Annotated in this window: 54 protein-coding genes (1 of these 54 running past the window's edge); 39 read left to right on the forward strand and 15 right to left on the reverse strand. The window is 46.2% G+C overall.

What is annotated here, in order from left to right:
- The first annotated feature begins 41 nt into the window (after positions 1–41).
- Together B0180_RS05035 and B0180_RS05040 are read left to right on the forward strand one after the other, a co-directional pair.
- Complete coding sequence (locus B0180_RS05035; RefSeq protein ID WP_078255951.1) at positions 42–335, forward strand: DUF6804 family protein; 294 nt, start codon at positions 42–44, stop codon at positions 333–335.
- 154 nt (positions 336–489) lie between these two features.
- Positions 490–1,554, forward strand: a complete 1,065-nt coding sequence (locus B0180_RS05040; RefSeq protein WP_078255952.1) for a YrzE family protein — start codon at positions 490–492, stop codon at positions 1,552–1,554.
- A gap of 74 nt (positions 1,555–1,628) precedes the next feature.
- Here the strand turns inward: B0180_RS05040 and B0180_RS05045 are convergent, their stop codons facing one another.
- Positions 1,629–1,841: a DUF1289 domain-containing protein gene (locus B0180_RS05045; RefSeq protein WP_233424932.1), complete on the reverse strand. Its 213-nt coding sequence runs from the start codon at positions 1,839–1,841 to the stop codon at positions 1,629–1,631.
- A 203-nt stretch (positions 1,842–2,044) separates the two neighbouring features.
- Here B0180_RS05045 and B0180_RS05050 point away from each other — a divergent pair, with 203 nt between their 5' ends.
- Positions 2,045–2,653 (forward strand): YqiA/YcfP family alpha/beta fold hydrolase, encoded by a 609-nt coding sequence (locus tag B0180_RS05050; RefSeq protein ID WP_078255954.1) that lies wholly within the window; start codon positions 2,045–2,047, stop codon positions 2,651–2,653.
- 179 nt (positions 2,654–2,832) lie between these two features.
- Positions 2,833–4,722, forward strand: a complete 1,890-nt coding sequence (gene parE, locus B0180_RS05055; protein ID WP_078255955.1) for a DNA topoisomerase IV subunit B — start codon at positions 2,833–2,835, stop codon at positions 4,720–4,722.
- A 25-nt stretch (positions 4,723–4,747) separates the two neighbouring features.
- Here the strand turns inward: parE and B0180_RS05060 are convergent, their stop codons facing one another.
- From B0180_RS05060 to hisB, 3 genes are read right to left on the reverse strand one after another with little or no spacing between them, the layout of a single operon-like run.
- The gene (locus tag B0180_RS05060) at positions 4,748–5,113 is read right to left on the reverse strand and encodes a hypothetical protein (protein WP_078255956.1); all 366 of its coding nucleotides are present in this window, start codon (positions 5,111–5,113) and stop codon (positions 4,748–4,750) included.
- Between the two features lie 19 nt (positions 5,114–5,132).
- A complete protein-coding gene (gene hisH, locus B0180_RS05065; RefSeq protein ID WP_078255957.1) occupies positions 5,133–5,759 on the reverse strand; it encodes an imidazole glycerol phosphate synthase subunit HisH in 627 nt (208 codons plus the stop codon).
- A 9-nt stretch (positions 5,760–5,768) separates the two neighbouring features.
- Positions 5,769–6,359 (reverse strand): imidazoleglycerol-phosphate dehydratase HisB, encoded by a 591-nt coding sequence (gene hisB, locus B0180_RS05070; RefSeq protein ID WP_078255958.1) that lies wholly within the window; start codon positions 6,357–6,359, stop codon positions 5,769–5,771.
- Positions 6,360–6,589: 230 nt separating this feature from the next.
- On the opposite strand from hisB, the gene def reads away from it, so the two are divergent.
- The 11 genes from def (at position 6,590) to B0180_RS05125 (ending at position 16,138) form a co-directional block, all read left to right on the forward strand.
- Positions 6,590–7,111 carry a peptide deformylase gene (def, locus tag B0180_RS05075; protein WP_049235603.1) on the forward strand — a complete coding sequence of 174 codons (522 nt, stop codon included), beginning with the start codon at positions 6,590–6,592 and terminating at the stop codon, positions 7,109–7,111.
- A 90-nt stretch (positions 7,112–7,201) separates the two neighbouring features.
- On the forward strand, positions 7,202–8,932 hold the full coding sequence (recN, locus tag B0180_RS05080; RefSeq protein ID WP_078255959.1) for a DNA repair protein RecN: 1,731 nt from the start codon (positions 7,202–7,204) through the stop codon (positions 8,930–8,932).
- Complete coding sequence (locus B0180_RS05085) at positions 8,929–9,486, forward strand: YqgE/AlgH family protein (RefSeq protein ID WP_049235605.1); 558 nt, start codon at positions 8,929–8,931, stop codon at positions 9,484–9,486. Before recN ends, B0180_RS05085 begins: the two co-directional genes overlap by 4 nt.
- Positions 9,486–9,962, forward strand: coding sequence for a Holliday junction resolvase RuvX (gene ruvX, locus B0180_RS05090; RefSeq protein ID WP_049235606.1), 477 nt, complete (start codon positions 9,486–9,488; stop codon positions 9,960–9,962). Before B0180_RS05085 ends, ruvX begins: the two co-directional genes overlap by 1 nt.
- Before the next feature lie 2 nt (positions 9,963–9,964).
- Positions 9,965–10,435 carry a hypothetical protein gene (locus B0180_RS05095; protein ID WP_233424933.1) on the forward strand — a complete coding sequence of 157 codons (471 nt, stop codon included), beginning with the start codon at positions 9,965–9,967 and terminating at the stop codon, positions 10,433–10,435.
- 115 nt (positions 10,436–10,550) lie between these two features.
- Positions 10,551–10,790, forward strand: a complete 240-nt coding sequence (gene tusA / locus B0180_RS05100) for a sulfurtransferase TusA (RefSeq protein ID WP_049235608.1) — start codon at positions 10,551–10,553, stop codon at positions 10,788–10,790.
- 22 nt (positions 10,791–10,812) lie between these two features.
- Positions 10,813–11,736, forward strand: a complete 924-nt coding sequence (xerD, locus tag B0180_RS05105; RefSeq protein WP_078255961.1) for a site-specific tyrosine recombinase XerD — start codon at positions 10,813–10,815, stop codon at positions 11,734–11,736.
- 132 nt (positions 11,737–11,868) lie between these two features.
- Positions 11,869–13,188 (forward strand): beta-ketoacyl-ACP synthase II, encoded by a 1,320-nt coding sequence (fabF, locus tag B0180_RS05110; RefSeq protein ID WP_078255962.1) that lies wholly within the window; start codon positions 11,869–11,871, stop codon positions 13,186–13,188.
- 148 nt (positions 13,189–13,336) lie between these two features.
- Positions 13,337–14,572 (forward strand): MFS transporter, encoded by a 1,236-nt coding sequence (locus B0180_RS05115; protein ID WP_078255963.1) that lies wholly within the window; start codon positions 13,337–13,339, stop codon positions 14,570–14,572.
- Between the two features lie 222 nt (positions 14,573–14,794).
- Positions 14,795–15,244, forward strand: a complete 450-nt coding sequence (locus B0180_RS05120; RefSeq protein ID WP_078255964.1) for an NfeD family protein — start codon at positions 14,795–14,797, stop codon at positions 15,242–15,244.
- A 36-nt stretch (positions 15,245–15,280) separates the two neighbouring features.
- A complete protein-coding gene (locus tag B0180_RS05125) occupies positions 15,281–16,138 on the forward strand; it encodes an SPFH domain-containing protein (RefSeq protein WP_078255965.1) in 858 nt (285 codons plus the stop codon).
- 68 nt (positions 16,139–16,206) lie between these two features.
- Here the strand turns inward: B0180_RS05125 and B0180_RS05130 are convergent, their stop codons facing one another.
- Positions 16,207–17,625, reverse strand: coding sequence for a phosphohexomutase domain-containing protein (locus tag B0180_RS05130; RefSeq protein WP_078255966.1), 1,419 nt, complete (start codon positions 17,623–17,625; stop codon positions 16,207–16,209).
- A gap of 206 nt (positions 17,626–17,831) precedes the next feature.
- Between B0180_RS05130 and cysK the strand changes: the two genes are divergently transcribed.
- The 9 genes from cysK (at position 17,832) to yjgA (ending at position 25,962) form a co-directional block, all read left to right on the forward strand.
- Positions 17,832–18,761, forward strand: a complete 930-nt coding sequence (cysK, locus tag B0180_RS05135) for a cysteine synthase A (RefSeq protein WP_078255967.1) — start codon at positions 17,832–17,834, stop codon at positions 18,759–18,761.
- A 68-nt stretch (positions 18,762–18,829) separates the two neighbouring features.
- Positions 18,830–19,669, forward strand: a complete 840-nt coding sequence (gene mazG, locus B0180_RS05140) for a nucleoside triphosphate pyrophosphohydrolase (protein ID WP_078255968.1) — start codon at positions 18,830–18,832, stop codon at positions 19,667–19,669.
- A complete protein-coding gene (locus B0180_RS05145) occupies positions 19,659–19,997 on the forward strand; it encodes a ComEA family DNA-binding protein (RefSeq protein ID WP_078255969.1) in 339 nt (112 codons plus the stop codon). Before mazG ends, B0180_RS05145 begins: the two co-directional genes overlap by 11 nt.
- Before the next feature lie 202 nt (positions 19,998–20,199).
- Complete coding sequence (pcnB, locus tag B0180_RS05150; protein ID WP_078255970.1) at positions 20,200–22,014, forward strand: polynucleotide adenylyltransferase PcnB; 1,815 nt, start codon at positions 20,200–20,202, stop codon at positions 22,012–22,014.
- Positions 22,011–22,505, forward strand: coding sequence for a 2-amino-4-hydroxy-6-hydroxymethyldihydropteridine diphosphokinase (folK, locus tag B0180_RS05155; RefSeq protein ID WP_078255971.1), 495 nt, complete (start codon positions 22,011–22,013; stop codon positions 22,503–22,505). Before pcnB ends, folK begins: the two co-directional genes overlap by 4 nt.
- Positions 22,506–22,720: 215 nt before the next feature.
- Positions 22,721–23,551 carry a 3-methyl-2-oxobutanoate hydroxymethyltransferase gene (panB, locus tag B0180_RS05160; RefSeq protein WP_078255972.1) on the forward strand — a complete coding sequence of 277 codons (831 nt, stop codon included), beginning with the start codon at positions 22,721–22,723 and terminating at the stop codon, positions 23,549–23,551.
- A 96-nt stretch (positions 23,552–23,647) separates the two neighbouring features.
- The gene (panC, locus tag B0180_RS05165; RefSeq protein WP_078255973.1) at positions 23,648–24,508 is read left to right on the forward strand and encodes a pantoate--beta-alanine ligase; all 861 of its coding nucleotides are present in this window, start codon (positions 23,648–23,650) and stop codon (positions 24,506–24,508) included.
- A 28-nt stretch (positions 24,509–24,536) separates the two neighbouring features.
- Entirely contained in the window at positions 24,537–25,442 is a 906-nt protein-coding gene (gene rapZ / locus B0180_RS05170; RefSeq protein WP_078255974.1) for an RNase adapter RapZ, read from the forward strand.
- A gap of 16 nt (positions 25,443–25,458) precedes the next feature.
- Positions 25,459–25,962, forward strand: a complete 504-nt coding sequence (yjgA, locus tag B0180_RS05175; protein WP_078255975.1) for a ribosome biogenesis factor YjgA — start codon at positions 25,459–25,461, stop codon at positions 25,960–25,962.
- A gap of 150 nt (positions 25,963–26,112) precedes the next feature.
- On the opposite strand, the gene tnpA is transcribed toward yjgA, so the two are convergent.
- A complete protein-coding gene (tnpA, locus tag B0180_RS05180) occupies positions 26,113–26,523 on the reverse strand; it encodes an IS200/IS605 family transposase (RefSeq protein ID WP_078255976.1) in 411 nt (136 codons plus the stop codon).
- A 60-nt stretch (positions 26,524–26,583) separates the two neighbouring features.
- Here tnpA and B0180_RS05185 point away from each other — a divergent pair, with 60 nt between their 5' ends.
- The 3 genes from B0180_RS05185 (at position 26,584) to B0180_RS05195 (ending at position 29,888) form a co-directional block, all read left to right on the forward strand.
- A complete protein-coding gene (locus B0180_RS05185) occupies positions 26,584–27,699 on the forward strand; it encodes an RNA-guided endonuclease TnpB family protein (RefSeq protein WP_078255977.1) in 1,116 nt (371 codons plus the stop codon).
- A 164-nt stretch (positions 27,700–27,863) separates the two neighbouring features.
- Positions 27,864–29,075, forward strand: a complete 1,212-nt coding sequence (locus B0180_RS05190; RefSeq protein ID WP_078255978.1) for a low temperature requirement protein A — start codon at positions 27,864–27,866, stop codon at positions 29,073–29,075.
- A 375-nt stretch (positions 29,076–29,450) separates the two neighbouring features.
- On the forward strand, positions 29,451–29,888 hold the full coding sequence (locus B0180_RS05195) for an acyl-CoA thioesterase (protein WP_078255979.1): 438 nt from the start codon (positions 29,451–29,453) through the stop codon (positions 29,886–29,888).
- Between the two features lie 17 nt (positions 29,889–29,905).
- Here B0180_RS05195 and B0180_RS05200 read toward each other — a convergent pair whose 3' ends face one another.
- The 4 genes from B0180_RS05200 to B0180_RS05215 form a co-directional block, all read right to left on the reverse strand.
- On the reverse strand, positions 29,906–31,897 hold the full coding sequence (locus tag B0180_RS05200; RefSeq protein WP_078255980.1) for a TRAP transporter permease: 1,992 nt from the start codon (positions 31,895–31,897) through the stop codon (positions 29,906–29,908).
- Complete coding sequence (locus B0180_RS05205; protein WP_078255981.1) at positions 31,863–32,384, reverse strand: DUF1850 domain-containing protein; 522 nt, start codon at positions 32,382–32,384, stop codon at positions 31,863–31,865. The genes B0180_RS05200 and B0180_RS05205 overlap by 35 nt, the downstream gene beginning before the upstream one ends.
- A 73-nt stretch (positions 32,385–32,457) precedes the next feature.
- On the reverse strand, positions 32,458–33,468 hold the full coding sequence (locus B0180_RS05210) for a TAXI family TRAP transporter solute-binding subunit (protein WP_078255982.1): 1,011 nt from the start codon (positions 33,466–33,468) through the stop codon (positions 32,458–32,460).
- Positions 33,469–33,736: 268 nt separating this feature from the next.
- The gene (locus B0180_RS05215; protein ID WP_049235628.1) at positions 33,737–34,357 is read right to left on the reverse strand and encodes a thiol:disulfide interchange protein DsbA/DsbL; all 621 of its coding nucleotides are present in this window, start codon (positions 34,355–34,357) and stop codon (positions 33,737–33,739) included.
- Positions 34,358–34,707: 350 nt separating this feature from the next.
- Here B0180_RS05215 and ubiG point away from each other — a divergent pair, with 350 nt between their 5' ends.
- The 7 genes from ubiG to B0180_RS05250 all read left to right on the forward strand — a co-directional run bounded on the left by ubiG (position 34,708) and on the right by B0180_RS05250 (position 42,033).
- Entirely contained in the window at positions 34,708–35,502 is a 795-nt protein-coding gene (gene ubiG, locus B0180_RS05220) for a bifunctional 2-polyprenyl-6-hydroxyphenol methylase/3-demethylubiquinol 3-O-methyltransferase UbiG (protein ID WP_078255983.1), read from the forward strand.
- Between the two features lie 9 nt (positions 35,503–35,511).
- Positions 35,512–36,207, forward strand: coding sequence for a phosphoglycolate phosphatase (gph, locus tag B0180_RS05225; RefSeq protein ID WP_078255984.1), 696 nt, complete (start codon positions 35,512–35,514; stop codon positions 36,205–36,207).
- Positions 36,208–36,251: 44 nt separating this feature from the next.
- Positions 36,252–37,025: a YciK family oxidoreductase gene (locus B0180_RS05230; RefSeq protein WP_078255985.1), complete on the forward strand. Its 774-nt coding sequence runs from the start codon at positions 36,252–36,254 to the stop codon at positions 37,023–37,025.
- 157 nt (positions 37,026–37,182) lie between these two features.
- A complete protein-coding gene (gene paeA, locus B0180_RS05235; RefSeq protein WP_078255986.1) occupies positions 37,183–38,499 on the forward strand; it encodes a polyamine export protein PaeA in 1,317 nt (438 codons plus the stop codon).
- 60 nt (positions 38,500–38,559) lie between these two features.
- Complete coding sequence (locus tag B0180_RS05240; RefSeq protein ID WP_049235633.1) at positions 38,560–39,639, forward strand: calcium:cation antiporter; 1,080 nt, start codon at positions 38,560–38,562, stop codon at positions 39,637–39,639.
- Positions 39,640–39,771: 132 nt separating this feature from the next.
- Complete coding sequence (locus B0180_RS05245) at positions 39,772–40,695, forward strand: LysR family transcriptional regulator (protein WP_078255987.1); 924 nt, start codon at positions 39,772–39,774, stop codon at positions 40,693–40,695.
- 141 nt (positions 40,696–40,836) lie between these two features.
- Positions 40,837–42,033, forward strand: a complete 1,197-nt coding sequence (locus tag B0180_RS05250; RefSeq protein ID WP_078255988.1) for an amino acid aminotransferase — start codon at positions 40,837–40,839, stop codon at positions 42,031–42,033.
- A gap of 157 nt (positions 42,034–42,190) precedes the next feature.
- Here B0180_RS05250 and B0180_RS05255 read toward each other — a convergent pair whose 3' ends face one another.
- The gene (locus B0180_RS05255) at positions 42,191–43,702 is read right to left on the reverse strand and encodes a leucyl aminopeptidase (protein WP_078255989.1); all 1,512 of its coding nucleotides are present in this window, start codon (positions 43,700–43,702) and stop codon (positions 42,191–42,193) included.
- A gap of 221 nt (positions 43,703–43,923) precedes the next feature.
- Between B0180_RS05255 and lptF the strand changes: the two genes are divergently transcribed.
- Together lptF and lptG are read left to right on the forward strand one after the other, a co-directional pair.
- A complete protein-coding gene (gene lptF, locus B0180_RS05260) occupies positions 43,924–45,123 on the forward strand; it encodes an LPS export ABC transporter permease LptF (RefSeq protein WP_078255990.1) in 1,200 nt (399 codons plus the stop codon).
- Positions 45,120–46,232, forward strand: coding sequence for an LPS export ABC transporter permease LptG (gene lptG / locus B0180_RS05265; RefSeq protein WP_078255991.1), 1,113 nt, complete (start codon positions 45,120–45,122; stop codon positions 46,230–46,232). The genes lptF and lptG overlap by 4 nt, the downstream gene beginning before the upstream one ends.
- 79 nt (positions 46,233–46,311) lie before the next feature.
- On the opposite strand, the gene B0180_RS05270 is transcribed toward lptG, so the two are convergent.
- The 4 genes from B0180_RS05270 to B0180_RS05285 form a co-directional block, all read right to left on the reverse strand.
- On the reverse strand, positions 46,312–47,475 hold the full coding sequence (locus B0180_RS05270) for a DUF1615 domain-containing protein (protein ID WP_078255992.1): 1,164 nt from the start codon (positions 47,473–47,475) through the stop codon (positions 46,312–46,314).
- Between the two features lie 191 nt (positions 47,476–47,666).
- Entirely contained in the window at positions 47,667–49,022 is a 1,356-nt protein-coding gene (locus B0180_RS05275; protein WP_078255993.1) for an RNA-guided endonuclease InsQ/TnpB family protein, read from the reverse strand.
- A complete protein-coding gene (locus tag B0180_RS05280) occupies positions 49,015–49,593 on the reverse strand; it encodes an IS607 family transposase (RefSeq protein ID WP_143821278.1) in 579 nt (192 codons plus the stop codon). Before B0180_RS05280 ends, B0180_RS05275 begins: the two co-directional genes overlap by 8 nt.
- Before the next feature lie 205 nt (positions 49,594–49,798).
- Positions 49,799–50,761 carry an acyl-CoA thioesterase gene (locus tag B0180_RS05285; RefSeq protein ID WP_078255995.1) on the reverse strand — a complete coding sequence of 321 codons (963 nt, stop codon included), beginning with the start codon at positions 50,759–50,761 and terminating at the stop codon, positions 49,799–49,801.
- A gap of 218 nt (positions 50,762–50,979) precedes the next feature.
- On the opposite strand from B0180_RS05285, the gene plsB reads away from it, so the two are divergent.
- The 3 genes from plsB to B0180_RS05300 all read left to right on the forward strand — a co-directional run.
- On the forward strand, positions 50,980–53,553 hold the full coding sequence (gene plsB / locus B0180_RS05290) for a glycerol-3-phosphate 1-O-acyltransferase PlsB (RefSeq protein ID WP_078255996.1): 2,574 nt from the start codon (positions 50,980–50,982) through the stop codon (positions 53,551–53,553).
- A 597-nt stretch (positions 53,554–54,150) separates the two neighbouring features.
- Entirely contained in the window at positions 54,151–55,575 is a 1,425-nt protein-coding gene (locus B0180_RS05295) for a coiled-coil domain-containing protein (RefSeq protein WP_143821279.1), read from the forward strand.
- Between the two features lie 27 nt (positions 55,576–55,602).
- Positions 55,603–57,671: the 5' portion of a glycosyltransferase family 2 protein gene (locus tag B0180_RS05300; protein WP_078255998.1), read on the forward strand. Its footprint extends 790 nt past the window's final position; only the first 2,069 of its 2,859 coding nucleotides appear in the window; the start codon lies at positions 55,603–55,605; the stop codon falls past the right edge of the window.

The raw sequence follows: 57,671 nt of genomic DNA on the forward strand, positions 1-57,671 counted from the left end.
AGGGGGTTTTGTTTGGGGGGTGAAAGGAGAGAGGATAAGAGATGCCTAAAATAGTTTTATATATAGCAGTTGTGTTTCTAGTATTGGCGGTGTTGCCACTACCTTATGGCTATTACACCTTATTGCGTTTGATCGCATTTGGTGTTTTTGCTTGGGCAGCCTATATTGGTTTTGAGAGGCATGATAAAATTTTGCCTTGGATTTTTGTAGTACTGGCTTTGGTATATAATCCGATCATTAAAGTTTATTTTCCAAAAGAAATTTGGACAGTAATAAATTTACTATCAGCAGCTTTTTTAGTATTGAATCAAAGAAAGTTGTTGGAGTTAGAGTGATTCTGTCATCGTCCTTACCTTTAAGTTGGCTATGCATTTCTATTACTTAATTACCACTATAAACTTACTGAAGCTTACATAAGTTTTTCTTATAATTTTCATTCAAATTTCAGTTATTAATTTGTCCCTAATTTTTTTTAATTTGAGAATGCTTATGAAAATTCATACGACAGCTGCCAGACGTCCTTCATGGCGTGGTATTTTTGCAGGACTTTTGATGGGTCTTGTTGTATCGATGACAATGTTGGCTTTGGGCTTGGTTTTAAGCTCATTTTTATCTTTAGACCTACGCGGAGCAAGTATTGCTGCGGGTATCTACGCCGCCGTTACGGCGTTATTAAGTGCCTTTGTTGCAGGTTTTTTTGCAGTCAAAGCTTCTGCCCCTGAGGCATTGTTTGGTGATGGCACTGATATTTTACCAAGAGATGCGGCTTTAACAGGCATATTAACCGCTGCCGCCATTGTGGTGATTAGCTCTATTTTTGCCATGAATAGCGCAACAGGTATCATGAGAAGTGCAGGTAATGCGGTTGGCACGACTGCAAGCGCCATCGGTGGTGCAGCAGGTGCGGTTACATCGACTGCGGCAACCGTGGCGGGTATTGGTACCAGCGCAGCAGGTGCAGCTAATACAGATGGTAATGATATGGCTACTAAGGCACAAGAGCTTTATCAAAAAGCCACAGGCAATATCAGTCGTCAGGATATCGAAGCTTGGGTGGCTAAGAATAATGACACATTTAATCAAGCTCAAATTACTGCAACGGTGAATGTGCTTGAAGATATGCTCAATGAAACCAAAGCAGATCTTGGCGAAATGGACTTTGGCAGTATTGATACTTGGAAAAATATTGATGAATATGCCAAGCAGCGTGCTGATGAAGTACAGACCACACTGACCAGTGATGAGTTGATCCGTCGCCTTCAAGCTGAAGGTTTGAGTGAAGCGCAGGCAGTAGAAGTGCGTGAAGAGACAACCGCGTCTTATCATGAGTATCGTGCCCAAACTGAGCAAGCCATTGCTGATGCTAAGGTCAGTGTAGAACAGACCTTGCAAAGTGCCGAAGATACTGCACGTAAGGCGGCGCTTTACTCAGGTTTGTTTTGGTTAATCAGCACCTTATTGACTTTTGTAGCAAGTGTTACTGGTGCAAAAACTGCTGCAGCCAATTACCGCTTAGCAGCCCCTGTGATCTCTCGTGAACGCGATCATCAGTAATGTGATCTGATTCATTAAGCTTAAAATCTGCCACAAAGTTGGCAGATTTTTATTGGCGTAAATTTTAATAAGGTTTAAAGATCTGTGAACTGTATTAATGTTAACTGCGTCAATGATTTGCTATTGTCGGTAGCTTGTCGCTTTTTTAGGCGATGATCATCCAGTCTTTGATGGCGTTTGGCAAGCAAAACCAAGATTTTATGCTTGTCACTGTCGTTAAGACGATACCAATTTTGCCGTTCACTGCGTTTACGCAGGCAGCCGATACAATATCCCTTTTTATTCATCTGACATACCCCAATGCAGGGATTGTCAATACTAAACAGTTCAGCTTGTGACATGATTGGCGTGGAATTAAGTTATCCCAAAATGAGCGTGGCAAATACGGCAAGATTTGATGCTATAATGACATCTTAATACTTGCGTTATTTTGTAATATAAACAGTATTTCATCAATTTGCAATAATTCAAAGATCACTGAAGGAAAATTATGAAGTTGATTTATCTACACGGACTAGATAGCGACAGTAATGCAATAAAGGCGCAAATCACGCAAGCCCATTGCCAAGCTAAGCACCCAAATATCGAAGTGGTTCGACCCAATCTTAATCGTGCGCCTGATGAAGTGGTCACGCTCATACAATTGCTCATCTCTGATGCTCAAAATACCGTCCTAATCGGTTCATCACTAGGGGGATATTTTGCCAATCTACTGTCTGATGTGATGGGCGTGCCTGCGGTGCTACTCAATCCTAGTATTCGACCCGATATCAGTTTTCGCCGATTTTTGGATCAAAACTTCCACGGACATGCGTTATCTGATGAGGCGGTAATTTATACAACAACGGGTGGTTGGCAGATCACTTATGGCGATTTGGCGTGGTTTGAGCAGCATCGACTTGCTGCCAAAAACCCAGATCTGATCAAAGTGCTGCTTAAGATGGGGGATGAGCTTTTGGATGCGCAGGCGACTTATGATTTTTATGATCAAAAAGGCGTGCAAGTATTGGTGCAAGCAGGCGGCGATCATCGCATCAGTGATTATGAAGCGCAGGTGGCAACAGTTATTGACTGGGTCATCCAGCTGCACCAAAGATAACTGATTTATATGAATTGCTATTTGTGTATTTGAACTTAGTGGATTAAGATAAAGCATAAGATTTGACTTCTAAAATGCAGCATCTTTGATATAAATCATCACAGTGAACAAAATTTAAAGCCATTTCCCAAACTCATAGCTTTGGTGTACAATGGCTTATATTTTTATCTATAAAATTTATGAGCACATATAATTCACAAAAATTAGAAGTCTTAGAAGGTTTGGAGCCTGTTCGCCGTCGCCCAGGCATGTATACCGATACCACGCGACCCAATCATCTTGCCCAAGAGGTGATCGATAACTCGGTGGATGAAGCTTTGGCGGGGTTTGCTCGTCATATCATCGTTACCCTGCATAAGGATGGATCGTTGTCTGTCGAGGATGACGGGCGCGGGATGCCGACTGATATTCACCCTGAATTTAATCAATCAGGCGTTGAGCTGATCTTGACGCGTCTGCATGCTGGCGGTAAATTTAGCACCGAAAACTATCAAGTCTCTGGCGGTCTGCATGGCGTAGGTATCAGTGTGGTCAATGCGCTGTCCACACGCGTTGAAGTGACGGTGTGGCGTGATGGACTGATGCATACGATGGCATTTGAACGCGGCGAGCCTGTGACACCGTTGATTGCTGATAAATCACCCAATAAAAAAAAGCGCGGTACCAAAGTGCAATTTTGGGTGGATGGACAGTATTTTGATACGCCAAAATTTTCAATCAAAACCCTTAAGCATAATTTAAAAGCCAAAGCGGTATTAGCAGCAGGCTTACACATTGATTTTATCAGTGAAATTGAGCCAAATGACAGCGAAAGCTGGCAATTCACCGATGGCGTGGTGCAATATCTGACCGAGCAGCTTGAGGGCCTAGCCACTTTGCCCGAAGAGCCATTCTACTTCAGCCAAGAGCCTGCCAAAGGCGAGCGCGGTGGGGCGACTTTTGCGCTGTCGTGGCTTGCTGAGGGCGGCACACCGATTACCGAAAGCTATGTCAATCTCATCCCGACCGCGCAAGGCGGCACGCATGTCAATGGCTTGCGTACGGGCGTGCTTGAGGCGCTGCGTGAATTTTGTGACATTCACAATTTGTTACCACGTCAAGTGAAGCTGTCTGGAGAAGATGTGTGGGATGGTGTCAACTACATTTTGTCGCTGAAATTTGTTGAGCCGCAGTTTAGTGGACAGACCAAAGAGCGCCTATCAAGCCGCGAAGCGGCGCCACTGGTTCAGACTTTGGCTAAAGATGCGTTTAGTCTTTGGCTAAATCAGCATCCAGATCATGCCAAAGCCATTGCTGAGCTTGCCATTTCCAAAGCCACCAAACGCCTAGCAACCGCGCAAAAAGTCGCGCGTAAAAAAGTCACGCAAGGACCTGCATTGCCAGGTAAGCTGTGGGATTGCCGCGGGGGGCTAAAAGAAGGCTCAGAGCTATTTTTGGTGGAAGGTCAGTCGGCAGGCGGCTCAGCAAAGCAAGCGCGTGACAATTCATTTCAGGCGATTTTACCTTTGCGCGGTAAAATTTTAAATGCTTGGGAGGTGTCATCGGACACTGTATTGTCCAGCCAAGAAATTCACGACATCGCCATCGCCATCGGCGTAGATCCTGCATCAGATGATCTATCCGAGCTTCGCTATGATAAAATCTGTATTTTGGCGGATGCCGATTCGGACGGTCTGCACATCGCGACGCTGATTTGTGCGCTGTTTGTGAAGCATTTCCCTGCGCTGATCGAAGCAGGTCATCTGTATGTGGCGGTGCCGCCTTTGTATCGCATTGATGCCGGCAAAGAAGTGTATTATGCGCTGGATAATGAAGAGCTTGAACAAGTACTTGCAAGGCTTGGCAATAAAAAACCGCAAATCACACGCTTCAAAGGGCTGGGCGAGATGAATCCCAGTCAGCTGCGCGAGACGACCATGAATCCTGATACGCGTAAATTGGTTCGCTTGGATTTGGATGATGCGGCAAGCACAAACAGCATCATGGATATGCTGCTTGCCAAAAAACGCTCGGCAGACCGAAAGCACTGGCTACAGACCAAAGGAGATTTGGCGGATATCTCAGTATAAGCCCATACCCAAAGCTCTTCGGCGATCAAGGGCGAAGCAGCCGCCAAGCTTGCCCGGTGTTAATAAGCCTGGTCTTGCCATCAGCAGACAGATAGCCGCCTTTGACCGCTTCTAGTACGATGCTTTGGGGTGAGTTGCCGATAAAGACTTCAGCAAATTGACGATCTTCTGAAAGTCGCACATAAACCATCTCGCCGTCGGCATTCATAAAGGCAATATGCGCCTCTGTTGATGGCTGCACGCAGTGATGTGTTAAAACTGACTGCTGATAGTCATCATTGGCGCATGGTGATGGGCTTTGACCGCTTGGATGTTTGGCGCTTTGACAAGCCATCAAAAAAGTAGCAGCGCACACTACCCCTAAAATCCCAAAAGTGCGTATATTTAGCATCTCTTAAACATCCAAATCATTAAGGCTGCCAATTAATAAAGTTTGATAGCAGCTTTAGACCGGCTCGGTGGCTTTTTTCGGGATGAAATTGAGTGATGAATAAATTATCCTGAATGACGCTTGAGCAAAATTTCTGACCATAAGTGGTATGCGCCAAAATCAGCTGATCATTTGGCACAGGGTCACAATAGTAGCTGTGCGTGAAATAAAAATACTCATGATTGCAGCCTTGCCATAGCATATGATCGGTATCTGCATCGACACGATTCCAGCCAACATGCGGTATTTTAATCGGCTCATCATGTTGCATCCACGCATCATCAAATCTGCGCACCGTGCCAGGAATGATGCCCAAACAAGGCACATCACCTTCTTCTGAGACATCAAACATCGCTTGCATACCCACACAGATCGCCATGACAGGTTTGGTGTTCAAAGCTTCTTTAACGGCGGTATCAATGCCGTGTTCAGCCATGTGTGCCATCGCATCACGCATCGCACCTACGCCTGGCAGTAGTATTTTATCTGCTTTTTGGATATCGTCAGCTCGATCGGTGGTGATGACATCAGCACCTGCCACTTTGAGTGCATTAGCGACCGAATATAGATTACCAACGCCATAATCAAGTAATGCAACTTTAGTCATAACAACCCCTTAGAGCATGTCTTTGGTCGAAGGTAGCTGATCTTTGGCGCGGTCATCATACTCAATAGCCATCCGAAGCGCACGCGCCAAGGCTTTAAAGACGCTTTCAATTTGGTGATGGCTGTTCTTGCCTTTGAGATTATCAATGTGTAAGGTGATGAAGGCATGATTGACCAGTCCATAAAAAAACTCAGAAAACAAATCAACATCCATCGAGCCTATGTGCGAGCGTGTGAATGGCACATCCATGTGTAGACCAGGACGACCAGAGATGTCTACCACCACGCGAGATAAACTCTCGTCAAGCGGCGCATAAAAATGCCCATAACGGCGAATGCCTTTTTTGTCGCCCAAGGCTTGTTTGAGCGCTTGACCGATGGCGATGCCGACATCTTCAACACTGTGATGGTCATCGATGTGGGTATCGCCCACACATTTGACATCCAGATCAATGAGTCCGTGACGCTTGATCTGGTCAAGCATATGGTCAAGAAACGGCACACCTGTATCAAGCACGCCTTGACCACTGCCATCTAGATTGATGCTGACACTGATTTGGGTTTCGGCGGTATTTCTGGTGATGCTGGCGCTGCGAGTCATAATAATCCCTTGAAAATGAAAAGATGCAAACAAATCAACACTCTATTCTTGCACAAAAGCCCATGCTTGCCAATAGGATTGGCTCAAAAAAGCGACTTTTACCGAATTTTAAGATAAATTTTTGCAAAAACTTTGAGGGATTGGGTGGTAGATTATCTTTTTGCCCCCATTTTCAAGTATAATAGTTTGATTAACATAATATCGCATTTACCACTGAGATAAGAAAAATTATGGCACGATTACCAATTTTGGCATATCCTGATCCCCGCCTGCGCACCATTGCAGCGCCTGTGACGGTCTTTGATGATTCGCTAAAGACCTTGATTGAGGATATGTTTGAGACGATGTATGATGCACATGGCATTGGGCTTGCGGCGACGCAGGTTGATCGCCATCTGCAGCTGATTGTGATGGACTTGGCCAAAGAAGACGAAGCGCCAGCACCTCAGGTATTTATCAACCCCAAAGTGACGCCATTGGTGGAGGAGCTTTTGCCTTATCAAGAAGGCTGTCTGTCGGTGCCTGAGGTCTATGACACCGTCGAGCGACCTCGCCGTGTACGCATTGAGGCGCTGGATAAGGACGGTCAGCCGTTTGAGATGGAGGCAGAAGGGCTGTTGGCGGTGTGTATTCAGCATGAGATGGATCACTTAAACGGTAAATTGTTTGTGGATTATTTATCTACACTCAAACAAAGCCGTGCTCGCGATAAAGTCAAAAAAGTACTCAAAGCGCGTGAGAAAACCAATTAAACAGCACGCTCATGTTCAATGTGCGTTATGGCGGTGTGACGGCTTTGGCGGCTAACATAAGACAATTAAGATTTGCTAACTGGATGATTTATGCTCACTTCTTTGACTTTAGAAAATTTGGCACTCATTGAGCAAAAAGAAATCAGCTTTGATGCGCGGTTTAATGTCATCACAGGTGAGACAGGCGCGGGCAAATCGCTGATCTTGGATGCCTTGTCGCTGTGCGCAGGCGAGCGTGCCGATAGCGGCATGGTTCGCCATGGCTGCGAAGAAGCCAGCGTGTTTGGGGAGTTTGATGTCACCAATAACGAACACGTGGCGGCGTGGTTTGAGGAGCATGACAGAAGTCTTGATGATGTTCTGCTAATTCGCCGAAAAATCAGCGCACAAGGACGTTCAAAGTCTTGGATCAACGGCGTGCCAGCCAGCATCAGTGAGCTTAAAAGCCTCGGTGCAATCTTGGTTAATATTCACTCGCAGCATGCAGGACTTGAGCTGCTCAAGCCGCAATTTGTTGTAGATTGGCTGGATCGCATTGGCGAGCTTGGCGATCTAAAATCAGCAACCAAGACCGCTTTTCATCACTATCAAACCCTAAAAAAACAAGCCGATGACGCACGCAGTCAGTCAGCTCAGCGAGCGGATCGGATGGCGCTTTTGTCAGCCAAGCTTGCCGACATTGAGCCGCTACTTTTGGTGAATTTTGAGGAGATTGAGGCAGAATACGACGAGCTGTCCAATCTTGAAACTCTCATGCGTGAAGCCCTAGAGGCGGCGGTGCAGCTTGATAATGATGACGATGTCCCATCGGTGCTAAGCCTACTTGGGCGGGCGATGCGGATTTGTGATAATAATGCTCAAGCCAGCAAAACATTTGGAGAGTGCAGTCAGCTGCTTGCGCTCGCCCAAGAGCAGATCATAGATGCCGCCGCTAAGCTCACTGATTATGCAGAGCGCGAGCTGCCTGATGAGGCGCGCCTTGATGAGTTAAATGGCTTATTGAGCCTTGCGCATCGTTTATCAAGCAAATACCACATGCCCATCACTGAGCTGATCGCCGACGCGGTGCATTGGCAAGATGAGCTGGATATGCTAAGTAGCCTGCCTGATAATGACACCATGGATGCCAAGGTATTAGAGGCTTATCAAGCTTATCTTGCGGCGGCAGATAAGCTTGATCAGGCACGCATCCAAATCGCCCCTGATGTCTGTGAGCGGCTTGAGGCACGGCTTTTGCCTTTGGCGCTGCCAAATGCGCGCTGCGAGTTTGCCTTTAATGAAAAATCTGCTGAACACTACACCGCCCAAGGCAAATATGACATTGCGCTACTATTTAGCGCCAATGTGGGCATGCCTCTTCAGCCCTTACATAAAGTGGCATCAGGCGGTGAGTTGTCGCGTATGGCGCTGGTCATGCAGGTGATGGCGGCAGGCGATGGTGCAGGCGCGCATCCAACGCTTGTGTTTGATGAGGTGGATGTGGGTATCAGCGGTGGGACAGCCCAAGTGGTTGGTGAGCTTTTGCGCACGCTGGGTAAGCACCAGCAGCTACTTGCCATCACCCACCAAGCCCAAGTCGCTGCTGCTGCACATCGTCATATCTTGGTGCACAAAGAGCACGGCGAACACACCAAAAGCCAGATGCAAGTCATCACCGATGAGGCACAAATTGATGAGTTGGCGCGAATGTCAGGTGGCGTGAACATCACCGAAGCGACGCGCGCTCATGTCAAAAGCCTCTTGGCAGACATTCGCCATGCCGATGAGCTGACCGCCAATGTCTCTGCCGATGAGATGGCTCAAAGAGGCGCGGATACATGACAAATCCCCAAAAACTGATCCATCATTTTTTGATCCCAAGTCCGCAGATGACCGATGAAAGATTCATGGATGCTGTCATTTATATCTGTCGCCACACCAAAGAAGGCGCGTGGGGATTTATCATTAATCAGCCGCTGCCAAATAGCGTGGGCGGTCTTTTGACCGAGCTTGAAGTGCCAGTCACCGCAAGCGCCATGCAGGTACCTGCCATGAATGGCGGACCTGTGCGTCCTGAGGCGGGGTTTATTTTGCACACAGGGCAGCCAGTTTATAAATCCTCTTTTGCCATCTCTGAAAATGTCTGCTTGACGACCAGCAAGGACATCTTAGAGCAGCTGTCTTATGACGGCTTGAAGCATTATTTATTATGCATGGGCTATTGTAATTGGGGTAAAGGTCAGCTGGATGCCGAAGTGGCTGCTGGCGATTGGTATGTCTGCCCTGCAGATTTGCCGACTTTGTTTTCGACGCCATTTGAAGACAGGCTTAAGGCTTGTTATGACAAACTTGGCATCGATCTTGATAAGCTTACAACCATGATTGGACACGCCTAATGACAAGCGAAACCTTGACACTTGCCCTAGATTATGGGGTCAAAAAAATGGGCATGGCGCTGGGCAACAGCATCACCTGTGACGCACGCCCGTTTGATATTTTGGCGATGAATAATGGGCAGCCTGATTGGGATAATCTGCTTGGCATCATTGAACATTGGGGTATTGATAAAGTGTTGGTGGGGCTGCCACTGAATATGGATGGCAGCGAGTCGATGCTCACCAAGCGCGCTCATAAGTTTGCGCGGCGATTGGCGCATCGGCTGGGCGAGCGTCGTCAGGCGGTTTCGGTGTTTATTTATGATGAGCGGCTCAGCTCAAAAGAAGCCAAGATGATCGCGCTTGATCACGGCTGGATTGCTTCACCGTCTGAACCGATTGATGATATTGCTGCCTGTTTATTGCTTGACAGCTATTATCATGCGCCTAACCACGCCATCTATGTCAGCGAGCGCAAAGACTCGCATAAGGACTGAGTTTGTCAGGAAATACTATGCAGCACCACGCTTTGATCGCTCATCAATTTGACCAAGCCATTCGCCAAGCAAACCTAAGCGTCCGTCTAGGCTTTGGGGCGATTTTATGCTTTTGTCTTTTTGGGACTTTGGCAAGCTTGCCTGCGCTCAAAGACAGCTCATGGATTTATTATGCGTTTCATTATTTGCCGTACGCACTCATCGCCATCACCATCCCCATCAGCCTGTATCATAGCTTTTTATTGAGGCGTTATCGGGTGATGGACGGCTCAATTTTGGCAGTGATTTTGGCAACTGGGATAGCACTGCTTGGATTTGCTGCGGTGTGGGGATTGAGCGTTGGCGCAGATACGGTATTTTTTATGGCGCTGTTTTTGGCAATGATCGCTTGGTTTGGGATGCCGTTTTTGTTTCGGGTTAATCTCAAAAAATTCGCCAGTTTTTTGGAAGAAAAATCTTCAAAATCACCCTAAACAGCCCATTTAAACTGCCCCAATCCAAAGACTGACCATGTAGATCATAGCTTTGCTAACTGTAGCTTTAGATCAATCAGTTAAACTTTATCCAAAATCAGAGTAAAAGACAACCATGACCACCATTGATCACACCTTAGACACCAAAGGGCTGATTTGTCCTGAACCTGTCATGCTGCTTCATAAGACCATGCGCCAAGCCCTAGGTGGCGAGCACATTGAGATTTTGGCAACCGATCCTGCCACGACGCGCGATATTCCCAACTTTTGTCGTCATTTGGGGCATACGCTGGTCGATCAAGAGACGCTTGATGATGGCAGTTATCGCTACTTGGTTCAAAAAAAGCAAGCATAAAGGTCAGTGATTTTATCAAGCCATGGCAAAATCTACCACACCCCGAGCCGATAGTGCGGTGATCTATGATGATGACCCAGAGTATCTGAGCCAATTTCGTGCAGCGATGCTGGCGCGCGGTCTGTCCACAGCCACCAGAAATGCGTACAGTCAAGATGTGCGCTTGTGCATTCGCTTATCAGACACGCCAGTGAGTCTGTGGCGGTCATCGGATGTGCGCGACCACTTGATGCGCCTAAAAGATGCCAATAAATCCGAGCGCTCCATCGCACGCGCTTTGGCAAGCCTTCGCCAGTTTTTTCTATGGCAAATTGAGTCAGGTCATCGAGAAGACAATCCTTGTGAATCCATCAAAACGCCCAAGCTTGGCAAAGCGCTACCCAAAACGCTCTCCGAGCAAGAAGTCACCGCGCTACTAGATGCGCCAGATGTCTCAGGCGTGCGAGGTCTTAGGGATAAAGCCATGCTTGAGGTTTTATATGCTTGCGGCTTGCGTGTCAGTGAGCTGACGAGCTTGTCGCTTGAGCAGCTCAATCTGAACGCAGGCTGGCTGTCAGTGACTGGTAAGGGCAACAAAATGCGCCTGATCCCGTTGGGTGAATATGCCTTATCGGCGCTTAATGACTATTTGGCTGTACGTGGCAGTCTATTGATTGGCAAAAAAGACTGTCAAGCGGTGTTTTTGACTGAGCAAGGCGGCTACATGACGCGGCATAATTTTTGGCATTTGATCAAAAAATATGCCCTGATGGCGGGCATCAGCACCGCGATCTCACCGCACACGCTGCGCCATGCGTTTGCCACGCATTTGGTGAATCACGGTGCTGATTTGCGCAGCGTTCAGCTGTTATTGGGTCATAGCGACCTGTCCACCACGCAGATTTATACACATGTGGCGACCACAAGGCTACAAAATCTCCATGCCGAACACCATCCCCGAGGCTGATATCGTCACGACGCTGATACTGGATGCAAAGACAGTCATATCCCATCAAATAAAATACAACTGTAAACTATAAATTCGCTGTAAATCATGCTAAGATAAAACGATCATAACTGAACTTAAGATGGATATGCCATGACACAGCCAGCAAAAACCAAGCCTGCTTATTTTGAAAAACCGGACGAGTCGCGCGTTGTGATTACAGGAATGGGGGCTTTAACTCCGATCGGAAACAGTTTGGATGACATTTGGGATAACCTCACCCAAGGCGTGAGTGGTATCACACGACTTGATGGCTTTGAGGATAAATCGGTCGCGATTGATGAATTTCGGTCTCAGATTGCCGGATTGGTCAAAAACTTTAATGCCAAAGACTACCTAAACCCCAAAGAAGCGCGCCGCTTTGATACGTTTATGCATTATGCGCAAGTGGTATCGGCGATGGCGTTGCATCATGCGGGCTTGATTGATGATATCAAAGGCGACAGCCTACCCGTCAATGTCGATGGTGAGCGCTTTGGGGTGGTGATGGGCTCAGGTATCGGTGGGATTCAGACGATTGAAGCAAGCCGCGACACGCTCAAGGAGCACGGCGCCAAAAAAGTATCGCCATTCATCATCCCCGGGGCGATCGTCAATATGCCAGCCGGGCTCATTGCCATGCGTCATCAATTAAAGGGCGCTAATCTTGCGACGGCGACCGCCTGCACAACATCTACCCACGCCATTGGACTGGGTGCGCGGCTGATCGCTTATGGCGACTGTGATGCGGTATTGGTCGGCGGCAGTGAAAAAGCCTCAACACCGCTTGGGTTGTCAGGCTTTGGGGCGATGCATGCACTTTCAACGCGTAATGATGAGCCGACGCGCGCCAGCCGACCCTTTGATAAAGACCGCGATGGCTTTGTGCTTGGCGATGGGGCAGGTGCGCTGGTGCTTGAAAGTTTGGCGCACGCCAAAGCACGCGGTGCTACCATTTTGGCGGAGTTGGTCGGATTTGGGATGAGTGATGATGCCAATCACATCACCAGTCCATCGACAGGCGGAGAGGGGGCGGCTCGTGCGATGGCAGCTGCGTTGGCTGATGCAGGCGTCAGCGCCGATCAGGTCGGTTATATTAATGCACATGGCACCAGCACACCCCAAGGTGATATTGCTGAAAGCCAAGCGATCGAGCGGCTATTTGGTCAAGATATTTTGGTGAGCTCAACCAAATCCATGACAGGGCATCTGCTTGGGGCTGCAGGGGCGATTGAAGCAATTTTTACCATCCTTGCACTCCAAAATCAGATTTTGCCGCCGACCATTAATTTGGATCACCAAGATGAAGCGTGCCGGCTAGATTACATCCCCCATACTGCACGCCGTGTTGATGGGGTGGAATTTGCTTTATCAAACAGCTTTGGCTTTGGTGGGACTAACGGCTCGCTGTTATTCCGCCGATGGCAAGAATGATGCTTGCTTTTATAGTCACCCCAAGCAGATGCGCTTGGGGGTTTTTTGTATCTGAGATAAAATCGTGGATGCAATGGTAAATGCGTGTCAATTTCACTATAATGGCACAATGACTCATTGACCTATTATCAATTCATTTGGATCACTCATGCCGAATCATGCCACGACACCGACGCCCAAGATGAGCACGACTGCCAAAACCTCATTATTGCTATTGATTGTTGGGCTGATTTTTGCGGCGGCGAACATGCGCTCGCCTTTGGTGATGATCGGCTCAATCGCGCCCATGCTGTCTGATGATTTTGGGTTGTCGGCGGCGCAGATTGGATATCTTGGCGCGATGCCGATGCCGTTGTTTGCGTTTGGCTCATTGATGGCGGCAGTACTGGCTAGAAAATTTGGGCTTGAGCGGATGATGATTGGCATGACGCTTTTGTTGGCGTTAGGGGTCGCGATGCGAAACTGGTTTGGGGTGATGGAGCTGTATGTTGGCACGCTGATTTTGTCATTTGCCATTGGGATGCTAAACGCGCTGACTGCCCCATTTATCAAGCAGTACGCCCCTGATAATATTTCGCTTGCCACAGGGGTGTTTAGTTTGAGTATGTCCACCTTGGCAGGCTTTGGTGCTTGGGTGGTGGTGCCGCTTGCCAATGATCTGGGTTGGCGGCTTGCGATGAGTGGCTGGGCGATCTTTGGTGTGGTCGCAGCGCTGGTGTGGTGGCAAATATATCGCCAAAGCCAGCCAAGTCTGCCCATGGCAGCGCCTGATTTGCCCGTGGCTGATACGCCCATCCGTCCACCCATCTTGATCAACCCTTGGCAAAAAAAAGCCGCTTGGCAGATGGCGGTGCTGCTTGGGCTTCAGTCGTTTTTATTTTATACCTTGGCAAGCTTTTTACCGTCCATTGGCATGGGCTTTGGGGCGACACTGGATGAAGCAACACGCTTGGCACTGGTGTTTCAGCTGATGGCGCCACCTGCCATCATACTGCTGACTTGGCTGATGCGCCGTGGTGCGTCTGCGCGAGCGTTTGCGTTGGCAGGCTGTCTGATGAATGCTGCTGGTGCTTTTGGGCTTTTGCTGATGCCTAGCTTGATGATGCTTTGGTCGGCACTGATGGGTTTTGGCTGTGCGCTGATTTTTACCTTAAGTCTGATGATGTTTTCTTTGCGCACCTCAAGCACCGAAACTGCGCGCGATTTATCAAGCATGGTGCAAGCGGTGGGCTATAGTATCGCTTTGTTTGGTCCTTTGGTGATTGGCAAATTATATGAACATCAAGGCGATTGGCAGCTGCCCTTGACGGTGATGGCAGCGCTCATGCTGATCAATATCCCATTTGGGGTGTGGGCAGCCAGCGAAACCAAGATCGATCAGTGAGTCATTTGGCAAAACTTTGCAAAAAGTTAACAGCTGTTTTATAATCAACTAAACTGTGGTGGTATTTTTAAGTAACCTACATTAAATATCAACATCTCAGCTAATCAAAAGCTTGGGATGACCATTCAATGACACCACATGCCAATTCTTTAAAAGTGCTCAATGATCGCTTGCTGAATTTGGGCGGTGCAGTGCGTTATGATTCGATGAAAAGGGGTGAATATGGGATTGCAGCCATGGCATTGGGCGGTGATCGGAATGCTATTGATGATGGGCGAGATGTTTGTGCCAAGCTTCACCATGCTTTGGTTTGGCGTGGCAGCCATCATCACAGCCTTGATCGCTTGGTTGATGCCGATGGGCTTATTGAGCCAAGTGATCATTTGGCTCAGCTTGTCGATCGTGGCGTGCGTTTTGTGGTTTAAGCTCATACAGCCGCAGATTAAGATGCGAACCAAGGCAGGTCTAGGCGGCTCAGTGATCATCGGTGAGATTGGCATGATCGTCTCGCCTGTGATGACAAATGGCGTGGGCGTGGTCAGATTTTCTGTGCCGAAAGTCGGCGCTGCCGAATGGGTGTGCCGCACGCTTGATGGTCATCCCATCGAAGTTGGCACGCGTGTGATCGTCACTGCCGTGATGGGTAATGAGCTGATTGTCATACCAAAATAACGCCAAATTTATTTTTACATAATAACAGGGGAAGCTATGGAATTTACAATCATTGTTTTGGCGCTCATCGCCTTGGTGGTATTCACCATCTATAAAGGCGTAAAAATGGTGTCGCAAGGCGAAAAGTGGATCATTCAGCGCTTAGGTAAATATCATCAAACGCTTGAGCCAGGTCTGAATTTTATCATTCCTTATGTGGATAATGTGGCTTACAAAGTCACCACCAAAGACATCGTGCTTGATATTCCAAGCCAAGAAGTCATCACGCGTGATAACGTGGTTATCATCGCCAATGCGGTAGCATACATTAACATCGTGCAGCCTGAGCACGCGGTCTACGGCATCGAAAACTATGAGCACGGTATCCGCAACTTGGTACAAACCTCGCTGCGCTCCATCATCGGTGAGATGGATTTGGATGCAGCGCTATCAAGCCGAGATCAAATCAAAGCGCAGCTCAAGCATGCCATCAGTGATGACATCTCTGACTGGGGAATCACCCTAAAAACGGTAGAAATCCAAGACATCAAGCCATCAGCAACCATGCAGCTGGCTATGGAAGAACAAGCCGCCGCTGAGCGTCAGCGCCGCGCCACCGTCACCCGCGCTGATGGTCAAAAACAAGCCGCCATCTTAGAAGCAGATGGTCGCCTAGAAGCTTCTCGCCGCGATGCCGAAGCTCAAGTGGTACTTGCACGCGGCTCTGAAGAGTCGATCCGCCTGATCTCACAAGCGATGGATGGCAAAGACATGCCTGTGGTGTACCTACTGGGCGAGCAGTACATCAAAGCCATGAATGAGATGGCAAAATCTAATAACGCCAAAATGGTGGTGCTGCCTGCTGACATTCTAAATACCGTCAAAGGCTTGGTAGGTGATAAATTTAAAGTCTAAGACAAGCTTGATCAAATCATAAAAATAGCCACTAGAATCTGAGTGGCTATTTTTATGGCTAAGATGGATCAATGGTCGGCAGCGATTGCACCTTGACTGTGTAGATAGTCGATGATTTCTTTGATTTTTTGAGCTAAAAGATTGGCATCACCGCGCGCCTCGACATTCAGGCGGATCAAAGGCTCGGTATTGCTTGAGCGCAAATTAAACCGCCAATCCCCAAAATCCAGGCTCAGCCCATCTAAGGTGTTTTTTTGGGGGCTGTGGTCAGCGTATTTTTGCTCTAAGCCTTGGCTGATGGCAGCAGCATCAGTTTCACCCAGTCTAAAATTAAGCTCACCTGAACTTGGGAAGTCTTGAATATAATCATCTACCAGCTCTGCCAAAGACTTGCCTGTGACCGACAATAGCTCAATCAGCAGCAGCCAAGGAATCATGCCGCTGTCACAATAAAAAAAGTCTTTAAAATAATGGTGCGCTGACATCTCGCCGCCATAAATCGCCTGCGTCTCGCGCATGACTTGCTTGATGAACGAATGCCCTGATTTACTTAGGGCAGGCACGCCTTGCATCTTTTCGATGACATTTTGGGTATTATAAATTACACGCGGATCATAGACGATGGTCTGCCCAGGATGTTTTTGTAAAAATGCAGCCGCCAGCATCCCGACCACATAACTGCCATCAATAAAGCGTCCATTGGCATCAAATAAAAAACAGCGGTCAAAATCGCCATCAAATGCCACGCCAAAATCCGCACCCGTGCTTAGCACCGCATCACGGGTCGCGGCTTGATTGGCGACGATCATGGGGTTTGGAATGCCATTTGGAAAGCTGCCATCTGGCTGATGATGCACTTTGATCAGCTCAATGGGTGAGCCTGCCAAGCGCTCTTCAAGAGCATCGACCACAGGACCTGCTGAGCCATTGCCGCTGTTGACGACGATTTTTTTGGGGGTGAACTTAGTAATATCCACAAAGCTCATCAGCTTATCGACATAAGCGGTTTTATCGGGGTTTTGGGTGATACTGCCTTTTTGGTTTTCAATAAAATCGCCGCTTTCAGCCAGTGCGCGTACTTCGATCAATCCCGTATCGGCGCTGATGGGGCGTGAGTTTTCACGCACCATTTTTAAGCCATTATAATTGATGGGGTTGTGGCTTGCGGTCACCTCGATGCCGCCGATGGCTTGATAATGACTGGTCGCAAAATACACCTCCTCGGTGCCTGTCATCCCAAGGTCAATCACATCCACGCCTGCATCGGTGATACCTTCGATGGCGGCGACTTTGAGCGCATGGCTTGAAGGTCTGATGTCTGAGCCGATGACGATGGCGGGGCGCTCGGTGGTGTTTTGGGATTTTAGGATTTGGGCAAAGGCGCGAGCGATGCGATAGCTGATATGCTCATCAAGTGTCACATCCAGCTCACCGCGCACATCATACGCCTTAAAACATGAAATGGTGATGGGAGAAAATATTGTCACAATCGGTGTCCTTAAATCAGATCATATACTCTTTCATTGTATCATGGTTTTTAAGAAATGATCATCTGCACTTATTCGACAAATCACAAAATGGCATAAAGACTTGGTTAAATGGCATAATAATTAGCATGCCCGTTCATACCAAAAACCTTAAAAATTTGTTATAGTGAAAGACATCAAAACTACATCGAAATCGGAGAGTGGGTATGAAAATTGCAAAAAACATCACACAGCTGATCGGCGGTACGCCTTTGGTTGAGCTGACGCAGTTGACGCAGGGGTTGGGCGCTCGCGTGGTGGCGAAGCTTGAGTATTTTAATCCTGCAAGCTCGGTCAAGGATCGCATTGCCCTTGCGATGATTGACGATGCCGAAAAGTCAGGACTTTTGACCAAAGATACCACCATCGTCGAGGCGACCAGCGGTAACACAGGTATTGGACTTGCGATGGTGGCGGCAGCGCGTGGCTACCGTTTGGTGATCACGATGCCTGAGAGCATGAGCCTTGAGCGCCGTGCGCTGCTTCGTGCTTATGGTGCCGAGCTTGTACTGACGCCAGCTGCTGAAGGGATGGGCGGCGCCATCGCCAAAGCCAATGAGCTTGCTGCCCAAGATGGCTACTTTATGCCGCGTCAATTTGACAATTTGGCCAACCCACAAGTACACCGTGATACCACTGCCGAAGAGATTTGGGCGGACACAGACGGTCAGGTAGATATTTTTGTGTCAGGCGTGGGCACGGGCGGCACAGTCACAGGCGTCGGTGAAGCGCTCAAAGCCAAAAAAGAAGACATTCAAGTTGTCGCGGTCGAGCCGCTGGCATCACCTGTCTTATCAGGCGGCGAAAAAGGTCCGCACCCGATCCAAGGCATCGGCGCAGGATTCATTCCATCGGTGCTTAATACCGACATCTATGATGAAGTCATCAAAGTAGCGAATGAAGATGCTTTTGGTGTGGCGCGCGATATGGCAGCCAAAGAAGGCTTGCTTGTTGGCATCTCGTCAGGCGCGGCAGTGTCGGCGGCGCTTGAATTGGCAGCACGCGAAGAAAACGCAGGCAAGCTTATCGTCGTCATCATCCCTTCATCCGGTGAGCGCTACTTGTCAACAGCGTTATTCGCTGATTTGGCGCAATGATCATCTTTTTAAATTGACCAAACTCTCCTTGTTGTTATAATAACAAGGAGAGTTTTTTTGGAGGGCTTATGACGCCAACCGCCAATTTTGATGATTTGCTTGCCTTGATGGCAAGACTTCGCAGCGATTGCCCTTGGGATGCCAAGCAAACCAATGCATCGTTACAAAAATATGCCATCGAAGAGGTGTATGAGCTCATCGAAGCCATCCAGACCGATGATGGCTCGGCATTTGCCACGGAGCAGCTCAAAGGTGAGTTGGGTGATGTGCTATTGCAGGTGGTTTTTCATGCGCACCTGTATCAAGAGGCGGGGCGTTTTGATATGTCAGAAGTGATCTTAGCGCTCCAAGATAAGCTGATCCGCCGCCATCCGCATGTCTTTGATAAAGAAAATCTAAAAACCGATGCCGATGTCAAACGGCGATGGGATGAGATCAAAGCCCAAGAAAAAGCCCATTTGGCGGCTTTAGGTCAGCCCACACGGCTTTTATCCGATGTCAAGGCAGGCAGCGCGCTCATGCAATCTCAGCACCTGCAAGACAAAGCGGCAAGCGTTGGTTTTGATTGGGCAAATTTACAAGGCGTGCTTGATAAGCTCAAAGAAGAGCTTGATGAACTTGATGAGCTTTTGCCGACAGGTGAGTTTGATTATAAATCAGATAAGCTTAATAAAGAACAAAAACAAAAACTGTCTGATGAGCTTGGGGATGTGTTGTTTGTTTTGACCAATTTGGCGCGCCATTTGGACATTGATAGCGAGATGGCGCTACAAGGCGCTGCAGGTAAATTTCGCCGCCGTTTTGCTTTTGTTGAGCAGTCGCTGATGGATCAAGGCAGATCGTTTGAGGACAGTGATCTGGCAGAAATGGATCACTATTGGGAGATGGCAAAGGCAAATGAAACTTAACGCTTGGTCGCCCATCGCCTTATTGTTTGGCGGTCTTTTGTGCGCAGGCTTGGGACATGCCAACGAAGCCAAACAGTGCTATGCTGATGCCCAAAGCGCCTACCAAGCGCTGATGAGCACCCAAAAACCCAAACCCTTAAATATCAATACCGCAAGCCAAGCTGACTTTGTAAGCTTGGTGGGTGTGGGGCATAAGACCGCCCAAGCCATTGTGGACTATCGAAGTGAGCACGGCAAATTTGGCTCTGTTGAAGATCTGATGAATGTCAAAGGCGTTGGACCTGCCATTTTAAATAAGAACCGTCACCGCTTAAGCGTGGCAAATTAATCTTGAGTGATCACTGCTCATTAATCAAGCATTCATAAATTTTTTAACCGAAATTATCAAAAATACCCAAAACTGTACTGATAACCTTCAAGCTTTGGTGAAAATCTTGGTTTTTTATTCGCTTTTTTGTTAGATAAGCGTTAAAATAAAGGGTTTAATTATGATGAGTTTTGGGCAATGTCCCAGTAATCAAGGAGCAGGCATGGGCAAAGCGCCTAAAAAGCCAAAACAGACCAAAAAAAGCACCTGTACCACACATTCAGCCAAGTCGCTGCGATTACAAAAAGGCAGTTTGCCGCGCAGTATTGTAGAGGTCATCGGCACACTACAAAAAGCAGGATTTGATGCTTATATCGTCGGCGGCGGTGTCAGAGACAGCTTGCTTGGTTTGGCGCCTAAGGATTTTGATGCGGTGACCGATGCCAGACCGCATGAGATCAAAGCGATCTTTGGGGGTCGCTGCCGCATCATTGGTCGGCGCTTTCAGTTGGCACATGTGTATTCAGGTCGTGAGATGATTGAGGTGGCGACTTTTCGTGCGCCGCCTAAGGATGATACACACACCACCGAAGATGGCATGATCACCCGCGATAATGTCTGGGGCGACATTGAGCAAGATTTTGCACGCCGAGATTTTAGTATTAATGCGCTGTACTATCAGCCGATCAAAGCCGAGGTGCTTGATTTTTGTGGTGCGCTCAAAGACATCAAAAGTCGTACGCTTCGCTTGCTTGGTGATGCTCGAGTACGCATCGAAGAAGACCCTGTACGCCTTTTGCGCGCCTTGCGCTTTAAGGCGAAGCTTGACTTTGAGTTTGATGACTCGTTGGCTGAACAATTCAATCAAGAAAATTGGGCGCTGCTTGAGCAGGTTTCGGCGCATCGCTTGTATGACGAAACCCAAAAAATGTTCAGCGGCGGGTATTTGACGCCACTGTTACCACTGCTCTTTGACTATGGCGCGATGCCAAGTTTGATGAATTATGCACCCAATGAGCCGACGCCTTTGATGATGGCGGTCGCCCAAAATACCGATCGGCGTATCGCAGCAGACAAAAGCGTCAATCCAGCGTTTTTTTATGCGGCGATGCTTTGGGAAAATTATCTGTATCAATTGGCAAAATATAAAAAGCGTGGCTTGCCGTTTCATGAAGCGCAGATTAAGGCGGCCGAAAAAACCATCGACGCCCAGCGTATCAAAACCGCAATTCCTAAGTTTGCCGAACAATTCATCGCAGATATTTGGCTGCTTCAGCCTAAGCTTGTCAATCCAAGGGTGCGTGACATCGCCAATTTGGAGCGGTTACCAAAATTCCGCGCTGCATTTGACTTTTTGGTGCTCAGAGAAGGTCATGATGCCCATCCACTGTCTGAGCCGACTCAAAATATGGGTGCTTGGTGGCAGGCGTACCAAGATGCCAGCGCCGTTGATAAAGCGATTATGATTGAGGAATTTGGTACGCAAGCAGGCACGCCAAAACGCCGCCGCCGTGATCGTCATGCCAAAAAAGATGCCAAAACTCGTGAGCTTGAGCAGCTCAAAGAGCTTTCTTTGCGTAGTGAAGATGAGGTGGTCAAAACGCGTCCTGAGCCCTTGTTTGTGGTGGCAGGGGCAGAAGATTTAACCAAAAAACCCAAAGCACCACCCAAATTGCCAAAGCCTATCATACCGACGCCTGTCTTTGAGCCGGTGGATTTTACTGAGGCAGATTTTGAAAAACTGCTTGCCAATGATGAGCCTTATATCCCAGCGGCGCGCCACCGTAAGCGTAAGCCATCATCGACTTTGTCCATCAAAGAGCGTGAGCAGGGTGTGAGTGAAGATCAGGTAGCCCCTCAAGCACCAAAGCCTGCACGGCGCCGTACACGGCAGACTAAGGCGGCTGTTACTGAGAATACGCCCGCCGATCATGCTGACAAATCAGCTTCAAAAACGCATGCAGGCAGCACTGAGACCAAGCCGAAGCGGACACGCAGCCGCAAATCCAATGCCAAACCAAAGGCAGATAGCATATGATCAGCTGCTATATTGGACTTGGGGCTAATATCAGCAATGCACTGGGCACGCCCATTGAGCATATTGAGCGGGCGGTAGCAGCTTTCAAAGCTTCATCGGCATTTTATGAAGTGCGCACCTCGTCGCTGTATCGCTCAGCGGCTTTTGGTGTGACGGATCAGCCGGATTTTTATAATGCGGTGCTGTCAGCCAAAACCACACTGTTGCCCATTGCTTTACTTGATTTTTGTCAGTCTTTGGAAAGCGATGCCGGTCGCATCCGCAAGCGGCACTGGGGTGAGCGATCTTTGGATGTGGATGTGCTGCTGTATGGCGATGAAATGATCAATACCGATCGCCTGACCGTCCCGCATCCAGGCTTATTTGAGCGAAACTTTGTGCTTGTGCCGCTATTGGAGCTTGAAGATGTTCATATCCAAGGTACACCAATCAGCCAAAGCCCTGTTGCGCATGACATGACAGGGCTTGAATTGTTGGATCATTGGGCATGACAGAGCCAAGCGATCGGATCTAAGTTTGTCGTTATGGGTAGAAAAATTGCTTAGCGCACCCATAAAGATTGGGCTTGCCAACTTTTCATTGCTCATATCAGCCGCTGACGATTTGGCGACATACCACAGGTCTTATGAAGCGGTCAAAAGCCGCTTATAAATTTATTAACAAGCGTCATGTGATCATCAATGACGCACAATCACAGTGAAAACAGATGACTTATTTAGCCGACAAGCCAAAAGCGACCATTACTTTGTCCACTTTGAATAAATACAAGGCAACAGGTGAAAAATTCAGCTGCTTGACTTGCTATGATGCCAGCTTTGCTGCTTCGATGCAGGCGGCAGGGGTGGATAGTATTTTGGTGGGCGACAGCCTAGGTATGGTTGTTCAAGGTCAAGCCTCGACACTGCCGGTGACGGTGGCAGATATGGTATATCACACCGAGAATGTTGCGCGCGCTAACACGCATGCGCTGATCATGACGGATTTGCCATTTATGAGCTATGCCACTTTGGATGATGCCATCGCCAGTAGCCGCGCGGTCATGCAAGCTGGCGCTCATATGGTGAAAATTGAAGGTGGTCGCAACCTGACTCAGATTGTCTCAACACTTGCGGATAATGGCGTTCCCACTTGTGTACACTTGGGCTTGACGCCCCAATCGGTGAATGTGTTTGGTGGCTATAAAGTTCAGGGTAAAACCGACGAAGCTGCCAATCGGCTGATCGAAGATTGCCATGCTGTGACTGCGGCAGGGGCGGCGGTACTTTTGCTTGAATGTGTGCCAGCTGAGCTTGCCAAAACCATCACGCAAAGCGTCGATTTGCCCGTCATCGGTATCGGCGCAGGCGTGGATACTGATGGTCAAGTGCTGGTCATGCATGACATGCTTGGCGTCTATACGCGTAAGCCTGCCAAATTTGTCAAGGATTTTTTGACAGACTCTAAAAACGCCAGCCGAAGCATTCAAGGGGCATTTGAATTATATCACGAAGAAGTCAAGCAAAAAGCATTTCCAACGCCTGCACACAGTTTTTTATAACGAGTCTGTCGGCGTTTAAAATTGCTATTTCATTCATCAACTAAATAACCAAAGCCTTTTAGTGACATATTTGCATCAATCATACCAAGGTTTGCCATGAAAATTTTTCATAACATCTTACAATTGCGCACGGCGCTTGATGAATATCGCAAAAACGATCAAAAAATTGCCTTGGTGCCCACCATGGGTAACCTGCACGATGGGCACTTATCGCTTGTTAATACTGCTAAGCAGCACGCCGACATTGTGGTTGTGAGTATTTTTGTCAATCCGACCCAATTTGGGGCAGGTGAGGACTTCGACAGTTATCCACGCACGCTTGAGGCAGATGTGGACAAATTATCAGGCGCTGCTGATTTGGTGTTTGCGCCGAGTGTCGAGGAGATGTATCCGGCTTATCCGCCCAATGTGCAGGTGCTCTCAGGCGAGATCACCAAGATGCTGTGCGGTCAGTCACGCCCCACACACTTTGACGGTGTGGGCTTGGTGGTGAGTAAGCTGTTTAATATCGTCAAGCCGCAGATTGCTGTGTTTGGTAAAAAAGACTATCAACAGCTTGCCATCATCAGACAGCTGAATGATGAGCTAAACTTTGGCGTAGAAATTATCGGTGCACCAATCGTACGAGCCCAAGATGGATTGGCGTTGTCATCACGCAATCAGTACCTAAACGATAGCGAGCGTGCCACGGCGCCTGTGCTGCAGCAGACGCTGCAAGCTGTTGCTAAGACGCTTCAGACCGCTGATTTGATGGATTATGATGCGCTGATTGATGTTGCCAAATCTAAGCTTACCCAAGCTGGTTTTGTGGTGGATTATTTAGAAATTTATAATCAAAAACTACAAAAAGTCAGCTGCGGTGATCAGGCGCTGGTTCTATTGGCGGCGGCGTGGCTTGGTAAAGCGCGGCTTTTGGATAATTTAGAAGTCGTTTTAGACAACCCAGTTTCGGTCTGAACACTCAGTTTGGCGGATAGGTGATCTCATGCAACCACAGACACCCAGCTGTATTATCATCGTCTCAGGGCGTTCAGGGTCGGGTAAGACCTCGATCCTAAATGTGCTTGAAGATTTTGGGTATTATGTCATTGATAACCTGCCGTTATCGCTGCTTGCTGATGCGGTAGATTGTCTGACCGCAGAAAACAGCGTCGCTAAGATTGCGCTTGGCGTCGATGCGCGTGTACCAGGAGCGGATTTATCTGACTTTCCTGATGTGTATGAACGCTTGGTACAGACATACGGCGAGCAGGTCGTCAAAGTGCTGTATGCCATTGCCTCAGAGGAGGTGCTCGTGGCGCGCTTTGGGGCGACGCGCCGCGTCCATCCGTTGATCACGATGGGCGTGGTGGGTAATTTGCCCAAAGCCATTCATAGCGAAATTGCGCTGCTTGAACCCATCGCAAGGCTTGCTGATATCAAGCTAGACACCAGTTTACTCAATACGCATGAGCTCAAAGAGCGAGTGCGTGATTATCTGGGCTTAGAGGTGGAGCTGACCATCACTTTATTGTCATTTGGCTTTAAATACGGCACCCCCAAAGATTCTGATTATGTGTTTGATGTGCGTATTTTGCCCAATCCGCATTGGCACCCCAATCTTCGTGAGCAGTCGGGCGAAGATAAGGAAGTTCAGGCGTTTTTTGCTAAGCATCCAGAAGTGGACGAGATGGCAACGGACATCGCCAAATTTTTACAAAAATGGCTACCTTATTTCATCCACAATAACCGCCACAGCGTCACCATCGCCATCGGCTGTACAGGCGGTAAGCATCGCTCGGTTTATATCGTCAGAGCGGTAGAATCAAAGCTCAAAAACAGTTTACCAAAATCGCTCAAAGTCACTGCCAAGCATCGCGAAAGACGATTTTGGACTGATGATAGCGTTTAATAATTAAGAGAATATCATGATTGATTGGTCAAAAATGGACATGCGAGTTTCTCGTACCGAAATCAAAAAATCCCACGAGCGCTTGCAGGCTTTGGCGCTGCCACTTGCCAATTTATCCAAAAAGCAACAAAAATCTTTGCCAGTTAGCGAGTATTTTTTGGATGAGCTGTCTCAGTTGGCGAGTATCAGCTCAGGCGGCGCCAAAAATCGTCAAATCAAGCGCGTGGGCAAATTGATCGTCGAAGAAGATCGCCATGCGCTGACGCAGGCTTTGTTTGAATGTCAATTTACGCCCGAACAAATTGCCAAAATTGAAACGTGGTACGCCCGCCTAAAGCTGTCTGATGAAAGTACTATTAAGCAGTTTGTGAAGCAATTTAACGCCAGTGAATTTAACAGCATCTATCAGCTGCTGCTTTGGATTGAATATGCCAAGCACTTACAAGACGATGAGCTTTTGGCGGAAAGCTTGGCAGATTTTGAAAGCTATGTCAAAGAAGTGGCGATTTTATCAACGTGATATATTCAGTATCACTTTGATCATAAATTAAGATTAATTAAAAAGTTAGCCATGTTCTTTATTTAATTTGGCTGTGAATACGCCGAATATCTTAAATATAGATTGTTCGAATGGCGTTTAACTTATCGTGCTGACATCTCCACTAATGCCCTAATCAGGGCGTTCTTGTTTTTCGATATACTGTCTAATGGTATCAATAGTAGCACCACCAGTCGTTAGCAAACAATACGCCCTAGTCCAAAGTACAGGTTTCCAGTAAAAGTAAGCCAAATGCTTTGCAAATTCCTTTCTCATGAGTCGGCTAGTCACTGTTTTTAGATTATTGATAAATTTACTTGGCATGATATTGGGGTGCATATCAAGCAGTAAATGCACATGGTCGGCTTCTCCGTTGAACTCTAATAGCTCAACTTCCCATTTTTGGCAAAGATTGGTTACGATTTCTTTTAGCCTATCAAGCATGACTGCCGTAAAACATTTTTTGCGGTATTTAGTAACTAACACTAAATGATAGGTAAGTTTATAAACGCAGTGATAGTGTGATTTTAGCCTGTTGTTCATCATTGACACCAAATAAAAATAATGATAAATTATACCCATATTTCAATCCGCTAACAAGCCATGCTCAAAGCCTACAAATACAGAATTTACCCAAACAGTAAACAGGCCTTAGCGTTTGAACAACACTTTGGTTGTGTGCGTTTTGTATATAATTGGGCGTTGGTATTGCAAAAACGCTACTATGCCATGTTTGGCAAGTCGTTATCTCGTACCCAAATCCAAAGTCAGTTAGTCAAGAAAAAGAAAACAGGCAAGTTTGCATGGCTAAACGAAGTTAATAGCCAATCCCTACTTAATGCCTTGCTCAATGTCTATACCGCCTTTACCAATTTTTTCAAAGGTCGTGCCAAGTTTCCACGGTTCAAATCTAAAAAAATACTAGGGCGTAGCTACCAATGCCCTCAACACTGTACCGTAAACTTTGAACAAGGGATTATCAATCTACCCAAAATCAAAGGCATTAAAACCGTATTTAGCCGTGAATTTGTTGGCAATATCAAAACGGTTACGATTAGCAAAACCGCTACAGGCAAATACTATGCAAGCATATTGGTTGAAACTGCTGATATATTGCCAACACCAACAACAATAGAACCTGACCTTACTGTGGGTATTGATTTAGGTATCAGTCACTTACTCAATCTATCAGACGGTAGCAAATTTGATCATCCAAAGCATTTAGCCAAAGCCAGTCAAAGACTTGCGATACAACAAAGAATCTTTGCTCGCAAACAAAAACAAAGTAAAAACTATCAAAAACAAAAATTAGCCGTTGCTCGTATTCATGAAAAAGTACGTCACGGACGCCTAGACATACACCACAAAATCACGCATAGCCTTATCTGTGAAAACCAAGCAACAAGCTATGCACTTGAAGATTTAGCGGTGAAAAACCGAAAACTTGCCAAAGCGATTAGTGATGTGGGTTGGGGGCAATTTGTTACCCTACTCACTTACAAGGCAAATTGGTATGGCAAAAACATTCTAAAAGTAAATCGGTTCTTTGCCAGTAGTAAAATTTGCTCGCATTGTCATCACAAATTGGATAGTCTACCGCTATCTGTTAGAAATTGGACGTGTCCTAGCTGTCAAACACACCATGACCGTGATACCAATGCTGCAAACAATATACGCAAGCAAGCGTTAGCTGATGTAGCAGGACTTGCTACTGTGTAAAGAGTTCCCCCATGCCGATACTATTCAGCGATAGTGGTATGGCGAAAGATAGCAACTTAGGTTGTTATGGGTCGCAAAGATTCCCCCGCTATAACCGCTAGGTTTGGTGGTGGGGGTATGTCAAATGGCGCCAATAACGGTGATTGTCACTGGAGTTTGCCTTTATGTCATTTTATATTCCACCCATTCGTGCACGAGATACCCAAGAGCCGCATCGCGTCTCAACCACTCTAGAGCTCTTGTTTGACTTGGTGTATGTCATTGCGGTCTCAGCTGCTGCCAGTGGTTTTTATGAGCGGCTGCGTGTGATGGAGTTTTCTGGGTTTTTGACGTTTGCGTTGGCATTTTTTATCTTATGGAATGCTTGGACCAGTTTTACGTGGTTTGGTTCGGGGTATGATCCAGATGATGTGCCTTATCGCATTTCGGTCATGCTTCAGATGTTTGGGTCATTATTGATCGCGGTGAATATTCATCAGTTTTTTGATCAGGGGCTCATGTGGATTGGGGTGACAGGTTATGCCATCATGCGCTTGGCGGCGTGCTCTCAGTGGTGGCGCGTGTATCGTGATCTGCCTGATCACAGACAAGTGGCACGGCGCAGTATTATTGGGTTATTTACTTTGCAAAGCATGTGGATTATCTGGCTGTTTTTACCAGATTATTTGCAAACGCCGTCATTGTTTGTTTTTATTTTTTTAGAATTATTCATGCCCATTTGGGCGCGTTCAGAGCAGCTGTATAATTGGCATCCAGGTCATATTGCCGAGCGTTATGGGTTGATGACGATCATTGTGCTTGGCGAAGGGGTGATCGGTGTCAGCGAGATCATCCGTTTTTATGTGGTGCATTCATCTTATAATGCCGCTTCAATTTTGATCTCAGCGTCAGGCTTGACTGCGTTGTTATTTGCGATGTGGTGGCTGTATTTTAAAATTCCTTTTGCGCACATACTCAGCACCCATCGCCATCGCGAGGATTTGCCGGTGTTTGGTTATGGGCACTTTTTTGTCTTTGCTGCCATCGCGGGGCTGAGCGGCGCCTTGAAATTGGTCAAAGATACTCATATGATAGCGCCGGCTCAAGTCACCGAGTCGTATGTCATGGCAACGATCTTGCCGCAGCTGGCAGTATTTTTATTGGCTTTGTCTTTGCTGCGGGCTTTTATGTGTAAGCATTCTGGGTCAAATTTACTGGCTTTTTGTGCGGCATTGGTGATTATTATCATCAGTTATATCGCGGTGAATGCAAGTTTATCTTTGACTTATGGCATTTGGCTGAGCGTGTTGGCGCCTGTGATTATGATTGTCATATTTAGCTTTGATAATAATCAATGGTATAAAAAACACCCTGAATTCAAGCAGCCTAGAACTTGATTTAGGATCAGTCTATCTAAGCCAATCGGCATCAGATCATCAAATGAGGTTGATTGGTATGAGCCGAAAGTTATGATAAGTCTAAAAGTAATAAAGCCACATGAAATTTGGGTTCATGTGGCTTTATTACTCATCCATTAGCAAAAGGCTTGCGCCTTATTTCCATGCAATCTTCCTAAATACAGCAGTTCATCCGTGTGGCTCATCCATTTGCCCATTCCTTTACTGTGGGGATAGTATCTCAAATTTGGCATCAGCTGACCAGTGGCAAAAAGCGCCAATCTGTGTAGGAGAATGCTTACAAGGCTTCATGAATAATTCTGGTAATTTATGATCCGATCGGCTAAGATGATCAAAAGTCACCAAGGAGCATCTATGGCACGAGTACGCCTAACCCCGCCCGAACCAGTGTTATTTAGTACGCCGCTGAAAGTACAAGTGGGCGATTTGAATTATGGCAATCATTTGGCTAACGATGCCGTACTTAGACTGGTGCACGAAGTCAGACTGCGCTGGTTGGCTTCGAGCGGTTTTTCGGAGATGGATGCAGGTGGGGCGGGACTGATTATGGCAGATGCCATGGTGCAGTATGTTTCGCAAGCATTCTATGGTGATGAGCTGATGTGTCAGATCAGCATCGGTGAGATTGGTCGTTCAGGTTTTGAAATTTATACCAAAATTCTCCATCAAAATGGCGCTGTGATTGCGATGATAAAGAACGGCATGGTCTGCTTTGATTATTCTGCACAAAAAGTGGTGAATATCCCTGAGGCGCTGCTGAATTTTATCCATAAAAAATCGGCATCTTCTTGATGCCGATTTTAAGAGTTTTAAGCAGCTTGCGTGTTTTTAGACAGTTTTAAATTCAAAGCAAACATCGCCAAAACCAATACCAGCCCAACCATATCGGTCATTATTTCAGGCACGATTAAGCAAAACGCACCTATCGCCATCACAAGGCGCTGCCATGCGTTCATTTGTATCCTAAAGTAGCCTTCCACAGCAGCTGACAGCGCGATCACGCCAATGATCGAAGTGGTAGAGACCATCGCGATGGTATGCCAAGCAGGGCGCAAAAACTCTTTGGTGGTCACCATGGCGTCAGCAACATCAATCATGAGCATATTTGGGTTATAAACAAACATAAATGGCACAATAAAACCCGCCAAGGCAAGTTTTAGCGACTGCCAGCCTGTCTTCATCGGATCGCCACCTGAAATGCCTGCGCCAGCAAAGGCTGCTAATGCCACCGGCGGTGTGATATTGGCAAATATCCCAAAATAAAAGACAAACATATGCGCCACCAAAATTGGCACATCAAAGCTTGCCAAAGCAGGCGCTGCCATCGTTGCGGTAATGATATAGGCAGGAATGGAAGGCAAACCCATACCTAAAATCATCGATGCGATCATGGTCAGTAGTAAGGTTAAAAATAGTGAACCTGCACCCAAAGTAACGATGGATGAAGTAACCACAGAGCCAAAACTGGTTAAATTAACCACACCAATGACCACACCAATCGCCGCACACGCCGCCATCACTGACAAGGACTGCTTGGCACCATCTTCAAGCGCTTCTAAGATGTCTTTAAAACCCATGCGTGTCGCTGGTCTTAGCCAACTGATGACTATCGTAAATGCGATGGTATAGGCAGCAGCATAGCCCACAGGGATGTTATTTGCTAATAATGCAATCAAAGCAACAATCGGCAAGAGCATATGACCACGCTGCTTGAGCACTTCTTTGACGCGTGGCAAATCGGCTTTTGGTATGCCTTTTAGATCGCGACGACCTGCACGAAAATGAACTTGCATGATTACCCCAAGATAATACAGTAAAGCAGGTAATACCGCAGCCAATGCAATGGTACTGTATTTAACACCTGTCGTCTCTGCCATAATAAATGCCGAAGCACCCATGATTGGCGGTAAAATTTGACCACCAACCGAAGCACTGGCTTCCACTGCGCCTGCAAATTCTTTTTGATAGCCGATGCGCTTCATCAAGGGAATTGTAAAGGCGCCTGTGCCCACGACATTGGCAACCGCTGAGCCATTGATTGATCCCATAAAGCCGCTTGAGATGACAGCCACTTTGGCAGGGCCGCCTTGTTTGTGACCTGCTAACGCTAATGCCAGATCATTAAAAAGCTGACCCATGCCAGAGCGCCCCAAAAAAGCGCCAAATAGGATGAATAAAAAGATAAATGTCACAGAAGCGCCGATCGCTGACGAATAAAGACCTTCTGTTTTTAGGTATAATTGCCCAAAAATATCGCCCAAATCATAAGGGCGTGTCAGCAGCCTGTCAGGCATAAAATCCATGTGGCTAATAAAAGGGTAGGCCAAAAAAATCAACGCAAAAATCGGTAAAATCCATCCTGTGATACGCCGAGCACTCTCCAAAACCACAATAACGGTAATGATAGAAAAAATCACATCTGTTTGATTGGCGATGCCGCCGCGTGTACTGGTGATGGCGCTAAATTCAAATATTAAATAGCCTGCCGTCACAAATGACAACAAAACCCAAATCCAGTCATACCAGGCGACAGAACGACGGCTGCTGCTTTTGCTGGCAGGATAAATCAAAAATATCAGTGCAGCACCAACAGCAACGTGAATCGATCGCTGCAGCAGCTCTGCCATGGGATTAAAAGTGATATAAACATGGAATAAAGAGTAAGCAATGGCAATGGCTGCAATCAGCCATTTTACTGTTTTGTTGGTGGGGTGTCTGGTGATAGATTCTCGGTCAAATTTTTCGAGTACAGCTTGCGCATTGGCATCAGCTGGAATGTTTTGTGTGTGCGTGTCGGTCATGACAGCTCTCCTTAATCAACCAAAACCATTTGGGGTGTTCTTCACTGGATATTTGAATCTCGGTATAGTCCGCAACGCGTTCATAGATGGGTAATGAGCCGTGTTGACCCAGAATTGTCCCTTGCATATTCCGCGAAACAACCCAATGGATTTTGAGCAACAGCACATCGCTTGAAAGCCCAATGTAGCCTTCAGGCGCTGGAATGACAGCACCGACTGATGGCGTGCCAGCCCCAAAAGTTTGTATAAAAGTCTTGGTCAGACGAAGCTGTGTGCCATCCATGTGATAATACTCTTGCCAATATTGTTTTTCGACAGAGTGTCGCCATTTGAGCGTAAAATCAGGCTCAGACCACTGGCAATCGATATCACCGCCTTGAATTCTGATGGCTTGCTGGCTTTTATTAAGGTAGATGATCGGTAATGTTGCCAAAACCAACAAAATCAGCCATATCCAAGGCGTGCTAACTGAGTTTAGCTTAAGCAATGCAACTTCCTGCTAAGACACATACGCAAAATGGTCGATAACATAACCGACCATTTTGCGACCTAAGAACGGATTATTTGCCTGCAACTTCATCATAGTATTTTTTGGCACCTGGGTGCAGATCAACGATCAGACCTTGCTGAGCGTTTTCAATGGTAATACCATTGGCAGCTTGGTGAGCAGTTTGCAATGTGGATAAATTGTCAAAAAATGACTTGGTCAAGTTATACACGTCATTCTCGCTCAAATCACTGCGCACCACCAAAGTATTCATCACTGCAGCAGTCGAGACATCGGCATCATTGCCATAAGTACCCGCAGGAATGGTTTGTTCAACGAAAATGTTATTTTTGGCAGCAGCTTGAGCGACTTTATCAGCAGGAATGGCAACCAACTGTAAGTCAAATCCTTGTTGTAGCTCCATGAGTGACGAGTTTGGTAAACCACTGGTAAAGAACGCGGCATCCAGTTTACCCGTTTTTAGACCATCCGCCGCTTCAGCATAGCCCAAAAAGTCAGGTGTAAAATCATTATAAGTGATGCCCAGTGACTCAAGTAGGGCGCGCGCAGATGACTCAACACCTGACCCTTGGGCGCCAACAGCAACGCGCTTACCACGCAGATCATCAATGGTACTGATGCCTTTTTTGCTAGAGGTGGCGATCTGAACGTAGTTTGGATATAGTGTCGCCATAGTTTGGACATTGTCTACTTTTTGCTGAAAGCTGCCCACGCCATTGACAGCGTCGCTAAGAGCATCATTCATCACAAAGGCCATTTCAAGTTTCTTTTGATTTAAAAGATTTAAGTTCTCAACGGATGCGCCTGTTGTTTGAGTTTTTGAGTTGACACCAAATTGCTGCGCATAAATTTCGGACAATGAGGTGCCAATGATGTTATAAGGACCTGAGGCGCCGCCTGTACCGATTGTGGCAAATTTGGTTTCAAGCGCATTGGCAGCTGCCGATGCTTGAGCGGTATCGCTATTTGCAGCAGGCGCATTGGCAGTTTGGTTATTATTCCCACAGGCGGCAAGTGTCAATGCAGCTAAGGTGGCGATGGCGGCTTTTGATGTCAATTTCATAATCACTCCTTGTTAGATAAAATATGAACTGTTTATCAAGAAAGTTAGACGCAAGTTTTTTGAATCTAAACTCAGTTTTAGCTCCATATTAATTTATAATATCAGAAAAAGATGGCTTTTGACTATACTTTTATATATTTTGGGGCGAGCTTAATAAAGAAATACGATGACATGGCAAGTCATCAATCCAAATCCTTTGCCTCGCCCATAAAAAAATCGGCATCTTCGTGATGCCGATTTTAAGAGATTAAAGGGTATTGCACGCTGCTTACTTTTTTTCTTCGCGAACTTTATTCACCAAAAAATCCACCACTTGTGGCACTTTGGCGCTTTCGCCTGACACCACATATTTACCATGTACAACCACCGCAGGCACGCCAGACAGACCATAGCGCGTCGCTCCTGCCTTGGCACGCTCAATTTTGGTGGTCACTGCAAATGAGTTATACAAGCTGTCAAACTTTGCTTTATCCACGCCTTGAGACGCATACCAGTTGCCAAGCTCTTGTTGTGAGCTGATGATATTACGCTTGCCGTCTTTATGAACAGCATCAAACAGTGCCAAATGGGTTTGCTCTTGGGCGCCCAACTGCTGAGCGGCATAAAAACCACGCGCGCCCACTTCCCACATTGGATTCATCGCCGCAGGTGTTTGGAAAAATGCCACATCGCTGGCACGAGTTTTTGCCCATTTTTGCATGTGCGGCTCAAGATTATAGCAATGCGGGCAACCATACCAAAAAAATTCACGCACCACAATGACATCGCCTGCGATATTTTCAGGATTTGGCAAGACTTTATAATCTTGACCTTCCACAAAATTTGCATGAGCAAATGTCGCCAGACCCACCGCAGCTGTCAGTAATGTTGTTTTTAGTGCAAATTTCATAAAATTTCCTTGTTGCAATACACTTACAATAAAAAAGCAAAGACCACTTAGTAGATATTGGGGTCAAAAATCAGATGAGCTATAGTTTATCGCATTTTTAGCCCAATGTGGCAACTGTTTTCTTAATGCTTCGTTGCAGATTGTGTAAATTTTTGTATGTATCAGGCGAAATTGAGTAAAATTTTATCCAAATTCTGTCAAGTTTTTCTTGGAGTTTGCGCTCATTTCAAGATGTCAAAAGAGTTTGTATTAAAGGTTTTTGGCTTGAATTGATGAATCATTCCAAAAAGTAGTCAAAGACAGTTAAAGATGATAAAATAAAAATATTTAACAATAATTAGGACAATACCATGCAAAGTAATGATCACGCCGCCATCGACAGCACGCCGCATCCTGCTAATAACGCTGATTTTGATGAAATCGGTAAATTCACCAAGCTGGCAGATGAGTGGTGGGATCGTATGGGAGCGTTCAAAGCGCTGCATGACATTAATCCGCTGCGTCTTAATTGGATCGAAGACCGCGTCAGCGAGCATTTTGGCTCATCTTTGGTGGATAAGTCGGTCGTGGATATCGGCTGCGGTGGCGGGATTTTGGCGCATTCGATGGCGGTACGCGGCGCCAAGGTCTTGGGCATTGATTTGGGTGATGAAAATCTAAAAGCAGCCAGCATCCATGCTGATAAAACGGGCATGGCACAGACGCTGCATTTTCGCTGTATTCCAGCTGAAGCGCTGGCGAGTGAAGGCGGTGAGTATGATGTGGTCACTTGCATGGAGATGCTTGAGCATGTGCCTGATCCTAGTGCGATTGTACAAGCGTGCTATGATTTATTAAAGCCGGGCGGTGTGTGCGTGATGAGCACTATTAACCGAAATCCTAAGTCGTATTTATTTGCGATCGTCGGTGCTGAATATGTGCTAAATTTGGTGGATAAAGGCACGCATGATTGGCATAAGTTCATCACGCCAGCTGAATTAGATCAGATGGCGGTCAGAGCTGGTTTTCAGCGATTTGATTTGACGGGTCTACATTATAATCCGATGACGCAGCATTATTGGCTGTCCAATAAAAATGTCGATGTCAATTATATGATGGCATTCACCAAACCAAGTGCGCAAACAGACGCACCAAAAAGTGCCTAAGGACGCGTTATGACACAGCCCATCCAAGCGGTGCTCTTTGATTTGGACGGTACATTGATTGATACCGCGCCTGATTTTGTTCGTATCATTCAGCAGATGTGCGCTGATGATGGGCGATCTGCCCCCAGTGAAGCGGCGATACGCGAGCAGGTGTCAGCAGGTGCCCGCGCCATGGTCAAACTGATTTTTACTGAGCAATTTGACCAGGTCAGCGACGACGATCCAAAGCTATTAAGCCATCGCCAGGCATTTTTGGATCGTTATGAGGCGGATATTTGTGTCGATAGCCGAGTGTTTGAAGGGCTTGATGTGCTTTTGTCTGAGCTTGAGCGTCAAGGGCTGCCGTGGGGCATTGTGACCAATAAGCCGCGCTATTTGGCAGAAACTTTGTTGGACAAGTTAAATTTATCTGAGCGCTGCCAAGTATTGGTTTGTCCAGATGATGTCGCCAACACCAAGCCCGACCCTGAGCCTTTGTATTTGGCGTGTGAAAAGCTTGGTGTTGAGCCATCCGCGTGTATCTATGTCGGCGACCACCATCGGGATATCGTGGCAGGGCGCGCCGCCAATATGCAAACAGTCATCGCAAAGTTTGGCTATTTGTCGGCGGAGGACTTGGCAAGTATGGATACTTGGGGCGCCGATGCCATCGCCGAGACGCCCAAAGAGTTGACAGATTGGGTGCTAACAAAGCTATCATCTTAGATATAGACATTAAATTATTAACCAAATCACAGATTGGATGATTCATGACAACCACGCTTTCACATGATGAGATACGTAAGTTTGACTATTCTAAAGACAGCCTAAAAGATAAAATCATCTTAGTGACTGGTGCCGGAGATGGTATTGGTAAGGTGGCGGCACTGACTTATGCCAAATGTGGCGCGACAGTGCTTTTGCTTGGTAGAACGCAGTCAAAGCTTGAGGCGGTGTACGATGAGATTGAAGAGTTAGGACTACCGACGCCTGCGATTTTGCCCATGGATCTTGAAAAAGCAAGCTTTGCACAGATGCAGGAGCTGGCAGGGCTGATCGAAAAAGAGTTTGGTCATATCGATGGCGTGCTACATAACGCCGCCATCTTAGGGGCATTGACGCCGCTTGAGATGTACGATCCGATCACCTTTGAGCAAGTGATGAAGGTCAATACAACTGCAGTGTTTATGCTCACCCAAAGCCTGATTCCACTGCTGCGAGCAGCCCAAAGCGGCTCTGTGGTATTTACAAGTAGTAGCGTTGGCGCTAAGCCAAGAGCATTTTGGGGGGCGTATGCGCTCTCAAAACAAGCCGTCGAAGGCATGGTGAGTATTTTTACCCAAGAAACCCAAAACATGACAGCGCTTCGGTTTAATTGTATTAATCCTGGTGCCACACGCACCAATATGCGCGCGCACGCTTTTCCTGGCGAAGACCCTTATACGCTCAAAACGCCCGAAGACATTATGCCTGCGTATGTGTATTTGATGACAGATGAAGCTTCTGGCGTCAAAGGTCAAGTGATTGACTGTCAGCCAAAATAAGCCGCTTTGAGTTGATACAGCGTTGTGGCTGCAGTGACTTAGCCTAAATTTCAGGCAAGCTGTCATACTAATTTTATAAACTACCCACAAAGCCCATTAAGCCTTGGTCTTGGGCGGCTGTTATCTGACTTTTAAAATTCACCAAATAGGTGCTATCGTGAGCTTATTTCAAAACTTCTTGATCATTTTGGCGCTGATTTTGACATCGAGTTTTTTCTCGATTTCTGAAATCGCCTTAGCAGGCTCAAGAAAAATCAAACTCAAATTATTGGCAGAATCAGGCGATGATCGCGCTGATAAAGTACTAGCCTTGCAAGAAAACTCGGCTGATTTTTTTGCCACTTCTCAAATCGGGCTTAATGCCGTTGCCATCTTGGGCGGTTCGGTGGGCGAAAGCGCGCTACGCCCTTATTTTGCCGAGTGGCTTGGCTTGGTGTATCAAGGACCTTGGCTTGACAGCATTGCCTTTTTTTCTTCATTCATCTTGATCACGCTGCTATTTATTTTATATGCCGATTTGATCCCTAAGCGCATCGCGATGATCAATCCTGAACGCGTGGCTTTGGTGGTCATCAATCCGATGATTTGGACGATCCGTGCGGTCAAGCCGCTTGCGTGGATCATCAACACCATCGCTGATCTGACTTTTCGTCTGTTTAAGGTCAATACCGCGCGCGATGACAGCATCACTTTTGATGACATCTCTGCCATCGTCGATGCCGGTGCCGAAGCGGGCGTCTTGATGGAGCAAGAGCAGCATTTTATTGAAAATGTGTTTGAGCTTGAAGAGCGTACAGTGCCATCGTCGATGACGGCGCGTGAAGATGTGGTGTATTTTACTCTCAGTGAAAGCGAAGAAAGCATCCGCCAAAAAATCGCCGATTATCCGTATTCTAAATTTTTGGTGTGTAATGAGCACATCGATCAAGTTATCGGCTATGTCGATACCAAAGATATCTTGGTGCGCATATTAAGTGAGCAGCCGATTTTTCAGCTTAATGAGTCCACCATCCGCAATGTGCTCATCATTCCAGATACGCTGACTTTGTCTGAGCTTTTGGATAAGTTTCGTGCAAGTAATGAAAAAATGGCGGTAGTGATCAATGAATATGCGTTGGTGGTCGGTGTCATTACGCTGTCAGATATCATGATGACGGTGATGGGCGACTGGGCAGCAGCAGAGCCTGAAGACTTACAAATCATTCGCCGTGATGAAAACTCTTGGCTGATCGATGGCATCACGCCCATCGATGATGTCAAGCATGCGCTTGATATTGATGGGTTTCCTGATTGGGATCATTATGAGACTTTGGCGGGTTTTATCATGTATCGTCTGCGTAAGATTCCACGCCCTGCAGATTGGGTGGAGCATGAAGGCTTTAAATTTGAAGTGGTGGATATTGATCATTATAAAATCGATCAGCTCTTGGTCACGCGCCTAGAACAACCGACCGAGGGGTCTGAAGAAAGCTAAAAGGCGCTTTGAATCAGCTGTTTGTCGTTAGAACATAAAAATTAAAAATAAGGAACTGATATGGCATCAAATGCACGATTTGGTTTGCCCATTTGGTCAATGCTATTGCCATTGGTGGCTTGGGGATTGTTTTTTGTTGGGATTAAGTCAAATATATGGCTGCAGATTTTGGGCGGTATATTCTTAATTGGTAGCGTGTTATCGGCAGTTTATCACGCTGAAGTGGTGGCGCATAAGGTTGGTGAGCCTTTTGGTACCATCATTTTGGCATTGGCGATTACCATCATCGAAGTGGCGCTGATCATCTCACTGATGGTCGCAGGCGGTGATAATGCCCCTTACTTGGCGCGCGATACGGTCTTTGCGGCGATCATGCTGATCTTAAATGGCATTCTTGGGGTGTCTTTGATGATTGGCGGGCTTAAGCACCGAGAGCAGTTTTTTGGTCAAAAATCAGCCAGTACCGCACTCATCACCTTGGTGTCGATTTTGGTGATGACGCTGATTATGCCAAATTTCACCACATCCACCGCCCAAGGCACCTACTCAGCAGCGCAGCTGATCTTTGTGGCGCTGGCGTCTTTGGTGCTTTATAGCTCTTTTATCATGGTGCAAACTGTGCGACACCGTGATTATTTTTTGGCAGCAGATGATGACTTGGATCATCACGCCGAGCCGCCGAGCGCTCAAGTGACCGCAGCAAGCTTTGTGTTTTTGTTGATCTGTCTGGGCATCGTTGTGATGCTTGCCAAGAGCCTAAGCCCTAGCATCGAAGCTGCGGTGGTGGCGATGGGCGCACCAGCAGCACTGGTGGGTGTGATTATCGCTGCGGTGGTGCTGTTGCCAGAAGGCTTGGCGGCTTTGAATGCCGCGCGCCGCAACCGTTTTCAGACCAGCCTAAACCTAGCGCTGGGATCAGCCTTAGCAAGCATTGGTCTGACCATTCCTGCGGTGACGATCGTGTGTCTGATGTATGACATTCCGCTGGTGCTGGGCTTGGATGGCAAATCCATGGTGCTGCTTGGTTTGTCCACTTTTATTGTCATGCTCTCGCTCAATCAAGGGCGCACCAATATCTTGTATGGCATCGTGCTATTGGTCAATTTGGCAGCGTATATCTTTACCATCATCGTGCCTTGATCGTTCGTGCTTAAGCTTAGTAATCTTTGTACAAAAAATAATACTCAGCGCTGATTTGTCTTGCATTCTAAAAATTATAATTTATAATAACTGCTAATATGTTCATTACTATTTATAATTAAAGGAATTGCCGTGAGCACGACATTACGACAGCTAAGAGCCTTTGTGCTTGTCGCTGAACAAAATAGCTTCACCAAGGCAGCAGAGACGCTTTGTTTGACTCAGTCGGCGCTGTCTGGACTGATTAAGGAGCTTGAGCAAAATCTGGGCGTCAAGCTGTTCGACCGCACGACGCGCAAATTACACCTGTCTGATGCTGGTGTTCGGCTGCTGCCGCAGGCTCGGCGCGTGCTCAATGAGATGTCGGTCTTAAACGAAAAAGTCAGTAATCTGAAGTCGCTGCACCAAGGGCATGTGCGCCTAGCGGTCTCGCAGCAGCTGTCCGCCAGTGCGATGCCAAAGTTTGTGGCGAAGTTTTGTGACATTCATCCTAATATCCAAGTGACGCTCACCGACTGCTCGGTCGATGATGTGGTGGAGCATATCGAAAATTTAGAAGCCGATTTGGGCGTTGCGCCTGAGCGTGCGTATTCTGATGATTTAGAAGCGGTTGTGTTGTTTTCTTCGCCATTTTATTTGGTGCTGCCTGCTACTCATCCATTTGCCAAAAAAGATGTTTTGCGCTGGACGGATTTATTAAATGAACGCTTGATCACGCTCAATGGTCCTTTTATCAAAAGCCTACAAAATGAGCTGCCAACCCAAATTTCAAGCCGTATTTTTAATCCTGATTTTGAAGTGAATTTTTTATCGACAGCACTGGGCATGACGCGTATGGGACTTGGTGTGACCTTGTGTCTGTTATACGCCGCTGAGTGGGTCGAACAAAATGGCTTGGTGATGCGACCGATCGCCGATCCTGTCGTTGAGCGAAAATTTTTATTATACACCCATAAAAACCGCTCTTTGTCACCTGCGGCATTGGCATTTAAGGAGTTTTTGGAGCAAAATGCGCACGAGTTTTTGGTCAGCCACTCAAAAGCAGCTGGCATCTGATCAGGCGCCAGCACTTGATCGGCGACCTTAGACGGTCTTAAAGGGTTTAAAAAACTTTTGCCAAATTTTCATCCAAAATATATTGGATTTGCGTTATACTAACTGTGTTTTGATCAACTTGACAATGAAAAGGATAAGCCCATGTTTGAACATGTGACCCCCTATGCAGGCGACCCGATTTTGGGTTTGATGGATAAATATGCCCAAGACCCACGCACTGACATCAAAGTCAATCTTGGCGTGGGCGTGTACTATACCGAAGATGGCAAATTGCCTGTGCTTGAGTGCGTGAAGACCGCCGAATCTCAAATCGTCAATCCGCCGCGTCCCCGTGGATACCTGCCGATGGATGGTTTGCCTGGTTATCGTCAGGCGTGCCAAGACTTATTATTTGGTAAAAACCACCCAGCAGTTGTCGAAGGTCGTGTGGCGACCATCGCAACCTTGGGCGGTTCTGGCGCGCTCAAAGTTGGCGCTGACTTTATCCACGAGTGGTTCCCTGATGCCAAGTGCTATGTGTCGGATCCAACTTGGGCAAACCACATCGGTATCTTTGAAGGTGCGGGCATCGAAGTGGCAAAATATCCTTACTATGATCCTGCCACGATCGGCGTAAAATTTGATGAGCTGTGCGAGTTTTTCAAAACCCTGAATGAAAATGATGTGGTGCTACTCCACCCATGCTGCCACAACCCAACTGGCGTGGATTTGACTCGTTCTCAGTGGGATGTGTTATTACAAATTGTCAAAGATCAAAAGCTGATCCCATTCATGGACATTGCTTATCAAGGCTTTGGCGATGATATGGATGATGATGCGTACGCCATCCGCCGTGCGGTAGAGATGGGCTTGACGGTGTTTGTGTCCAATTCATTCTCAAAAAATTTATCTTTGTATGGAGAGCGCGTCGGCGGTCTGTCTGTGGTCTCACCAACCAAACAAGAAGCTGATGTGGTGCTGGGTCAATTAAAATTCACCGTTCGCCGCATCTACTCAAGCCCACCTGCGCATGGTAATTATGTCGTGGATACCGTCATGAATGATGATGCGCTATTTAGACTGTGGGTGGGTGAGGTGTATGAGATGCGTGATCGCATCCGCGAAATGCGCGAAAAGCTTCAGGCTGCCTTGAGCGCTAAGCTGCCAGAGCGTGATTTTAGCTACTTTACCAAACAGCGCGGTATGTTCAGCTTCACTGGTCTGACCAAAGAACAAGTGATTCGTCTGCGTGAAGAATTTGCGGTATATATGGTTGAAAATGGTCGTATGTGTGTGGCAGGTCTGAATAATGCCAATGTAGAGTACGTCGCCAATGCCATGGCAGAAGTGCTGAGATAAGTTGTATTATCCAAAAAACACCAAATCATGAAGGTTTGGTGTTTTTTTTTAATTTAGTTTATGAATGGATAATAAACTGTTCCACGTGAAACGATCAAACAGAATATTAAGATAAAACGCCGCCCATCGGCAGCGTTTTACACGTTTGCAAATCTTCTTAGGCTTGGCTGCGTAGATACTGAGTCAGCAGGGCGACAGGGCGACCTGAAGCACTGGCGGTGCTGCCACTTTTCCAAGCAGTACCGGCAATATCAAGGTGCGCCCATGCTTGACCTTCTTTGATGAATCTTTTTAAGAAACAGGCTGCGGTCACAGAGCCTGCTTCACGCCCCCCGATATTTTGAACATCGGCGACTTTTGAATTCAGCTGCTCATTATACGTCTCATCCAAAGGCATGTGCCACACCAAATCCCCGGTGTATTCGCTGGCTGCTTCTAAGGCAAATAAAGTGTCTTCATCGTTACTATACATGCCTGAGCGGACACTGCCAAGTGCAATCACACAAGCACCTGTCAATGTGGCAGTGTCAATGATGACGCGCGCATCATAGTGCTCTTGGACATAGCACAGTGCATCACACAGCACCAAACGCCCTTCGGCATCAGTATTTAAGATCTCAACAGTCGTACCATTCATGGCGGTTACGACATCACCAGGGCGAGAAGCGCGTGCCGATGGCATATTTTCGGCGCAAGCAAGCACCGCCACCAAATCAATCTCAAGTCCAGCTTCGGCAACTGCACGAACAGTCCCTAAGATGGATGCTGCACCGCCCATATCAAATTTCATCTCTTCCATGCCAGCAGCAGGTTTCAAAGAGATGCCACCACTGTCAAAGGTCAAGCCCTTGCCAACCAAAGCAAATGGGCGCTCAAGCTTGGATTTCTTGGTGTTTTTGCTGGATTTGCCATAATACTCGATGACGGCGAGTTTGCCTTCTGCATCTGAGCCTTGTGATACGGCGAGAAAACATCCCATACCAAGCTTTTGCATGTCTTTTTCGCCAAGTACGCTGACTGAGATGGTGTCTTCGTAATCTTTGGCGAGCTGCTTTGCTTTTTGGGCAAGTTCGCTTGGATTCAGCAAATTTGGCGCTTCATTGGCGACATCGCGCGCGGTAGTCATACCAGCCGCTGTTGCCTTGGCGAAAGTTAAGGCATTGTCGTAGTCGTCTTGAGCGTCTTTATTGCTGATGATGATCACTTCTTCGAGCAAGTCGGCATCTTTTGGCTTGGCTTTATGATGCTCAAAACGATATCCTGCGCCAATCAAAGCGGTAACAAATTGGGTAAAGTGAATTTGGCAAATGGTATCGCCCCATAAAATTGCCGCGGCTGGGGTATTTTTGATGGCTGTATAGGCAGCTTGAGCAGCTTTGGCGATATTGTCAGCCAATTTATCCAATTTACCAATACCAACCACGGTGACCACAGGAAAATCCTTATCATGGATGGCATAATCAGTCACGCTATCGCCCATGCCGCCCTTGAAGTGACTGTGTTTGATCAAATCAGCGGCGCGCGATAGATATTCTGCATCGCCCAAATTGCCCAAAATTTGACCTTGATCATCAGCAAATACCACGATGGTGGGTAGGGATTTATTTTTTGTGGCTTTTTTGAGCGACAGTGCGTCTTTGACACTGATATGAAATGTGTGTGCTGGCATATCTTTTCCTTATTATATTGAGTGAATGAGTGAAGCTAACTGTCAGGTGATCCACGCACCATATCAGCTCCCAAACTTAGTGTAGCATAAATGAAGGCATGAAAAAATCAAATTTGCTTCATCTGATCAAATTGTGATCAAATTCAAGCGGTCAGCTAAGCTTGGCTGCTGCAAAACTTGGCAACAAAATAAACTGAGCAAACCGCTTAAAACCGCCATGAATTTTTGCTATTATAAGCTATTTGCCACTTAATTTTTGGAAATCAAGCTTTGTGATTTTACGTCGCTATATCACCACACAAGTCGCTTCAACCACTGCCTTGGTTTTGGGTTTTTTGGTGGTCATGCTGCTTGGTGGTCGTCTGATTCGCTATTTTGGGATGGCGGCAGAAGGTGGGCTCAATGTCGGCGTACTGTTTCGTCTGATTGGCTATAATTTGCCTTATTTTCTTGAGCTGATTTTGCCATTGTCTTTTTTTATTGGTTTGATGTTGGTGTTCGGGCGACTGTATGCAGATCATGAGATGGCGGTCATGAATGCCAGTGGCATCAGCCGAGGGCGAGTGGCGCGCCTACTCATTCCGCTGGTGGCGGTGCTGATGTGTGTTGAGGGCTGGGTTTCTATGGTGGCTAAGCCCTGGGGCATGGAGCGCGCTACCAATATCTGGCAAGAGCAGTCGGTGGCTCAGGTTTTTGATTTACTTCGCCCCCAAGAGTTCATCAGTAGTGGTGATTATCATCTATATGTAGGCGAGATGGGCGCCAATCGTGAATTTTTAAAAGATGTCATCATCATTCAGATGAATCCTGCCCAAACAAATAGCGCTAAGCCAAGCCAGACCGCTCAAAGAGATTCCATCATTTTTGCCAAATCTGCCACACATGTTGAGAATGCCAATGGGCAAATTCAGCTAGACTTGCAACAAGGTCGACGCTATGAAGTGGATCCGACCAGCCGCCAGTACAGTCAACTTGGCTTTGAGCGCTATCGCATTACCTTATCGGCAGAGCGCCCCGAAGGTACCAATCACATGCGTATCGAAGGCGTGAGTACCGCTGAGCTTTTGTCAATCATTCAAGGTCGCTCCAAGCGTGATAATCCGCAAGAAGCATATGCCGAGCTTGGTTATCGTCTGAGCATGCCTTGGCTGATCTTATTGGCGATCTTATTGGCGACTCCTTTATCTTATGTGCGACCGCGTCAAGGCAGATGGTACAAATTGGTGCCAGCGATTTTGATTTATGTTGCAGGCGTGCTTGTGGTGATTTCTTTAAAAGATACCATCATCAAAGGCAAATTCCCACCAGTGATCTATGCCGCTGCTCTGCTGATGATGATGGCGGTGGCAATGTATCTGAATTATCATGGGCGAGTGATGGCGCGTCTTCGTCTTGAGCGTCAAGGTGGAGATGTGGCATGAAATCGTGGATTTTACCAAAATATGTCATCCGCTCGGCGCTGCTTGCTATGACGGGCGCCGTGGTGGGCTTATGGCTTTTACAGATGATATTTGCCTATTTGGCTGAGCTTGATAATATCAGTGAGACCTATACGCTGACTGATGCGCTGCTGTTCATTTTGTATCGCTCACCTTATTTTTTGGTGCAATTTATCCCCACTGGTGCGCTCTTGGGTGCGGTCATTGGGCTTGGGCTGCTTGCCAATCACAGCGAACTGATCGTGATGCGAGCTGCAGGCATGAGCATCTATCGCATCATCAGCTGGGCGATGCTGCCTGCGGTCATTTTTGTTGTGATCTCACTGGGCGTGAATCAATTTGTGCTGCCTGCCGCCAATCAGCACGCTGCCGCCATCCGAGCAGATACCATTTATGATAAGCTCATCACCATTAATGGCTATTGGTCAGTGAATAACGATGGCGGTAATCAAGATGTGGTGTATATCAGCTATGCCGATAATGAAGGCAGGCTTGGGGAGGTTAAGCGTTATCAGCTCAAAGACGGTCAGCTGATCGCTGCACTCAAAGCACAGACAGGCATCTATCAGGGGCAGCCAAAAGGCGCTGCATCACGCACAGATGACGCGCATTATACTTGGCAATTATCAGGCATTCATGAAGTTACCATTGATGCTGAGCGAGTACGGCAGCAGCATACCGACAGTCGGCAGCTGACCTTGCCGATTGCACCGACTGATGTGCATTTATTGACCAAAGAGCCTGAAGATCTGTCGCTCAGCGATTTGTATGCGCACAAGCAGCTCATGACCCACCAAGGCACGCGCTCACTGCGTCATGAATTGGCATTTTGGCAAAAGCTGCTTTCGCCTTTTGCGGTGCTGTCGCTGGTGTTGGTGGCATCATCCTTTGTCTTTGGTTCGCTGCGCTCCCAAGGCTTGGGGCTGCGCGTGGTCTTGGCGCTTTTGACGGGACTTTTGTTCAGTTATTTGACCGATTTGGCGGGTTTTGTGGCTTTGGCGACTGGGCTATCGCCACTGTTGATGGCACTGGTGCCGATTGTGCTATCGGCTGTGGCGGGCATCTATCTACTGAATCGTAAATCAAGCTAAGCTGCTCACTATCAATTAAAGATCTGTAAAAAGTCATTATCAGCACAAAAACTTAACTAAACCTTGAAACAGCCAAGCTTTAGGTTAAGCGGTGGCGCTTGGCGGTGGTCATGCAGGTCTGATAACGCTTATCAACGCGCGTGGCAAACCAGTTGGTATCAAAGTCTTGGCTCAGCTTAGGTCCTGAAATCACGACCTTAGGCATGATGGCATAAGCAGGCGTGCGCCCAAATTTATCGGTAAACATCTCACCGACCGCACGATAAGTCGCCGTCTGTTCAAAGGCGCTTGTTTTTTCTTTTTTAAAGTCAGCGCGGATTTGGCGAGCGCTCACAGGCTTGGCGGCATTGGTAAGTAAGCGAATGGCAGCCGCTTCTGTATCAGAGGTTTTGCTTAGTGGGCTGCCATCTTTATACAGTAGTAAATCTCCATCAATCGCTAAGGTGTCGCCGCTCAAAGTGGCAATCCGCTGCTGAAAGGCGGCATTTCGGCTTGAATACACCCCCGAATTATAATCAGCAAAGCGATACAAAGGCTTATCATACTCCGCGCGATACATCATCAGCCGATGTATGCCATAGTATAAGCCGCCATAGCGTGTGTACAGATCGGCGCGCAGATCACGATCGCTCATGCTCGCACGGCGATGCGCTCGCGCATAGTCGATGTGCACTTGCATAGAGCCTAAAGTGGTCACAGGATTGATGCGTTCATCAATGCCTTGACCTGACAGCCTGGTGATGTTGGTCAAGGGCGAGACTTTATAAGTTTTGGCAAAATAATCAAAAATCTCTCGGTAAAGCTCATCGAGCTGCTTTTCGGTTTTGACAGCTTTGATTTGTTTGATGAAATTATTTTCAGGTGTCGGGCGCGTCTCAAGCATGGTGCGAAAAACGCTCGCCATATTTTTGCCAAGCTTGTCTTCTAGCTTATCATCAATCGCTTTTAGGGCGGCATTACCTAGATTGGGCACGCTTGGGTCGGCATGAAAATTGGATTCTTGGTCGATCACAGCGATGGCGGTGCAGATGTTTTGGGTGGTCTTGGGTAAGGACAAATCATCAAAAATATCGCTGATATCAGCTGCCCACAGCTTGGCGTTTTTGACGCGTTTGGGGATCAGCTTGGTAATTTGGGCGTCACTGAGCGTCGGCTTGTCTTGGGTGATGGTCTGCTTGACCGCATCACAGCCTGACAAAATCACAGCGCACAACAAAACACTGGCAGGATACATTTTACGCATCTGATCTACATTCCAAACGATTTACTCAAGAAACCATAAAGACGGTGGGGCGGATAATGCTCAAAAAGGCAACATCGCTAAAGGCAGCTTATAGTAATTCTACAGCTGATTTTCGTCAAGCGCTGACACAAAAATACAGTAACCCAATAATATAAAAAACATACCATCAGGCTTTATATCCTTAATTGACCTCAGCAATCTGGGGTGAATTTGGGGATATTTGGCGTACTGCTCGCCTCTACAAGGTCTAACCGTAATTGGTCATTCCAAGCTTCTTGTGTGATTAAGTGCTTTTTAATGATATTCAATGAGCCATTGACATCCGCATTGACTTTTTTACCACTGGCGGTTTTAAATAGTCCACGATGGACACGACAACCTGCATAATTGTCATGTTTTTGGATGGCTTCATTGTCAAAGAATGAGCATTTACTGGTGTAGCTTTCTTCTTGATATATCACCTCAACGCCAACATTATGAGCTTTATACATCACCTGCTTAATAAAATTGGTGAATGGGATTGCTACAAAGTTCTGATTGTTCCGCTTACCGATGTTAATGTCTTGTTTCCACCCAATATTCTTACCAATCACTAAGGTATCAATATTGTTGGCAACTAAATAATTCACAACATGGCGACTTGATTTGTGCAGATAATCAGCGATTTTGTTTTTACGGACGAGCCCTAATTGTTGTTTTCTTGCTTTACTGGTCTTTTGTCCAGTATCAAGCTTAGAATCCTCCACAGCTTTATGCTTATTATAAAACTGGTTGATAGACTTAAGCGGACGACCATTGACAATCATAGGTGTTGCGACATTGCTTGTCAATGTGGCAAGGTTATTTAACCCGACATCCAAACCAGCAATACGACCAGCTTTATCTTTTGGTTTTGGAATTTCATGCTCATACCCAATCTCAACAGTAATATGATTGCCTTTTGGTACTAGGCGCACAAAAGCGACCTGCTTTTTAATAAGCTTGGTTTTGATGTAAAAATTCAACCCTGATAACTTGATAAACCCTGGTTTTTTAAAAGACAATGCGCCTTTTTCATAATGCACAACTTGACGACCTTTGGTTTTATCAAGATATTTTGGGAGTTTGGCATTAATCTTTGGATGTTGTTGTTTGGTTTTTAGCAGACCAAAGAATGAGCGGTAGGCTTGGTCAACCAACTGTTGGGTATGTTTAGCCACTTTTGCAGGCAAAGCGATATAATCAGCTTGCCTGTCATGGGTAAATTGTTTGTTGACCTTGGCATATTCCAAGAAGCTCCCATCAGCAAAGAACTGTTGTCTGACCGCATATAAGGTGGCGTTATACAGATTCTTGCTTAAAAAGGTGACTTCGTCCAATACTGAGAACTTGGGATGTGTGTGCTTAATGATATGCCTTTCAATTTGATACTCTTTTTTGATGCGTGGTTTTGTTGGTCCTACAAGCTCTTGCATAGGACCGACAAAGTCAGATTTAGGTCTTTTTGCCAAGAAATATTTAATTTTGGGAACCTTAGGCTGTTTTACTTGCTTGTCAGATTTACTCATCTTGGATGCTATCTTTGATGGTTTTTCTTAAACCATACATCTTACCGCTGAAAGAATGAATGATGGATATGATATCTTCAGCCAATTCTTCCGATAGGCTTTTATCCATAATCTCATCAGACACAATGATGATTTGAGTTTGGTGATGCTCACAGATGGCTTGCAAATAATTGAAACCAAAGCGGGTCAGACGGTCTTTATCATTGATAAAAATTCTGTCAACTTGGTCATCTTGCACCAGTTTAATTAGGCTGAGTAGACCAGGTCTGCTATCATTTAAACCTGAACCGAGATCAGTGATGGTTTTTAAATTCTTGGGATTTTTACTGATAGCAAAGCTTTGGATGTTCTCTATTTGTCTTTGGAGGTCACCGCGTGTCTTTTGTTTATGTGTCGATACTCGAGCGTAGATAACATCCATACGCTCATCTTGATCTACTAAGTAACCAATCGCACGCAAATACTCAATTAAGCTTTGCTTGGGGATGTAGCGTCGTCCCGTCTTAGACCAAACAACATCCAAGCGACCGTCCTGAGTCATATTCTGGACGATACGCCAAGAAGTTGGCAAACTTCTTTAGGCTTGTAAAGCTCTTTATTGAGTTGGCTGACGCTAATCATGGGGTATATGGGGTATATAATGTATAAAACATTGTATTTATGTAATGTTTTATACATTATTTGAGTTCTGTTGTCAACACCATCGCGCAAGAAGTTTGCGCCAATTTTGATAAAAACGACTTTGGCGCATACGTTCAAGCAATGCTTAAGTCAATTTAGCTATTGGTAAAGATGCTTGGATCATCATGCAGGCGCATCAAGCCTTCTTGCTGAGCTGAAGCGATGAGCTTACCATCTTGCCAAAATTGACCGTGATTGAGTCCTTTGGCGTGACTGGTGGTGTCGCTCCACATGTCATACAGTAGATATTCGGTGATATCAAACGGACGATGAAAGTGCATGGAGTGATCAATACTTGCCATCTGTAAGCCGCGCGTCATAAAGCTCAAACCATGGCTCATCAGACCCGTTCCTGCCAAATAATAATCGGACACAAACGCAAGCAGAGCTTGATGAATGGCAACTGGCTGCTCGCCGATGTCATTAACGCGCACCCAACTGGCTTGGCGCGGACGCTGAGGCTCAGGCGCCACTGGATCTCTGGGCATGATGGGGCGAATCTCAACATGGCGTGGACGCATATAGCGTGCTCTGAGCGGCTCTGGGATCTTATGCAGATATTGGGTTTTGAGTTCTTGTTCGGTTTTGACACTCGTTGGCGGCGGATATTCGGGCATGGACTCTTGATAATCCAGACCGCCTTCCATCGGCGAGAATGAAGCAATCATCGAAAAAATCACCTGCTCACTGGTGGTGTCTTTGCCGTCTTTGTCGGTGGTTGGCACATATTGCACTGCGATGACTTCTCGGGCTGATAGGCTGCGACCATCACGCAGGCGTCGCACCTGATAGACGATTGGTAGACGAATATCACCGCCGCGCAAAAAATATCCATGTAGGCTATGACAAGGCTTATCAATGGTCAATGTATTGGCAGCAGCCATCAGGGCTTGGGCGAGCACTTGCCCACCAAAAACCCTAGGTCCGACATAGTCATAGCTAGGTCCTTCATAGACATTGTCGGCAATTTCTTTGAGTTTTAGTGTATCTAATAAATCTGCGATGTCGGCATGCGTCGCTTCAGGCGGCAAGGCATAACGGTCAAGAGAGTATTTCATAATCCGCTCAAAACATAGTCGTAAAGCGATGCTAAGACACAAATAGCTTGGCTGATCACATGGCAAATCATCAAGGTCGTCAAGCCAAGCCCAAAAGGCTGCATCGCCTTGGTGTAAATTTCAAAATGCTAAAATTATACCACTTTTTTATCAATTTTTTAGGCAAAAAACCCAAACAATGTTAGAATAAAAATTCACTTCTTTGTATTGATGGATTTATGCGAAAACTTGTAAATTTGCTCAAGAAAGCCAGCAGCCAACCCGACCAAAGCCCGACAGCTCATCCACAAAAAGACAGCCCAGTCCGCATGCCAAGCCCATATCGCCGGGCTTCAGCCAAAGGATTGTCGCTTGCAGTCAAGCCAACCTTGATCGGTGAAGTGCCAACGCTTGATGATGGCGTGCCCACCTTTTATGTGATCCGCGCTTATTCACGCTCGAACAGTTTGTTGGTTGGGATGCAGACAGATGCGCTTGGCTTGCCTTCGGCGCTTGCAGAAGTCGATACCAAAGACATCCACGAAACTTCAGCGATGATTTTTTTAAAGGATCGCCGCACAGAAGCTGCCAATGGATATGTGCCGCGCCTTGAAAGGCTGATCCAAGCATGCCTTGAAAATCCTGAACTAAAAATCAATCTTGTGCCTGTCACGATCCTATGGGGGCGTGCGCCGGATAAAGAAGAGTCTTTATTTCGCTTGCTGATGGCAGATGAATGGGAGTCGCCTTCTAAAGCCAAGCAGCTATTTAATATTGGCGTGATGGGGCGAGATACCTTTGTGCGTTTTTCAGAGCCTAAGGATCTACAAGTCTTGATTAATGAAGCTAAAGATGAGTCACCAGATCGCATCACGCCAACCATCGCCGCGCGCCTACAGGGCTATTTAGATAAGCAGCGCACCAGTATCGTCGGACCTGATTTGTCCGATAAGCGTAATGTGGCAGGCGCGATCTTATCATCGCCTGAAGTGATGCGTGCTATTGAAAAACAAGCGGCAGAAACTGGCAAGCCCATCGCCGCCGTCAAAGCCGAAGCCCAAGGCTATCTGAGCGAGATTGCAAGCAATTATTCTCATTCGGTGGTGCGCTTTTTTGATCATTTTTTAACTTGGCTGTGGACACGGCTGTATGACGGCGTTGAGGTACGCCACTTTGAGCGAGTGCGTGCGCTTGCGCCAGATTATCAGATTGTTTATGTGCCGTGCCATCGCAGCCATGTGGATTATTTGCTGCTGTCTTATGTGATTTATAAGCGAGGGTTACGCATTCCGCATGTGGCAGCCGGTGAGAATTTAAACATTCCAGTGCTTGGCGATCTATTAAGAAGCGGTGGGGCGTTTTTTATGCGCCGCAGCTTCAAGGGTAATGCGCTTTATAGTACCGTATTTAAAGAATATGTACACAGCCTCATGCAGCGTCAGGCTCCGATTGAGTATTTTATCGAAGGGGGGCGCTCGCGCACAGGTCGCCTGCTACCCCCTAAGCTTGGTATGCTTGCGATGACAGTGAACAGCTATTTGCGTGAGCCTGCCAAGCCGGTCGTGTTCATCCCAACTTATATCAGCTATGAGCGCATTATGGAAGGCGCCACATATGTCGGTGAACTCAAAGGCAAACCCAAAGAAAGCGAAAATTTATTAGGTCTACTAAAAACTGCACGTAAGATTGAGCGGATCTTTGGGACGGTGCATTTGGCGTTTGGTGATCCTTTGTATTTGACCGATTTCATGGCGAAATTTAATGTCAATCCTACCGACGCCAGTGATGACAATGTCAAAAACACGCACGCCATGGTACAAAACTTAGGCGTCAAGGTGATGCAAAACATCAATAAAGCCGCCGTGGTCAATCCTGTTTCGCTGCTTGCGCTTGCGCTCCTATCAACGCCAAACGCCGCGCTAGATGAAGCGCAATGCCTTGAGCAGATCCGCCTGTATCAGCATATCGCCCAAGCGCTGCCATATGACGCGGACACCCATGTGACCGATATGACGCCAAGGCAGATTTTGGACTATGGCGTGCAGCTTAAGCTCATCGAGCGCACGCCGCACATCTTGGGCGACATGATCCGTGTGGCGGATAAGCAAGCACCGCTTTTGTCCTATTTTAGAAATAATATTTTGCATGTGTTTATCATTGCAAGCTTTTTGGCGGCGCTTGTCCAAAGAAATGGTCGAATTCATCGTGATAGACTCGATGGGATCACCGAGCTTTTGTATCCATTTTTACAAAGCGAGCTGTTCTTAAAAATGGCGCTTAGAAATATCGCCGATCATGTGCATCAGGTGCTCAATCTGCTGATCGAACAAGGCGTGATTGTGGACTTGGGGCAAGGTGTGGTCGGTAGCCCTGAGGGCAATTCCCAAGCCTATCAAAAGCTCATCGTGCTAGCAAGCCCCGCGCAGCAAAGTCTTGAGCGTTATTTTATGGCGCTGACACTGCTGTCTAAGCAAGGCTCAGAGCGCTTGACGACCGAGCAAGTGGTCAATCTGTGCTATGTCGTCGGTCAGCGGGTATCAGTGCTACACGCTGACGACTTGCCAGATATGTTTGATAAGGCGTTATTTACAAGTTTTATTGATACTTTGGTGCGAGTCGGTTATGTCAGCATCGATACAGACACAACCCTATTATCCTTTGATGAGCGCATTGATCGTATTGCAGAGTTTGCAAAATTTGTGCTGCAGCCAGATGTGATGCAGGTGCTGACGCATACCGCAAGCCTTTCTGATGATGAGCTTAGCCTAGCCATGGCAAGCATGGAGAAAAAAAGGAAGTTTGGGCGGGGGTAAAAAAATAAGATAAGCTTATAAATTAGGCTTGAAAATTCAGATAGAATCACTTACAATCGATATACAGTATTTTAGCCAACTTGTTGAAATAAATTCACTAAGTTGCGCCTTAAGGAAATTATTATCATGAATAAAATTTTAATTGTTGGACACAAAGAGTCCCATTATCAAGCCTTGGATAAAATACTGCAAGGCTGCGGCATGGCACCTGCCCTACTTTCTCATACACATCAATTGAGTCCATTACAAATTACCGATAAGTTGCTACGTGTATCAAAGCCGGCTGAGACTCAAAAACAGATCGCTCCCTCTGCTGAGTCAAAGCCTAAAAAAAATCGTCACCACGCCCATCGCGCCCCAAGTCAGCTTCTTGAACCCAAAACCTCTCAGTCAGAGGTCTTAAACCCTTATCATCAAAAATCTCCAAAGAAAGTTTGGGATAATTTAAGTTTTGATTTGATACTGGCAAATGCTGAGCAGCCGCTATGGGGCTGGTCGGATGCTCAGGCGGTTAGCCTACTTGAATATTGGGCACAGTTTGATGAGGATTTTGTCTTTGTACTCACTTATGATAAGCCAAGCGATGTATTGGTTAGGTTGTTAGATGGTGCAGGGCAAGACGATCTTAGTGAGGGAGCCATTGAGCAAGCGCTGAAAGACTGGTCATCTTATAATCAGGCCCTGCTTGAATTCCAGCAAAAATATCCAAACCGCTGCCTGCTTGTTAATGGTGAGCAGGTGATTTATTCCGCCAAAAACTATGTCTCAGCCGTTTCTGATAAAATTACTTGGCAGATGGACAGCTCAGTCGCTGATGACCAGTTGCTGGCAGTGTCAGATCTGCAGGACAAGCCTCAACTGTCTGAAATGTCACAGTTTTTTGCCGAACAATTGCTTTTAGAGCACGACAAAGTTAATCAGCTATTTATGCAGCTGCAGGCGCAGGCGGATTTACCCTTAGCTTTGCAAAAAAGAACCTTTAACACGCTAAGCTTATTAAAAGAAACCATCGCTCAGCAAAAACAGCTTGAAAGCACACAAGAGCAATTGCTAGCTACCGAAAAAGAATTCCAAAGCCAAACTGAGAATCTAAAACAGGCCATATCCTCAGCTAAGGCAGACCATGATAAAGATATCCAAACCTTAAAGGTGGCTCAAGGGCAGCTGGCAGATCAGCAGCAAGAAAATACACTGATCATTTCTCAGCTACATCAAGTCCAAGAAGAGCTTGAGAAATATTATCTTGAAACTAAAAAATCAACTGATCTACTCAACAAAGAAAAGAAAAAATCAAGCGAACTTGAAAAAAGAGCTGCTGAATTAAATAAAAAATCTGATGAACTCAATCAGTCAGTTGCTCAATTAACTAAAGAAAAGCAAGCGATTCATGAGCAAAAAGTCAAACTGGACGAATTGGTAAAACAAGAGTCTCAAAAGTTAGCTGCCTTAAAGAAGCAATCAGATGATGAAGTAGCTAGGCTAACAGAGCAAAATAAAAAGCTGACCCAAGAAAACAGTGTAAAAGCAAACGAAAATAACTCATCGATGCAGCAAGAAAATGAATTACTTATCAGGCAGCTACATCAAGTCCAAGAAGAGCTTGAGAAATATTATCTTGAAAATCAGCAGCTAAAATTAAATAACCAATCTCAAAATAATTCTGTAAATGCGGCTAGTTCGCAGGTTCAGAGTAAACAGACCGTTTATTATGGTGCGGCAGACAGGATCAAGCAAGATCTGCCCTATCGCTTAGGTTCGACCATGGTGAGTCATTCAAAATCTACCAAAGACTTAGCAAAACTCCCCTTGGCGCTGATGAAAGAATATCGTCAGTTTCAAAAAGACGAACACAAAGAGCTGCCACCAGTAGAAGCATATCAAGATGCTAACGAGGCGGAAAAAGTAAAAAAACATTTGTCTTATCGCTTGGGCAAAACATTGGTTGATGGAGTAAAATCTCCAAAGAGTATGGTTGATCTGCCTGTGAAATTGGGTAGAGAGATTGTTGGGTTTAAGAAGTGATAATTTTTAAGTTTAAGGATTTGTGTTATGTCTTTATTAGCGCAGGCAATATCGAAATATAATAATAAAGAATATGAATCTGCTTTAAATTTATTTGAGCAGGCGGCAAATATTTACGGTGAGAATCTAGTCCGTTACCATATTATTAAGTGTAAGCATTTTTTAGGTTTAAAAAATGATTTGTCAGATCTAAATCCCTCTTTGAAAGAATATGATCTTGATCTTGCCACTCAAATTATGCAGCTTAATCAGGAATCATCTATAGATATCGCCACTAAAAATAAGCTAATAAACCAGTGGCAAAACATTACTTCTAAAAAATCGGATAGTGCAGCAATTAAGCAGGTTAATTCTATCCCTTCAGACTTTCCGAAAGATCTAATACTAGCACCCTTGCCAGAAGGTCCTAATGATTTTGACTGGAATAAAAATGTAAGAAAAATAAGAAAATCTACTCATAAAGTTGATAATGTCGGTCTTTCTATTGTGATACCTACATTTAATCGTAGCCACATTTTGGAGGTTACATTAAGTTGCTTAGTAAACCAGGAGTCGGAATATCCTTTTGAAGTCATTGTTGCTGATGATGGTAGTAAAGAGGATATTTGTTCTGTAGTAAGGAAGTATGAAAAAGATTTGGATATTAAATATGTCCGTCAAAAAGACTATGGCTATCAGTTGTGTGCGGTCAGGAATTTGGGTCTAAGGACGGCAAAATACGATTTTGTTTCTATATTGGACTGTGATATGGCACCGAATCCATTATGGGTCCAATCGTATGTCAAATATTTACTTGAAGATGATGATGTGGCATTAATAGGACCTAGGAAATATGTAGACACCCAAAATATATTGCCCGAAAACTTTAGGTCAAACAAAAATCTTATCAGCAATTTACCAGAGGTACGTACGAACAACTCAGTTGCCGGTAAAGAAGAAGGTGAGATCTCTGTTGATTGGCGATTGGAACATTTTAAAAGAACGGATAATTTGCGATTATGTGATTCACCATTTAGATACTTTAGCGGCGGAAATGTTGCTTTTTCTAAAAAGTGGTTGGATAAAGCAGGTTGGTTTGATGAGGAATTCACCCATTGGGGTGGTGAGGACAATGAATTTGGTTACCGTTTATTTAAGAATGGTTGCTTTTTCAGAGCTGTCGAGGGGGGTATGGCATATCATCAAGAACCTCCAGGTAAAGAAAACGAAACGGACAGAGCGGAAGGTAAGAAGATCACAATTAATATTGTAAAAGAAAAAGTGCCTTATTTTTACCGTAAATTACAACCAATTGAGAGTGCATTAATACATAAAGTCCCGCTAGTATCTATCTATATACCTGCATACAACTGTGCAGATACGATTAAGCGTTGTGTGGATAGTGCCCTGAATCAAACCATCACGGATTTGCAAGTCTGTATTTGCAATGATGGATCAACAGATAATACATTAGACGTGATTAACCGACTTTATGGGCAAAATCCTAGGGTAAAAATTATTTCACAAGAAAATGGAGGCATAGCGTCAGCATCCAATAATGCTGTAAAGCACGCTTCGGGATTTTATATTGGTCAGTTAGATTCTGATGACTATTTGGAGCCTGATGCGGTTGAGTTATGCTTGGCAGAGTTTCTCAAAGATCGTTCTTTAGCATGTGTGTACACTACTAATAGGAACGTAAATCCTGATGGTAGTTTGATCGCTGACGGTTATAATTGGCCTGAGTTTTCAAGAGAAAAATTAACAACAGCTATGATAGTACATCATTTTAGAATGTTTACTGCGAGAGCTTGGCACCTAACCTCTGGTTTTGATGAAAACATTGAAAACTCTGTTGACTTAGACATTTATCTTAAATTAAGTGAAGTGGGGCCGTTTAAGCATATCAATAAGATTTGCTATAACCGAGTATTACACGGCAATAATACTTCGATCAAAAAACTAGACATGCAAAAGAAAAACCATTTTTTGGTGATTAATCGATCCCTTCAGCGCCAGGGGGTGGATTACTACAGTTATGATGCAATTGATGAGGATGATGCAAGCAGACGATACGTTTTCAAAAAGAATCATGAAGCTCAGTATCAGGTAAGTAA

It is taken from the genome of Moraxella canis (assembly GCF_002014965.1).
GTDB lineage: Bacteria > Pseudomonadota > Gammaproteobacteria > Pseudomonadales > Moraxellaceae > Moraxella > Moraxella canis.

Coding starts and splice junctions, on each gene's coding strand:
- B0180_RS05035 (WP_078255951.1), top strand. CDS start 42: ATGCCTAAAATAGTTTTATATATAGCAGTTGTGTTTCTAGTATTGGCG.
- B0180_RS05040 (WP_078255952.1), top strand. CDS start 490: ATGAAAATTCATACGACAGCTGCCAGACGTCCTTCATGGCGTGGTATT.
- B0180_RS05045 (WP_233424932.1), bottom strand. CDS start 1,841: ATGAATAAAAAGGGATATTGTATCGGCTGCCTGCGTAAACGCAGTGAA.
- B0180_RS05050 (WP_078255954.1), top strand. CDS start 2,045: ATGAAGTTGATTTATCTACACGGACTAGATAGCGACAGTAATGCAATA.
- parE (WP_078255955.1), top strand. CDS start 2,833: ATGAGCACATATAATTCACAAAAATTAGAAGTCTTAGAAGGTTTGGAG.
- B0180_RS05060 (WP_078255956.1), bottom strand. CDS start 5,113: ATGCTAAATATACGCACTTTTGGGATTTTAGGGGTAGTGTGCGCTGCT.
- hisH (WP_078255957.1), bottom strand. CDS start 5,759: ATGACTAAAGTTGCATTACTTGATTATGGCGTTGGTAATCTATATTCG.
- hisB (WP_078255958.1), bottom strand. CDS start 6,359: ATGACTCGCAGCGCCAGCATCACCAGAAATACCGCCGAAACCCAAATC.
- def (WP_049235603.1), top strand. CDS start 6,590: ATGGCACGATTACCAATTTTGGCATATCCTGATCCCCGCCTGCGCACC.
- recN (WP_078255959.1), top strand. CDS start 7,202: ATGCTCACTTCTTTGACTTTAGAAAATTTGGCACTCATTGAGCAAAAA.
- B0180_RS05085 (WP_049235605.1), top strand. CDS start 8,929: ATGACAAATCCCCAAAAACTGATCCATCATTTTTTGATCCCAAGTCCG.
- ruvX (WP_049235606.1), top strand. CDS start 9,486: ATGACAAGCGAAACCTTGACACTTGCCCTAGATTATGGGGTCAAAAAA.
- tusA (WP_049235608.1), top strand. CDS start 10,551: ATGACCACCATTGATCACACCTTAGACACCAAAGGGCTGATTTGTCCT.
- xerD (WP_078255961.1), top strand. CDS start 10,813: ATGGCAAAATCTACCACACCCCGAGCCGATAGTGCGGTGATCTATGAT.
- fabF (WP_078255962.1), top strand. CDS start 11,869: ATGACACAGCCAGCAAAAACCAAGCCTGCTTATTTTGAAAAACCGGAC.
- B0180_RS05115 (WP_078255963.1), top strand. CDS start 13,337: ATGCCGAATCATGCCACGACACCGACGCCCAAGATGAGCACGACTGCC.
- B0180_RS05120 (WP_078255964.1), top strand. CDS start 14,795: ATGGGATTGCAGCCATGGCATTGGGCGGTGATCGGAATGCTATTGATG.
- B0180_RS05125 (WP_078255965.1), top strand. CDS start 15,281: ATGGAATTTACAATCATTGTTTTGGCGCTCATCGCCTTGGTGGTATTC.
- cysK (WP_078255967.1), top strand. CDS start 17,832: ATGAAAATTGCAAAAAACATCACACAGCTGATCGGCGGTACGCCTTTG.
- mazG (WP_078255968.1), top strand. CDS start 18,830: ATGACGCCAACCGCCAATTTTGATGATTTGCTTGCCTTGATGGCAAGA.
- B0180_RS05145 (WP_078255969.1), top strand. CDS start 19,659: ATGAAACTTAACGCTTGGTCGCCCATCGCCTTATTGTTTGGCGGTCTT.
- pcnB (WP_078255970.1), top strand. CDS start 20,200: ATGGGCAAAGCGCCTAAAAAGCCAAAACAGACCAAAAAAAGCACCTGT.
- folK (WP_078255971.1), top strand. CDS start 22,011: ATGATCAGCTGCTATATTGGACTTGGGGCTAATATCAGCAATGCACTG.
- panB (WP_078255972.1), top strand. CDS start 22,721: ATGACTTATTTAGCCGACAAGCCAAAAGCGACCATTACTTTGTCCACT.
- panC (WP_078255973.1), top strand. CDS start 23,648: ATGAAAATTTTTCATAACATCTTACAATTGCGCACGGCGCTTGATGAA.
- rapZ (WP_078255974.1), top strand. CDS start 24,537: ATGCAACCACAGACACCCAGCTGTATTATCATCGTCTCAGGGCGTTCA.
- yjgA (WP_078255975.1), top strand. CDS start 25,459: ATGATTGATTGGTCAAAAATGGACATGCGAGTTTCTCGTACCGAAATC.
- tnpA (WP_078255976.1), bottom strand. CDS start 26,523: ATGAACAACAGGCTAAAATCACACTATCACTGCGTTTATAAACTTACC.
- B0180_RS05185 (WP_078255977.1), top strand. CDS start 26,584: ATGCTCAAAGCCTACAAATACAGAATTTACCCAAACAGTAAACAGGCC.
- B0180_RS05190 (WP_078255978.1), top strand. CDS start 27,864: ATGTCATTTTATATTCCACCCATTCGTGCACGAGATACCCAAGAGCCG.
- B0180_RS05195 (WP_078255979.1), top strand. CDS start 29,451: ATGGCACGAGTACGCCTAACCCCGCCCGAACCAGTGTTATTTAGTACG.
- B0180_RS05200 (WP_078255980.1), bottom strand. CDS start 31,897: ATGACCGACACGCACACACAAAACATTCCAGCTGATGCCAATGCGCAA.
- B0180_RS05210 (WP_078255982.1), bottom strand. CDS start 33,468: ATGAAATTGACATCAAAAGCCGCCATCGCCACCTTAGCTGCATTGACA.
- B0180_RS05215 (WP_049235628.1), bottom strand. CDS start 34,357: ATGAAATTTGCACTAAAAACAACATTACTGACAGCTGCGGTGGGTCTG.
- ubiG (WP_078255983.1), top strand. CDS start 34,708: ATGCAAAGTAATGATCACGCCGCCATCGACAGCACGCCGCATCCTGCT.
- gph (WP_078255984.1), top strand. CDS start 35,512: ATGACACAGCCCATCCAAGCGGTGCTCTTTGATTTGGACGGTACATTG.
- B0180_RS05230 (WP_078255985.1), top strand. CDS start 36,252: ATGACAACCACGCTTTCACATGATGAGATACGTAAGTTTGACTATTCT.
- B0180_RS05240 (WP_049235633.1), top strand. CDS start 38,560: ATGGCATCAAATGCACGATTTGGTTTGCCCATTTGGTCAATGCTATTG.
- B0180_RS05250 (WP_078255988.1), top strand. CDS start 40,837: ATGTTTGAACATGTGACCCCCTATGCAGGCGACCCGATTTTGGGTTTG.
- B0180_RS05255 (WP_078255989.1), bottom strand. CDS start 43,702: ATGCCAGCACACACATTTCATATCAGTGTCAAAGACGCACTGTCGCTC.
- lptG (WP_078255991.1), top strand. CDS start 45,120: ATGAAATCGTGGATTTTACCAAAATATGTCATCCGCTCGGCGCTGCTT.
- B0180_RS05270 (WP_078255992.1), bottom strand. CDS start 47,475: ATGCGTAAAATGTATCCTGCCAGTGTTTTGTTGTGCGCTGTGATTTTG.
- B0180_RS05275 (WP_078255993.1), bottom strand. CDS start 49,022: ATGAGTAAATCTGACAAGCAAGTAAAACAGCCTAAGGTTCCCAAAATT.
- B0180_RS05285 (WP_078255995.1), bottom strand. CDS start 50,761: ATGAAATACTCTCTTGACCGTTATGCCTTGCCGCCTGAAGCGACGCAT.
- plsB (WP_078255996.1), top strand. CDS start 50,980: ATGCGAAAACTTGTAAATTTGCTCAAGAAAGCCAGCAGCCAACCCGAC.